The sequence below is a fragment of the Streptomyces sp. NPDC001668 genome (assembly GCF_042893155.1).
Lineage (GTDB): Bacteria > Actinomycetota > Actinomycetes > Streptomycetales > Streptomycetaceae > Streptomyces.
Window position 1 is genome coordinate 1 of record NZ_JBIAUQ010000006.1, and the last position, 55,698, is coordinate 55,698.

The window sequence follows — 55,698 nt, forward strand, 5'->3', positions numbered from 1 at the left end:
TTACCTCACCAACAAGCTGATAGGCCGCGGGCTCATCCTTCACCGCCGGAGCTTTCAACCCGCACAGATGCCCGTGCGAGTGGTATCCGGTATTAGACCCCGTTTCCAGGGCTTGTCCCAGAGTGAAGGGCAGATTGCCCACGTGTTACTCACCCGTTCGCCACTAATCCCCACCGAAGTGGTTCATCGTTCGACTTGCATGTGTTAAGCACGCCGCCAGCGTTCGTCCTGAGCCAGGATCAAACTCTCCGTGAATGTTTACCCGTAATCGGGTGCACACACACGAGAGCGGAACCATCACCGGAATAAGGCGACAGTTCTCAGCGTCCTCGCTGTGTTTTTCTTCAAAGGAACCTCGCCCCAGCCGTATGGCCGGAGACGGGGTATCAACATATCTGGCGTTGATTTTTGGCACGCTGTTGAGTTCTCAAGGAACGGACGCTTCCTTTGTACTCACCCTCTCGGGCTTTCCTCCGGGCTTTTCCCTTCGGTCTTGCGTTTCCGACTCTATCAGACCGTTTCCGGTTCCGATTTCCTCGGTGCTTTCCAGGTTCCCGCTTCCGCTTTTCCCTTTCCGGCGGTTCCGACTCTATCAGATCCTTTCGGGCCTGATTCCCAGTCAGAGGGGCTTGCCTTCCCGGCCCTTGGGCCGTTCCGACGAGTGAGACTTTAGCGGATTCCGAGCTCCCGAGCTAATCGGGGGCCGCCGTCCTTTCGAACGCGGATTCCTCATTTCGCGAATACACACGCCAATACAGCGACGGCAGACAGAACGACTGCCATCGTTTGTTGGCTGGTACCTGCGGAATGGCTGTCCGGGGACCGACCGGAGTCGGCGCTCACGTCGGACAACTCGGAGAACACTACGTACCGGGTTGGGGAGTGTCAACTCAGGTCCGGTCGGTGCCTTGGAGGCGTAGCCTGGCAGGCATGACAACGCGTACGTGCACCCAGCAGTGGTGGGCCGCCTGACGGCGGCCGTGAGCACGTATGCACTCAACGGCCGCCGCCTCGGCGGCCGTTCGCGTATCTCCCTCCAGGGCTCCTGAGGGTCGGCCGCCGGGACGGCGGTCTCGACCAGGAGGTGGAGAGATGACGCGGGTCTTCAGCGGGGTCAAGCCGACGGGGCATCTGACGCTGGGGAACTACCTGGGAGCCATGCGGCAGTGGGCCGAGGTCGACCAGCACCGGGCGGAGTCGCTGTTCTGCATCGTCGACCTGCACGCCCTGACCGTCGACCATGATCCGGCGCGGGTGCGTCGGCTGAGTCGCCAGGCGGCGACGCTGTTGCTCGCGTCCGGGCTGGATCCGGAGCTGTGCACCCTGTTCGTGCAGAGTCATGTGGACGAGCACGCGCGGCTGTCGTACGTGCTGGAGTGCGTGGCCACGGACGGCGAGATGCGGCGGATGATCCAGTACAAGGAGAAGGCCGCGCGGGAGCGGGCCCGGGGCGGGAGTGTGCGGCTGTCGCTGCTGACGTATCCCGTGCTGATGGCCGCGGACATCCTGGCCTACGGGGCCGACGAGGTGCCCGTGGGGGACGACCAGGCTCAGCACGTGGAGCTGACGCGGGATCTGGCGGTGCGGTTCAACCAGCGGTACGGCTACACGTTCGTGGTGCCCCGGGCCACCGTGCCGACGGTGGGCGCGCGGGTCATGAACCTCCAGGAGCCGACGTCGAAGATGGGGAAGTCCGACGACTCCGGGCCGGGGATCGTCTACCTGCTCGACGAGCCGGAGGTGGTGCGGAAGAAGATCATGCGGGCCGTGACCGACAGCGGGCGGGACGTCGTGTACGACAGGGAGGCCCGGCCAGGGCCGGCGAATCTGCTGGAGATCCTCGCGTCCTGCACGGGTGGGAACCCATCGGAGCTGAGCGGTGTATATGAGTCGTACGGCGCCTTGAAGAAGGACACCGCCGAGGCCGTGGTCGAGGTCTTGAGGCCCGTGCAGGAGAGGCACAAGGAGTTGTGCGCGGACCCTGGCCATGTGGAGAGGGTGTTGCGGGATGGCGCGGAGAGGGCTCGGGCGATGGCCCGGCCGACCGTGGATGCCGCGTATCGCGCGATCGGGCTGCTGCCGGCCGCTTCCGATACGGCGCCTGCAGCGCGTACCGGCGCCTTCGGCAGCGGTGTCGTGCTGAACGCCGCCCGGTAGGCGCGGGGGCTGTCTGCGTGGGGGCGGCTTCGCTCGTGCGGTGGCCGCCCCCGGATGGGGTCAGTCCTTCTTGCCGGAGGCCAGTGCGCGGCTGCGGTCGCGGGCGGCTTCGAGGGCGGCGATGAGGGCGGCTCGTACGCCGTGGTTCTCGAGTTCGCGGATGGCGCTGATGGTGGTGCCCGCGGGAGACGTGACGTTCTCGCGGAGCTTCACCGGGTGTTCGCCGCTGTCGCGGAGCATCGTGGCGGCGCCGATCGCGGACTGGACGATCAGGTCGTGGGCCTTGTCGCGGGGGAGGCCGAGCAGGATGCCCGCGTCCGTCATGGCTTCGACCAGGTAGAAGAAGTAGGCCGGTCCGGAGCCGGAGAGTGCGGTGCAGGCGTCCTGCTGGGACTCGGGGACGCGGAGCGTCTTGCCGACGGCGCCGAAGATCTCCTCGGTGTGGGTGAGGTGGTCGGCGGTGGCGTGGGTGCCCGCGGAGATGACGGACATGGCCTCGTCGACCAGGGCGGGCGTGTTGGTCATGACGCGGACGACCGGGGTGCCGGCGGCGAGGCGCTCCTCGAAGAAGGAGGTGGGGATACCGGCTGCGCCGCTGATGACGAGGCGGTCGGCCGGGACGTGCGGGGCGAGTTCATCGAGGAGGCTGCCCATGTCCTGCGGCTTGACCGTGAGGATCAGGGTGTCTGCGGTCTTGGCGGCTTCCGGGTTGGTGACCGGGGCGACTCCGTAGCGGGTGCGGAGTTCTTCGGCCCGCTCGGGGCGGCGGGCGGTGACCAGGAGGTCGGCCGGGGCCCAGCCGGCGCGGATCATTCCGCTGAGCAGGGCTTCGCCGATCTTGCCGGTGCCGAGGACTGCGACTTTCTGACTCATGCGGTTCAGTCTGGCACCGGGTCGGGGCGTGGAGAGTGGGTGTCCGGTGGGCGGGACATCGGGTCGGTGGCTGCTCGTGGGCGGTCCTATGCGGTCCTGCGCCTCAGGGTCGCCGCTCCCAGTCCCAGGACCAGCAGTGCGCAGCCCGCCACGATCAGGGCGTCGCGGACGAAGGTCGCTGTCATGTCCGTGTGCTTGAGGACCTCGTTCATGCCGTCGACGGCGTAGGACATGGGGAGGACGTCGGAGATGCCCTCCAGGGCGGGGTGCATGTTGTCGCGGGGGGTGAAGAGGCCGCAGAGGAGGAGTTGGGGGAAGATCACGGCCGGCATGAACTGGACGGCCTGGAATTCGGAGGCCGCGAAGGCCGAGACGAAGAGGCCGAGGGCGGTGCCGAGCAGTGCGTCGAGCAGGGCGACCAGGAGGAGGAGCCAGGGGCTGCCGATGACGTCCAGGCCGAGGAACCAGACGGCGAGGCCGGTGGCGAGGGCGGACTGGATGATCGCGAGGGTGCCGAAGGCGAGGGCGTAGCCGGCGATGAGGTCGCCTTTGCCGAGCGGCATGGCGAGGAGGCGTTCGAGGGTGCCGGAGGTGCGTTCGCGCAGGGTGGCGATGGAGGTGACCAGGAACATCGTGATCAGCGGGAAGATCCCGAGGAGGGAGGCGCCGATGCTGTCGAAGGTGCGCGGGCTGCCGTCGAAGACGTAGCGCAGCAGGAAGAGCATCACGCAGGGGATCAGGATCATCATCGCGATGGTGCGCGGGTCGTGGCGGAGCTGGCGCAGGACGCGGGCCGCGGTGGCGGTGGTGCGGGAGAGGCTGAGGGCGCTGGTGGGGGCGGGCGCGAGACCCGGGGTGGGGGTGGTGGTCGTGGTCATCGCGTGTGCTCCTTGGTGCGGCTTGCCTCGACGGCCTGGTCGACCAGGTGGAGGAAGGCGTCCTCGACGGTGTCGGAGTGGGTGCGGGTGCGCAGGGCCTCGGGGGTGTCGTCGGCGAGGATCTCGCCCTCGCGCATGAGGAGGAGGCGGTGGCAGCGCTCGGCCTCGTCCATGACGTGGGAGGAGATGAGGAGGGTGGTACCGCGGCGGGCGGCGATGTCGTGGAAGAGGTTCCAGAGGTCGCGGCGCAGGACGGGGTCGAGGCCGACGGTGGGTTCGTCGAGGACGAGGAGTTCGGGGGCGCCGAGGAGGGCGACGGCGAGGGAGACGCGGCTGCGCTGGCCGCCGGAGAGGTTGCCGGCGAGGGAGTCGGCGTGGGTGGTGAGGTCGACGTCGGTGATGGCCTGGGTGACGTCGGAGTGGCGGCGGTCGGCTGCGGCGCGCCCGGGGGCGAGGATCGCGGCGAAGTACTCGAGGTTCTGGCGGACGGTCAGGTCGTCGTAGACGGAGGGGGCCTGGGTGACGTAGCCGATGCGGGTGCGCAGGGTGGGGTGGCCCGCGGGGCGGCCGAGGACGTCGAGGGTGCCGGTGACCTTGGCCTGGGTGCCGACGATCGAGCGCATCAGGGTGGACTTGCCGCAGCCGGAGGGGCCGAGGAGACCGGTGATCTGGCCGCGGGGGACGTCGAAGGCGAGGCCGCGCAGGACGGTGCGGGGGCCTCGCACGACGGTGAGGCCGTCGGCGTGGACCGCGGGGGCGGTCGGCCCGGGGTCCGGACTGGCGTCGGGTGGCCGGGGCGCTTTATTCATCATGCGATGAATAATGCTCCCGGGGGTCAGGGCCGTCAAGCGGCTCGCGCGCCCACGCGATCGCCGGCCCGTCAGGGTGAGGCGTTGACGGCGACCAGCAGCTCGACGTCGTAGGTCTCCTCGACGGTGCCGTCCGGGAAGAGCTCCAGCAGGATCCGCCGCTCCTCGGTGAGGAAGGCGCCCGCGTGCTCCTCGCCCGCGACCAGGAAGAGGGAGTGGCTGCCGATGTTGGCGAGGTGGGTGTCGACGGGGACGTGACGGCTCCAGCGGATCACGCGGTGAGCGAAGTCCAGGCGGCCGCTGGGGTCGGCCAGGGCGGACCGGGCGCCGTTGCCGTTCGCCTCGACGGCCGGGTGGGCGCTGTCGACCTTGAAGTGCTCGGCGATCCGGTCGAGTTGGCCGGTGATCCAGGGGACGTCGAGGGCGTGGGTGTTCCACCACAGGGCGAGGGCGCCGCCCGGGCGCAGTACGCGGCAGGCTTCCGGGACCGCGCGGGCGGTGTCGGTCCAGTGCCAGGACTGGGCGTAGGTGAGGAGGTCGACGGAGTCCGTGAGGAGGGGGAGGTCGTTGCCGTCGCCCCGGACGATCGGGATGCCGGAGTGGGTGCGGCGGAACTGCTCGGCCATGCCGTTCCCGGGTTCGACCGCGACGACCTCGGCGCCCCGGGCGTGCAGGAGAGCGGTCGCTATCCCGGTACCGGCGCCTATGTCCGCGACGCGGGCGCTGGCGAGGGGGCGGCCGGCGAGTTCCTCGATCGCGTCGAGGAGGGCGGGCGGGTAGGAGGGGCGGTTGGCGGCGTACTGGGCTGCGGCGGTGTTGAAGGAGTGGGCTCGGCTGGTGTGAAAGGAGGCCGTCATAGGGACATCGTGACGGGGAGGGGCGGGGGGTGGCGGTGAGTTTTCGGTGAGAGGCGGCGGGGCTGGAGTGCCTGCGCGGTGCGTCTCGCCGGGAGATCCCGGCAGTCTCAGCGGCGGTGGTTCTTCTTGGCGGGGTTCCCGGTGCGGCGAGCGCCTCGCTTCTCGTGCTCGCGTCGAGCGGCCTCGTACTCCTTGCGACGCAGCCCCTCCCCCGGCGCCTCCACGAAGGTGCGGAAGAAATAGGCGAGCAGGGAGCCGACGAACCCGATGGCCAGCAGGCCGCGGAGGGAGGCCTGGCGGTCGGGGTCGGGGTGCTTGCCGAAGCCGTCCCAGGTGTTGCGGAACGCCAGCGCGCCGCAGATGGCGAACATCGCGATGACGAGGACCGAAACGAAACTGCCGGTGTCGGCGATCTGGAGGCCCTCGTAGGCGAAGCGCAGGATCAGGCAGGAGGCGACGGTGGCGGCGAGGGAGCCCGCGGCCGCGCCGACGCGGCGCAGGGCGTAGCCCTTGTCGTGGTTCACCCAGGCCGTGCCGAAGTAGCGGATGGGTTCGGGGCGGGGGCCGCCGCCCGCTGGGGAGCCCGCGGGGATGTCCTGGGTGCCGGGTTCGTCGCTCACGGGACGATTATGGCTCCGGGACGGGGACGGGCTCCCTTCGGGATCAGGAGCAGCGGTCGGCCACGTAGCCGTCGCTGCCGGTGTTCACGTACGCGTCGGAGACGTACTCGCCGTTGCTGATGTTGTCCCAGATGTTGCTGGTGCCGTAGGGGCCGGTCACCGAGGTGCCCGGCGTCTGGCAGTAGATCGGCACCTTGGCGCCCTCGGGCAGGACGCGGATGATGCCGTAGCTGGTGCCGGGGCCGCTGCGGACGTTGAGCCGGACGTCGGGAGCCACCGAGTAGTACCGCACTGTCGCGGCCTCGGCGGCAGCGGCGCCCACCATGAGAAGAGCGCCGGTGAGGCCCGCGAGCATGACGGATCTGCGTTTCAGTGAGGTCACCGATGGATCCCTTCGGAGTGTGTGAGCCGGTCAGCCGCAGCGTGAGGCGACGTAACCGTCGCTGCCGGTGAGTACGTAGGCGTCCGAGACGAACTCGCCGTTGGCGATGTTGTCCCAGATGTTCGAGGTGCCGTACGGGCCGACCACCGACGTCCCCGGTGTCTGGCAGAAGATCGCGACCTGCGCGCCCTCGGGCAGGACACGGACGATGCCGTACTGCGTGCCGGGGCCGCGGCGGACGTTGAGGCGGTAGCCCGGCGCGACCGAGTAGTAGTGCACGCCCGCGGTCGCGGCAGCTGCCGTCGTGACGGCCTTGCTCTCGCCGCTCTCGACTTCTTCGACGCGGTCAACAGACATGAAAATCCTCCCCCGTTGGTCCCCATGACTGCCATGGGGTCCCGTTCATTCCCCTGAATCACGCCATGAAACACATGTGCGTAACTCGCACGCGGACACTAGCAAGCCGCCTCTGTCCCGTACGAGTCATCGCATAGGCTCCGTGTGTCGCGCGCGCGGACGATCAGCACGGGGGTGGTTCCATGGCGCCACAGGGCAACACCGGAGCGGGCGCGGAAGCGGAACTTCCCGAGTACGCCGGGCACTACCGGCTGGAGTCATGTCTCGGGTCCGGTGGGATGGGCGTCGTGCACGTCGCGCGCAGCACCTCGGGGATGAAGCTCGCGGTGAAGGTCGTACACACCGAGTTCGCCAAGGACCCCGAGTTCAGGGGGCGTTTCCGGCAGGAGGTGGCGGCGGCGCGGAAGGTGAGCGGGGCGTTCACCGCGTCCGTCGTCGACGCCGACCCCGATGCCGAACGGCCCTGGATGGCCACGCTGTTCATTCCCGGCCCGACGCTCTCCGACGAGGTGAAGCGGAACGGGCCGTTGGCGCCTGCCGAGTTGCGTCGCCTGATGGCCGGGCTCGCCGAGGCGCTGCGCGACATCCACCGGGTCGGGGTGGTCCACCGGGACCTCAAGCCGAGCAATGTGCTGCTCGCCGAGGACGGACCGAAGGTCATCGACTTCGGCATTTCTCGGCCAAAGGACAGCGAACTTCGCACCGAGACCGGGAAGTTGATCGGGACACCGCCGTTCATGGCGCCGGAGCAGTTCCGGCGGCCGAGAGAGGTGGGGCCCGCGGCCGACATCTTCGCGCTCGGCTCGGTGATGGTGCACGCGGCCACCGGGCGCGGGCCGTTCGACTCCGACAGCCCCTATGTCGTGGCCTACCAGGTGGTGCACGACGAGCCGGATCTGACCGGCGTACCGGCGAATCTCGCGCCGCTGATCGTGCGGTGTCTGGCCAAGGAGCCCGAGGACCGGCCCACGCCGGACGAGTTGATGCGGGAGCTGCGGTCGGTCGCGGCCTCCTACGACACGCAGGCGTTCATACCGGCACAGCGCACGGGTGATGCGCTCGTGCCTGAGCAGGAGGCCGAGGAGCCGGCACGGCGGCCCGAGCGGCGCTTGCGCAGGAGGCTCATGCTCGCCGCCGGCGCGCTTGTCCTCGTCGCGGGCGGAGTGTTCGGCTCGGTGCGGCTGCTCGACGACGGTCGGCCCGCACCGGGGGACACCAGCACGCCTCGGGCGGGGGTGTCCACGTTCCGCCCGTGGGATGCGAAGCCTGTGGCCGGGGGTGAAGGGACGCCCCGATGCTCGTACGGCGCCGGCAAGCTCTACTGCGTCCGGGCGGGACTGGTCTACGGCCTCGATCCGACCGACGGCAGACTGCTGTGGAAACATTCGGCCGACACGAACCGTTGGAGCGTTCCACCCGCTCTGTCCGGTGGCCTCGTGCTGCCGTTGGCCGATTACGGCAATCGCCTGGAGGCGCTCGATCCCGCTACGGGCCGGACGCGTTGGCAGCGGAAGGTACCGACGTACAACGGTCTCTGGGCCGCCGGCGGCATGCTCCTGGTCACCGGCGTGGACGGGACAGTGACCGGCATGGACAGCACGTCCGGTGACACTGAGTGGAGCCGGAAGATACCCGGCCACGCCACGCCGTCGGTCTCCACGTTTCCCGGGGACCCGCTGCTCTACATGACGAGCGCGTCCGTCGACGGGTCGACCACCCGGGTCACCGCCGTGGACGCGGCCACCGGCGATGTGCGGTGGGACGAACACCTCGACAGCGCTCTGACGCCGATCGGCTCCGAGGACGGATCTGTCTTCTTCCTCGCCGTCGACCACGTATTCGACTACGCCACCGCTGTGGTCCGTTACACCCCGGCGTCCGGAACTACCCGGACGGTGAGGTTGAGCGTGCCTCGCCAGAATGCCCAGGCGACTGTGCAGGGCGGTGTCGTCTATGTGCTGGCCACCGTCGGGGCCATGGAGGCCATCGATGTCGACAGGGGTCGGCACCTGTGGCATTTGGAGACTTCCGTGAGCCGGGGGTCCGTCCCGGTGGCTGACGGCAGCCACGTCTTCCTCACCGCTTCCGACGGGCGGCTGCTCGCCGTGGACGCGCGCAAGGGAATACTCACCGGGCAGACAAGGGTGCGGCTCGGTGTCGACGCGAGCGATGTGATCGCCACGCTGCCCCGGCCCGTCCTAGCCGCCCACCACATCTACGCCACCGCCCCCGACGGCACCGTCTTCGCCCTGGACGCCCGTGAGCCCTCCGCCTGGTGATCCCGGGTGCGCGAAGGGCCGCCCCGGAAGAGGCGGCCCTCGGTGTCGGGTGGGTCAGCCCAGCTTGGAGACGTCCCGCACCGCGCCCTTGTCCGCGCTGGTGGCCATCGCCGCGTAGGCGCGCAGGGCCGCCGAGACCTTGCGCTCACGGTTCTTCGGGGCGTAGGCGCCGTCCAGGGCGGCCTCGCGACGGGCGAGCTCCGCGTCGTCGACCAGGAGCTCGATGGACCGGCCCGGGATGTCGATGCGGATGCGGTCGCCGTCCTCGACGAGGGCGATGGTGCCGCCGGCCGCCGCTTCCGGGGAGGCGTGGCCGATGGACAGGCCGGAGGTGCCGCCGGAGAAACGGCCGTCGGTGATCAGGGCGCAGGCCTTGCCGAGGCCGCGGCCCTTGAGGTACGAGGTCGGGTAGAGCATCTCCTGCATGCCGGGGCCGCCCTTGGGACCCTCGTAGCGGATGACGACGACGTCGCCCTCCTTGACCTGCTGGGTGAGGATCTTCTGGACGGCCTCCTCCTGCGACTCGCAGACGACCGCCGGGCCCTCGAACGTCCAGATCGACTCGTCGACGCCGGCCGTCTTCACGACACAGCCGTCGACCGCGAGGTTGCCCTTGAGGACGGCCAGGCCGCCGTCCTTCGAGTACGCGTGCTCGGCGCTGCGGATGCAGCCCTCGGCGGCGTCCTCGTCCAGGGAGTCCCAGCGCTCCGACTGGGAGAAGGCCTCGGCGGAGCGGACGCAGCCGGGGGCCGCGTGCCACAGTTCCACGGCCTTCTGGGACGGCGAGCCGCCGCGCACGTCCCAGGTCTTGAGCCAGTCCGCGAGGGAGGGGCTGTGGACCGAGTGCACGTCCTCGTTGAGCAGGCCCGCGCGGTGCAGTTCGCCGAGGAGGGCGGGGATGCCGCCCGCGCGGTGCACGTCCTCCATGTAGTACGTGCGGTTCTTCGCCACGTTCGGGGCGACCTTCGCGAGGCAGGGGACGCGGCGGGAGACCGCGTCGATCTCGGCCAGGCCGAAGGGGACCTCCGCCTCCTGGGCCGCGGCCAGCAGGTGCAGGATCGTGTTGGTCGAGCCGCCCATGGCGATGTCGAGGGCCATGGCGTTCTCGAAGGCCTCGAAGGAGGCGACGCTGCGCGGCAGGACCGTCTCGTCGTCCTGCTCGTAGTAGCGGCGGGTGATGTCCATCACCGTCTCGGCCGCGTCGACGTACAGCTGCTTGCGGGCCGTGTGCGTGGCCAGGACCGAGCCGTTGCCGGGGAGGGAGAGGCCGATGGCCTCGGTGAGGCAGTTCATCGAGTTGGCGGTGAACATGCCGGAACAGCTGCCGCAGGTCGGGCAGGCGTTCTCCTCGATACGGAGCATGTCCGCGTCCGAGATCTTCTCGTTCACGGCCTCGGACATCGCGTCGACCAGGTCGAGGGTGCGGACCGTGCCGTCCACGAGGGTCGCGCGGCCGGACTCCATCGGGCCGCCGGAGACGAAGACCGTGGGGATGTTGAGCCGCAGCGCGGCGTTCAGCATGCCCGGGGTGATCTTGTCGCAGTTGGAGATGCAGATCAGGGCGTCGGCGCAGTGGGCCTCGACCATGTACTCGACCGAGTCGGCGATCAGGTCGCGGGAGGGGAGGCTGTAGAGCATTCCTCCGTGGCCCATCGCGATGCCGTCGTCGACGGCGATGGTGTTGAACTCGCGCGGGATGCCTCCGGCGGCGGTGATGGCCTCGCTGACGATGCGGCCGACCGGCTGGAGGTGGGTGTGGCCGGGCACGAACTCCGTGAAGGAGTTGGCGACCGCGATGATCGGCTTGCGGCCGATGTCCGCACCGGGTACACCGGAGGCGCGCATAAGGGCGCGTGCGCCCGCCATGTTGCGGCCGTGGGTGACTGTGCGGGACCTCAGCTCGGGCATCGTCGCTCGCTCCTTCAGACAGTTCTGGCTGCTATCGAGCGTACGCCGGTCATCCAGGGACCGGGACAGGGTGTCCGGAATGCGGGACGCTCGTCTCGGAGTCAGGGCCCGGTCAGATGGTTCTGCACCACCGGGGCGACCCGCGCGATGATCTGCTCGACGTCCACCGACGCCAGTGGCTCCACCTTGATCACGTAGCGCAGCATGGCCGTGCCCACGAGCTGTGCTGCCGCGAGTTCGGCCCGCAGCTCGGCGTCCGGCAGGTCCAGCTGGTCGGCGATGCGGCGCAGGAGCTGGGAGGCGACGAGCCGGCGGAAGACGGTGGCGGCGGTCTCGTTGTTCACGGCGGAGCGGACGATCGCCAGGAGCGGCATGCGCGTGGCCGGGTTCTCCCAGACGCCGAAGATGAAGCGGGTGAGGCGCTCACCGACGTCCTCCACAGGACCCTCGGCGAGCGCGTCGGGCGCGCTCAGGGCGGGCGCGGCGGCGACCTCCACGGCCGCCTCGAAGACCTGTTCCTTGGTGCCGAAGTAGTGGTGGACCAGCGCCGAGTCGACCCCGGCGGCCTTGGCGATGCCGCGCACGGACGTCTTCTCGTAGCCCCGCTCGGAGAACTCCTCCCGGGCCGCGTCGAGGATCCGGTCACGGGTGCCGGCCACGTCCGACTCCGTACGGCGGGGCCGGCCCCGCCCGCGGGCGGTGACGTCACTCACGGCCGGGCCACCTTGGTGGCTGCGCCGTTCCTCGGCACCGGGAACGTGTGCGCGCCTGCCCTGTTCCCGGTGCCGACGACACCTGCGCGGCTGCTCGGTACCTCGGCACGGGAGACGCCTGGCCGCCCGCCGGGGTCCTCGGTGCGGGAGACGCCTGCCCGCCCGCCGGGGTCCTCGGTGCGCGAGACACCCGCACGCCCGCCGGAATCCTCGGTGCGCGAGACGCCTGCACGCTGGCTCCGTACCTCGGCACGGGAGACACCTGGCCGCCCGCCGGAATCCTCGGTGCGCGAGACGCCTGCCGGTCTGCCCGGCTCCTCCGCGCGGAGGACGCCCGCGCGCTGTCGGCCCCTCGGCGCGGGAGACACCCGTACGCCCGCCCGGCCCCCCGGCACGGGACACACCTGCCGGCCCGCCCGGCCCCTCACGACCGAAGCCACCCGCCACCCAACCGCCGGAGGCACCCGCCCGTTCATCGCCGCGGCACCTTCACCGGTGAGGCCAGGTGCAGGCGGGTGAAGGCCAGGGCCTCGGCGAGGTCGGCCTCGCGTTCGGCGCCGGACATCGCGCGGCGGGTGTTGACCTCGATGACGACATGGCCGTCGAAGCCGGTCAGCGCGAGGCGTTCCAGGAGCTCGGCGCAGGGCTGGCCGCCGCGGCCGGGCACGAGGTGCTCGTCCTTCGCGGAGCCCTTGCCGTCGGCGAGGTGGACGTGGCCGAGCCGGTCTCCCATCCGGTCGACCATCTGCATCGCGTCGGTCCGGGACGTCGCCGCGTGGCTGAGGTCGATCGTGAAGTGCCGGTAGTCGTCCTTGGTGACGTCCCAGTCGGGGGCGTAGGCGAGCATCTCGCGGTCGCGGTAGCGCCAGGGGTACATGTTCTCGACGGCGAACCGTACGTCCGTCTCGTTCGCCATGCGCCAGATCCCGCTGACGAAGTCGCGGGCGTACTGGCGCTGCCAGCGGAACGGCGGGTGCACGACGACCGTGCTCGCGCCCAGTTTCTCGGCGGCCGCCCGCGCGCGCTGGAGCTTGACCCAGGGGTCCGTCGACCACACGCGCTGCGTGATGAGCAGGCAGGGGGCGTGCACGGCGAGTATGGGGATGCCGTGGTAGTCGGAGAGGCGGCGCAGGGCCTCGATGTCTTGGCTGACCGGGTCGGTCCACACCATGACCTCGACGCCGTCGTACCCGAGGCGTGCGGCGATCTCGAAGGCCGTCGCCGTCGACTCCGGGTAGACGGAGGCCGTCGACAGGGCGACCTTCGCATCCGGGATCCGTACGACTGGCTCTGCCATGGGGGACAGATTACGGGTTGCCGTGGGTGGGATGCGGGGTGCCTCTTCGCCGTTGTGGTGATTGCCACTGGGCGGGTGCGGGTGCGCCGGGGTGCTCGCGCGGCTCTCCGCGCCCCTACATGCCCTGAGCGGATCCCATATGGTCAAGTCTGCGCAGAATGACGCCCTCCCTCAGCGCCCAGGGGCAGATGTCCACCGTTTCCACACCGAACAGGTCCATCGCGCCCTCGGCCACCAGGGCACCCGCCAGGAGCTGGTTCGCCCGGCCCTCCGAGACGCCGGGGAGCTCCGCCCGCTGGTCGGTCGTCATGCCGGCCAGCCTCGGGACCCAGGCCTCCAGGGACTCGCGCTTGAGCTCGCGCTGGACGTAGAGGCCCTCGGCGGAGCGGGCCGCGCCGGCCAGGCGGGCCAGCTGCTTGAAGGTCTTGGACGTGGCGACCACATGGTCGGGGGCGCCGAAGCGGGCGAACTCGCCGACCGTGCGGGCGATCTGGGCGCGCACGTGCCGTCGTAGGGCCCTGATGGCGTCCGGGTCCGGGGGGTCGCCGGGGAGCCAGCCGGCCGTGAGGCGGCCCGCGCCGAGCGGCAGGGAGACCGCCGCGTCCGGTTCCTCGTCGATGCCGTAGGCGATCTCGAGGGAGCCGCCGCCGATGTCGAGGACCAGGAGCTTGCCCGCGGACCAGCCGAACCAGCGGCGGGCGGCGAGGAAGGTGAGGCGGGCCTCCTCGGCGCCGCTGAGGACCTGGAGTTCGACTCCGGTGTCGGCCCGCACGCGCGCGAGGACGTCGTCGGCGTTGGTGGCCTCGCGGACGGCGGAGGTGGCGAACGGGAGCAGGTCCTCGACGCCCTTGTCCTCGGCGGCCTGGAGCGCGTCCTTGACGACCGAGACCAGCTTCTCGACGCCTTCGGGGCCGATCGCCCCGGCCTGGTCGAGGAGTTGGGCAAGGCGCAGTTCCGCCTTGTGCGAGTGCGCGGGCAGGGGGCGGGCGCCGGGGTGCGCGTCCACCACCAGCAGATGCACCGTGTTCGATCCCACGTCGAGGACACCGAGTCTCATGTAGGGAACGCTACTGCCAGCTGCGCGTTCGACTGTCTCCGGAGTGGCCTCGGGCGACTTACCCTGGACGCGTGCCAAAGACGAAAAAGGTGAAGGACGACAAAACGGCCGTAACTGCCGACGGTCCTTCGCGGGTGAAGCCACCGAAGCAGTCACCGAAGCAGTCACGGAAGGCCATGAAGGCTCTGAAGGCGGACGAGAAGGGGCTCGACTTCGCGCGCGCGTGGGTGGAGTTCCCGGATCCGGCGGACGACGAGCAGGTCTTCCGCTGCGATCTGACATGGCTGACCTCTCGCTGGAACTGCATCTTCGGCAGCGGCTGCCAGGGCATCCAGGCGGGCCGCGCGGACGACGGGTGCTGCACGCTGGGTGCCCACTTCTCCGACGAGGACGACGAGAAGCGGGTCGCCGAGCACGTGGCGCGGCTCACTCCGGACATCTGGCAGCACCACGACGAGGGCATGGCGGGCGGCTGGGTCTCGGAGGACGAGGACGGTGACCGGCAGACCCGGCCCTTCCAGGGCTCCTGCATCTTCCAGAACCGGCCCGGCTTCGCGGGCGGCCAGGGCTGCTCGCTGCACATCCTGGCGCTGCGGGAGGGCCGCGAGCCGCTGGAGACCAAGCCGGACGTCTGCTGGCAGCTGCCGGTGCGGCGGACGTACGACTGGATCGACCGGCCCGACGACACGCGCGTGCTCCAGGTGTCGATCGGCGAGTACGACCGGCGCGGCTGGGGTCCGGGCGGCCACGACCTGCACTGGTGGTGCACGTCGGCGACCTCGGCACACGGCGCCGGCGACCCGGTCTACGTCTCCTACCGCCCCGAACTGATCGAGCTGATGGGCAAGGAGGGCTACGACCGCCTGGTCGAGCTGTGCGAGCAGCGGCTGGCCTCCCAGCTGCCCCTGCTGGCACCGCATCCGGCGGATCCGGTGGACCCGGTGGACCCGGCGAATCCGGTCGGCTGAGCGGCCCGGGCGCCCACGACGCGCCCACCCCGGTACTCCGCGCCCTCTACGACGCGGACGGACTCGGTTCGCCGCTGTCCGACGGTGGTGGTGACGAGCTGGGCGGCTCGGACGGCGAGGGGTCCGTCGGGGTCGGGTCGGGGGCCGGGGGCGAGGACGGCGGGTCGCTCGGGGTGGGGTCCGCAGGGGGCGGGACCGTGGGGCTGGGCGGGGGTGCCGTGGGCTCGCCCGGCGGGGTGGGTGCGGGGGCCGTGCCGTAGCCCCGGATGGTGACGACCGCGCCGGCCGGTGAGATCGCCACGCGCGCGCTCCAGGGGCCGGACGGCTCGCGCAGGTGGTCGACGTACACCTTGATCGTCAACGTCTCGCCGGGTTTCAGGGTTCCCGAGGACTGGCTCAGGTAGAGCCAGCCGGCTCCCGTGGTGGCCGACCAGCGGACCGGGGCGTCGCCGGTCGCGGTGAGGGTGATCAGCGTGGTGTCGCCGTGGTTGCCGGCGCCGACCTCCAGGTGCCCGGCGCCCTTCTTGCCGGCGCCGGTGACGCTGACGACCTCCACGGAGACGTCGGGCCGGCCGTCCTTGGTGAAGCGCGGGCCGGGTCTGACGGACGCGTTGCCGGCGTTCTGGTAGCCGCCGCTCGCCCGCTCGCCGTCCAGGCTGTCGGGACCGTGCGCCTCGCTGGCGCTGGCGGAGTGCCCGTCGGCCTCCTCGCCCGGGCCGCCCCGGTAGGCGGCCCACAGGGCGAGCACGGGCGCGGCGACGACGGTGGCGACGACGGTCGTGGTGACGGCACGCGCGCGCAGGCGGTCGCGGCGGGCGGCCCGGTCCTTGGGGTCCATCGGGAAGCCGCGCCGGTCGAAGCGGGGCACGGCGGCGCCCCGCGCGCGCGGGGGGTGCGCCAGCGCCATGTGCAGGGCCGCGCGCGGCGCTTCGAGCACGGGCAGCTCGGCGGGCGTGATCATCGCGCCGGGCCAGCGGCCGGGGATCGCGCGCTCGGCGCTGCGGCGGCAGCGCGGGCAGTCGTCGACGTGGCGCACGAGTTCGCGGCGCAGCGCGGAGCTGAGCACGAACTGGTTGTCGCCGGTGAGCCGCGCCACACCCGGACAGTCCCCGGTCTCGACGACGGCGAGGGCCGCGCGGGTGCGCTCGACCTCGCAGGCGGCGGAGGCGAGCAGTTCCCGGGCGCCGGCGAGGTCCATGCCGAGGACGGCGGCGACCTCGTGGGCGGCGAGGTGGTGGCGTACGGCGAGTTCGAGCGCCTCGCGCTGCTCGGGGGTCGTGCCGGCCGCCTCCGGCCAGGCCAGCAGGGCGAGTTCGCGGCGCCGTGCTTCCAGGACGTCCTCGGCGACCGGGGGTTCGGCGGGCTTGCGGTCGGCTCCGTGGCGTCCCGCCGCGTGCGTGGACTGACGTTTCTGCTTGGCCTCGGCCAGCTTGCGCAGACAGGCCCAGCGGGCCAGCGCGTACAGCCAGGCCCTGCGGTCACCGGCCGCGTCCGGGCCACCGCGACGCTCGGCGAGCGCGAGGACGTCGCCGAGGGCGGCGGTCGCCGTGTCGTGGTCGCACAGCACGGACATGCAGTAGGTGAACAGACCGTCCAGGTACGGCTCGTAGCGAGCGGGCGGTCGCTGTGCCAGCGTGCGCGCCGCACCGCGGTCGCGCTCCTGCCGTTGCGCCCGGTGCGCGCCGGTGGTGCGGGTCGAGGTCTCCGGACTGCTGCTCATCATCCGTGGACCGTAGGGGGCGGAAGATGGCCTCTTCCTGCACCTTGAGCAGTTTTACTCCGTACGGGTGAAACGATCCCTCAATCGGGGACAGGAACCCGCGATTCCATGGCTCGTTCCCGTCGTGACGTGGCCGGTTCGCATGTCATGAGGGCGGGACGGACCGGCGGCCGGGGCACCTGCCGTCCAGCGGGCGGCGGCCGCGTTGTCAGTGGCGGCGGTTACGGTTCGTGCATGGCTGCCCGTACGAAGTCCGCCAAGGAGCGTCCGTCCTACCGCTGCACCGAGTGCGGCTGGCAGACGGCCAAGTGGCTCGGTCGCTGCCCCGAGTGCCAGGCCTGGGGGACGATCGAGGAGTACGGCGCGCCCGCGGTGCGTACGACGGCGCCCGGCCGCGTCACCACCTCCGCCGTGCCCATCGGCCAGGTCGACGGCCGTCAGGCCACCGCCCGTTCCACCGGCGTGCCCGAACTGGACCGGGTGCTCGGCGGCGGCCTCGTGCCCGGCGCGGTGGTGCTCCTCGCGGGCGAGCCCGGCGTCGGCAAGTCCACGCTGCTGCTGGACGTGGCGGCCAAGGCGGCGAGCGACGAGCACCGCACGCTCTATGTGACCGGCGAGGAGTCCGCGAGCCAGGTCCGGATGCGTGCCGACCGCATCGGCGCGATCGACGACGACCTGTATCTCGCCGCCGAGACCGACCTGTCCGCGGTCCTCGGGCACCTGGACGCGGTGAAGCCCTCCCTGCTGATCATGGACTCGGTGCAGACGGTGGCCTCCCCTGAGATCGACGGCGCCCCCGGCGGCATGGCCCAGGTGCGCGAGGTGGCCGGGGCGCTGATCCGGGCCTCCAAGGAGCGCGGGATGTCCACCCTGCTGGTGGGCCATGTCACCAAGGACGGCGCGATCGCCGGCCCCCGCCTCCTCGAACACCTGGTGGACGTGGTCCTGAGCTTCGAGGGCGACCGGCACGCGCGCCTCAGGCTCGTACGGGGCGTCAAGAACCGCTACGGCGCCACCGACGAGGTCGGCTGCTTCGAGCTGCACGACGAGGGCATCACGGGCCTCGCCGACCCGAGCGGACTTTTCCTGACACGTCGAGACGAACCGGTCCCCGGCACCTGTCTCACCGTCACCCTGGAGGGCCGCCGCCCCCTGGTGGCCGAGGTCCAGGCGCTCACCGTCGACTCGCAGATCCCCTCGCCCCGGCGCACCACCTCCGGTCTGGAGACCTCACGCGTCTCGATGATGCTCGCCGTCCTGGAGCAGCGCGGCCGGATCAGCGCGCTCGGCAAGCGGGACATCTACTCCGCGACGGTCGGCGGGGTAAAGCTTTCGGAACCTGCCGCGGACCTGGCCATCGCCCTCGCCCTGGCGTCGGCGGCCAGCGACACCCCGCTGCCCAAGAACCTGGTCGCGATCGGTGAAGTGGGCCTCGCGGGCGAGGTCAGACGGGTCACGGGCGTGCAGCGCAGGCTCTCCGAGGCACACCGTCTGGGCTTCACGCACGCGCTCGTTCCGGGCGATCCGGGCAGGATCCCGCCCGGCATGAAGGTCCTGGAAGTGGCGGACATAGGGGACGCCCTGAGGGTCCTTCCGCGCTCCCGTCGGCGAGAGGCCCCACGGGACGAGGAGGACCGCCGGTAGACTTTGCCCTGGTCTCGCCCGTCCGTACGAACCGAATGTGCGACACGGGAGCGCCCAAGACCCCGCGACCGGAGGAGAGCAGTGGCAGCCAACGACCGGGCAGCAGCTCCCGGAAAGTCCGGTGGGAGCGGCGGTTCCGATGGCCTGATGCGCGCCTCCCTGAGCGCCGTGGCCCCCGGCACCCCCCTGCGCGACGGCCTCGAGCGGGTGCTGCGCGGCAACACCGGCGGACTCATCGTGCTGGGCTTCGACAAGACGGTGGAGACGATGTGCACGGGCGGTTTCGTCCTGGACGTCGAGTTCGCGGCCACGCGTCTGCGTGAGCTGTGCAAGCTGGACGGCGGCATCGTGCTCTCGTCCGACCTGTCGAAGATCCTGCGGGCGGGTGTGCAGTTCGTGCCCGACGCGACGATCCCGACGGAGGAGACGGGCACCCGGCACCGCACCGCGGACCGGGTGAGCAAGCAGGTCGGCTTCCCGGTGGTCTCCGTCTCCCAGTCGATGCGCCTCATCGCCCTGTACGTCGACGGCCAGCGCCGCGTCCTGGAGGACTCGGCGGCGATCCTGTCGCGCGCCAACCAGGCCCTCGCGACCCTGGAGCGCTACAAGCTCCGCCTGGACGAGGTCGCCGGGACTCTCTCCGCGCTGGAGATCGAGGACCTGGTGACGGTCCGGGACGTCTCGGCCGTGGCCCAGCGTCTGGAGATGGTCCGCCGTATCGCCACCGAGATCGCCGAGTACGTGGTCGAACTCGGCACGGACGGACGCCTGCTCGCCCTCCAGCTGGACGAGTTGATCGCCGGCGTGGAGCCGGAGCGCGAGCTGGTGGTCCGGGACTACGTCCCCGAGCCGACCGCCAAGCGCTCCCGCACGGTCGAGGAGGCGCTGTACGAACTGGACGCCCTGACCCACGCCGAACTCCTCGAACTGCCCACGGTGGCCCGCGCCCTGGGCTACACCGGCTCCCCCGAGGCGATCGACTCGGGTGTCTCCCCCCGGGGCTTCCGCCTCCTGGCCAAGGTCCCCCGCCTGCCGGGCGCGATCATCGACCGCCTGGTGGAGCACTTCGGCGGCCTCCAGAAGCTGCTGGCGGCCAGCGTCGACGATCTGCAGACGGTCGACGGCGTGGGCGAGGCGAGGGCGAGGAGCGTCAGGGAGGGCCTGTCCAGGCTGGCGGAGAGCTCGATCCTGGAGCGGTACGTCTAGGCGTCCGCGTCAGGCTCCCAGCCGTTCTCCAGCACCCTCCCAGCCGTTCAACAGCACCCTCTCAGTCGTTCTCCAGCACGAACGAAGCCTGGACCGTGGCATACCCGGGCGCCTTCACCTCGACCAGGTACGTCCCCGCGCCTGCCGATCCGGCGGGCGGCGTCGCACAGTGCGGGGCGCTCGGCCTACGGTCCCACTTCACGGTGTACGTGATGCTGCTCCCGGCCGGAGCCCGGTAGACCAGGTTCCCGGCCGTCCTGGGGCAGTCCGCGGACGACCAGAACGTGTCGTCGGAGTCGGCCGGCGTGATCGTCAACACCGCGTTCTTCGGCCCGAGATCGACCTTGCAGTCGCTGCCGGAGGAGTTCGTCGCGGTCAGCAGCAAGGTGGGCGTCTGGCCCGGGTCGTAGGCGTTGCGCAGACTGCGCACGCTCAACTTCACCGCGCCCGCAGTGCAGTTGGGCAGTGCGGAACCAGCAGGAAGAGTGTCGCCCTGTCCGACCCCGGTGCCGCTACCGCCGCCCGCCGCGCTGCCGGATCCGCCCGCCCCGGCGGAGCCGCCGGTACCGGTCTCACCACCGGTCCCCGAGCCGTCTCCGGCGCCCGCACCGGACCCGGAGCCCGCTCCCGTTCCCGAGCCGCCACCGGTGTCCCCGCCGGTCGTCGACTCGTCGCGGCCGCCCGGGGCTTGGCTGATCGCCGGTCCGGAACCGGACGGTCCGGGAGTGATCGTCGAGGGGGAGGGATTCTTGCCGTTGGACCCGTCCGCGCCGTTCTTGCCGCCTCCGCCGCCGGAGCTGACGATCCATGCGATCAGCAGCGCCAGCACGGCGAGGACGGACAGCATGACGGCCCTCCGTCGCCAGTAGATGGAGGAGGGAAGCGGCCCGACCGGATTGCGCAGAGATCCCACGGCGCAAACTGTACGAGAGATCGGCGAGTTCGCCGCCCTCACCCGCCGCCCGGCGCCACAACTTTTCAGGATCATCATTCCGGAAACGGCGGACCCACCCCCGTCTTTCGCCAGGACTGCCACGTGATGATCGCGGGCGGTGACCGTATCGGTCCGCCGCCTACCGTCCGTGACCATGGAGTTCACGAACGCCCGGCTCCTCCACAGGGGTACAACACGGCGTCACGACATGGACGGGGGCCACCCCCGCTCCTCGCGGCACGCCCGCGGCCAGACCGCCCACGTGTTCGCGATCGCGTCCCTTGCAGCTGTGGCCATGGCTGCGGCGAGAGCCAACCATCCGCACTGGGAAGCCTGTTGGTGACAGTCAGGGTGACCGTCCTGGGCGACCTGGGCCGTTCGCGCGGCCGGTTCGTTCCTTCGGCGGGATGCCGGCCGGGCACCTGGTCACCGCTGCGGCCCAACCTCCGTAGGGCGGTCGGACCGAGAGCCGTCGACGACCGCCCGTCGGCCCTTGGCGATCGCCGCCGTCGCCACGCCGGGTCCGTTCTAGCCGCTGTCACAGGCGCTGTTGTGCGTCGAGCCCCACACGGCTCGCGCTGAGCGCGGGTGGCGCGAGGGCCGTCCGCAGGACGCGGGCACCTTCCCGGCCGCACCGCTGTCGCTCGTCCCGTCCGACGGCCCCGTCGGCGGCGATACGCCCGCACGGCCCCCCGCCATGGCAGGATCGGAAGGCCATGACTGCGCCCACGAAGCACCAGCCCCAGCCCCCGCACAGCAGCCCCGCCGACGGCAGCACCGACAGCAGCACCGACGGCATCACCGACCCTCCGCTCGGAGCGGGCCTGCACTCCCCCGTCATCGACTGGTTCGACGAGCACGCCCGGGATCTGCCGTGGCGGCGGCCCGAGGCCGGGCCGTGGGGGGTGATGGTCAGTGAGTTCATGCTCCAGCAGACGCCCGTGAGCCGGGTGCTGCCGGTGTACGAGCAGTGGCTCGCACGGTGGCCGCGGCCCGCCGATCTGGCCGCGGAGGCACCCGGCGAGGCCGTCCGCGCCTGGGGCCGGCTCGGCTATCCGCGCCGGGCGCTGCGGCTGCACGGCGCCGCCCTCGCCATAACGGAACGGCACGGCGGTGACGTACCGACGGACCACGCGCAGCTGCTCGCGCTGCCCGGGATCGGCGAGTACACGGCCGCCGCCGTCGCCTCCTTCGCGTACGGGCAGCGGCATGCGGTCCTTGACACCAATGTGCGGCGGGTGTTCGCGCGGGCGGTCACCGGGGTGCGGTACCCGCCGAACGCCACGACGGCCGCCGAGCGCAAGCTCGCCCGTGCGCTGCTGCCGGACGACGAGCGGACCGCCGCGCGCTGGGCCGCCGCCTCCATGGAGCTCGGCGCGCTCGTCTGCACGGCCAAGAACGAGACCTGTCAGCGCTGCCCGATCGCCGCCCAGTGCGCCTGGCGGCTCGCGGGCAAGCCCGAGCACGACGGGCCGCCGCGGCGCGGGCAGACGTACGCCGGGACCGACCGCCAGGTCCGCGGCCGACTGCTCGCCGTGCTGCGGGAGGCCCACCACCCCGTCCCGCAGGCGGTCCTCGACCGGGTGTGGCACGAGCCGGTGCAGCGGGCGCGGGCGCTGGACGGTCTGGTCGCGGACGGGCTCGTCGAGCCCCTGCCGGGTGGTTTGTATCGGCTGCCGTTGACATAGGTCCCGCTGCGGACAAGCGGCGAATCACCCTGAACCGGTGCGAACGGCCGCGCCGGTTTACCCCTTTTCGGCTTCCGTTACACAACCGACGGACAGCCGATTGCCAGCCGCGCGCTGCTCCGCACAGCCCCGTGACAACCGCTCCGTAGCTTCGTTGCCATGCCGCACGAAAGGCGGCGCACACGCGATGAGAACCGGCGGGGGACCGCCGGAACGGGGATCAGGAGGCGGTCTACATGGCGCAGGGCGAGGTGCTCGAGTTCGAGGAGTACGTCCGCACCCGGCAGGACGCGCTGCTGCGCAGCGCACGCCGTCTGGTCCCGGACCCGGTCGACGCGCAGGACCTCCTCCAGACGGCGCTCGTCCGGACGTACGGCCGCTGGGAGACCATCGAGGACAAGCGGCTGGCGGACGCCTACCTGCGCCGGGTGATGATCAACACCCGTACGGAGTGGTGGCGGGCGCGCAAGCTGGAGGAGGTGCCGACCGAGCAGCTCCCGGACGCCTCGGTCGACGACTCCACCGAGCAGCACGCGGACCGCGCCCTGCTGATGGACGTCATGAAGGTGCTCGCTCCCAAGCAGCGCAGTGTCGTGGTGCTGCGACACTGGGAACAGATGTCCACGGAGGAGACGGCCGCCGCCCTCGGCATGTCGGCCGGTACGGTCAAGAGCACGCTGCACCGGGCGCTCGCCCGGCTCCGCGAGGAGCTGGAGGCCCGCGACCTGGACGCACGCGCGCTGGAGCGTGAGGAGCGGGAGCGTTGCGCGGCGGCCTGACCGAACCCGGGCCCACCCGGCCGGACCTCGCTCCGGTCCGGGGGATCTTCCAGGCGGCGAGCACGGCGGTGGCCGTGCTGGCCGCCCTCGCCCTTTTTGTCTCCGCCTGCGCCACCGGCGGCACCGGCACCCGTGACGAGGGCCCGGCGCACGCGGTCGCGGGGGTCGACGCCTCACCCTCCGTCATGCCGTCCGCCCTGGCCTCCCCGCGCCTGGACCGCAAGGGCGCGGTCGCTCTCCTCAAGTCGGATCCCAAGGTCTCCGAGGCGGTCAAGCGCGATCTTGAGCCCTGTGTCGCCGACCAGTACCCGGTCGACCTGTTCTACGGCGACCTGACCGGCGGCTCGGCCGACGACGTCGTCGTCAACGTCGTGACCTGCGCCGATCTGGTGGGCGTCGGCTCGTACGTGTACCGCGAGGAAGGCGGTTCGTACCAGAATGTCTTCCAGACCGAGGAGCCTCCGGTCTACGCCGAGATCGACCGCGGCGATCTGGTGGTGACCAAGCAGGTGTACGAGAAGGGCGACGCGGTGTCGGAACCGTCCGGCGAGAACGTGACCACGTACCGCTGGGCCTCGGGGAGGTTCGCCGCGGTGTACCGGACGCACAGCGACTACAGCGACGTGATCGGCAAGGACCCGACGCCGGTGCCCGACAACTGACCTACGGCACGGTCCGCCGGCGTACGGCGTGAACCGGTCGGGCCGCCCGGAACGATCCCCCAGTGACCGCAACGACCCCGAAGAGTGAGAGCACCCGGATGGCAGACCAGACCCATGTGCTGTTCGTCGAGGACGACGACGTCATCCGCGAGGCCACCCAGCTCGCCCTGGAGCGGGACGGCTTCGCGGTCACCGCCATGCCCGACGGACTGTCGGGCCTTGAGGCGTTCCGGGCGGACCGTCCCGACATCGCGCTGCTGGACGTCATGGTCCCGGGCCTGGACGGGGTCAGCCTGTGCCGCCGTATCCGCGACGAGTCCACCGTGCCGGTGATCATGCTGTCGGCGCGCGCCGACTCGATCGACGTGGTGCTCGGTCTGGAGGCCGGTGCCGACGACTACGTGACCAAGCCCTTCGACGGGGCCGTTCTGGTCGCCCGGATCCGTGCGGTGCTGCGCCGCTTCGGGCACGCGGGCGGCGCCGACCGGGGCGAGGCGGGCACGGACCCGGCCGCCGGGGGTGTGCTGACCTTCGGCGAGCTGGAGGTCGACACCGAGGGCATGGAGGTGCGCAAGGGCGGGCAGCCGGTGGCGCTCACCCCGACCGAGATGCGGCTGCTCCTGGAGTTCTCGTCCGCGCCGGGCACGGTCCTGTCCCGCGACAAGCTCCTGGAGCGGGTGTGGGACTACGGCTGGGGCGGAGACACCCGGGTCGTCGACGTCCATGTGCAGCGGCTGCGGACGAAGATCGGCCAGGACCGGATCGAGACGGTCCGCGGCTTCGGTTACAAGTTGAAGGCCTGAGCAGGGGGACCTGGAGCATGCGGGGGATCCTTCGGGGCCCGGTGACGGAGCGCGTGGTGGTGCGGACAGGGCTGAGATGGAAGCTCAGCGCGGCCATCGCGCTGGTCGGCGCGCTCGTGGCGGTCGCGCTCAGCCTGGTGGTGCACAACGCGGCGCGCGTCTCGATGCTGGACAACGCGCGCGACCTCGCGGACGAGCGGATCCGGATCGCCCAGCGCAATTACGAGCTGACGGGCAAGCCGAACTTCCCCAGCATCGCGGTCGACGACCCTCATCTGCCGCCCCCGCTGCGCGAGAAGGTCGAGGAGGGCCGCCGGGCCACGTACGTCTCCGACCGGCCCGACCGGGGCCCGGACATCTGGGCCGCGGTCCCGGTCAAGGGCGGGCATGTGCTGTCCCTGCACACCGGGTTCACCGACCGCAGCACCGACATCCTCAAGGACCTCGACCAGGCCCTGGTGATCGGCTCCATCGCGGTGGTCCTCGGCGGCAGCGCGCTCGGCGTGCTCATCGGCGGGCAGTTGTCACGCCGGCTGCGGAAGGCGGCCACCGCGGCGAACCAGATGGCCAAGGGCGAGACCAACGTCCGGGTGCGGGACGCGATCGGCGGGGTCGTACAGGACGAGACCGACGACCTCGCCTCCGCCGTGGACGCCATGGCGGACGCGCTCCAGCAGCGGCTGGAGGCCGAGCGGCGGGTCACCGCGGACATCGCGCACGAGCTGCGGACCCCGGTGACGGGCCTGCTGACGGCCGCGGAACTGCTGCCCCCCGGCCGGCCCACCGAACTGGTCCTGGACCGCGCGAAAGCCATGCGCACCCTCGTCGAGGACGTCCTGGAGGTGGCCCGGCTCGACGGCGCCTCCGAGCGGGCGGAGCTCCAGGACATCCTGCTCGGCGAGTTCGTCGCCCGGCGGGTGGCGGCGAAGGACCCGGAGATCGAGGTCCGCGTGGTGCACGAGTCGGAGGTCACGACCGATCCGCGCCGCCTGGAACGCGTGCTGTTCAACCTCCTCGCCAACGCCGCCCGGCACGGCAAGCCGCCCATCCAGGTCACCGTCGAGGGCCGGGTCATCCGGGTCCGCGACCACGGCCCCGGCTTCCCGGAGGACCTCCTGGCGGACGGCCCGAGCCGGTTCCGCACGGGCAGCGCGGACCGGGCGGGACACGGGCACGGGCTGGGCCTGACGATCGCGGCCGGACAGGCCAGGGTGCTGGGGGCCCGGCTGACCTTCCGGAACGTACGGCCCGCCGGGGCTCCGGAGGGGGTGCCCGCGGAGGGGGCGGTGGCGGTGCTGTGGCTGCCGGAGCACGCGCCCACGGCTACGGGGAGCTATCCGCTGCTGCCGTGATCTCAGGTGGCCGCCACCAGCAGCTCCTCGCCCCTGGACGGTCGTACGCCGTCCGTCCTGCCCTCGAAGTAGCTGCGGTCCAGTTCCTCCACCGCCACGTGCCGGGCCTCGCGGAAGCCGGACTCGCGGGCCAGGGTCAGGATCTCGGCGGGCCGGAAGAAGCTCACGAACGGTGTGCCCGCCGCCCGCGCTCCCGCCACGGCCACCTCCAGCTGCGGGCGCTGTTCCGGCTCCACGTCCTCCAGCGGCCGTATGAACGTCGTCACGAACGTGGATCCCGCGGCGAGCGCGCGACCAGGCGGAACGTGGCTGCGTTCGCCTCCCGGGTGAGGTACATCGTGACGCCCGTCGAGGCCACGACGGCGGGGCGCCCGGTATCGAACCCCGCCTCGGCCGGCGGGCCGGCTCGACGCCCTCCTGCTCCTTGGCGCCGACGGGCGGTGGTGATGCCCAGGCCCTGGATCATGGCTCGGCTCTCCTGTCGTCCGGGGGTTCCTGTCCGTCACGGTAGGCAGGGGCGGGGGTGGGGCGCTTCTTCGAAGTGCGGTCTTCCTGGTGTTCGAAGCCGCGGTCTTCACGGGGCCTCTGGCAGTGGCTCTCGCGGTGGGGAAGCCGCCGGCCCAGAGCATGGCGTAGCAGCCGGGATCAGGGCGGCGCTCCGCAGCATCTCCTCGGCCCGCTCGATCCGCCGGTGGGTGAGGTACTGGCCGGGTGTCTCGCCGTACGTCTCCTTGAAGGCCCGCAGGAAGTGGCACCGCGAGTACCCGGCGTGCGCGGCCACGGCGACCAGGTCGAGCCCGGGATCGGCCCAGTCCCGGTCCATGGCGTCCTTGGCGAGCCGGATCTGCCGCACTTTGTCCATGCAGCCGATGGTGGCACGCGGCACTGACATCGACCCCTGGCGACGACTCCGCCGACGGGCATGGGGAAGGCCCCCGGGGCGGACACCATCCGGGGGCCTTCGGTTCTTCCGGTTCTCTCGGTCCCGCAGGAGCCGGTTCGGCTCAGACCTCGACCAGCGGAGCCGGCGCCGCGTCGTCCGCCGCCTTCTGCGGTCCCGCCCCCTTCAGCGGCACCTCCTTGACGAACACCGCCGCCACCAGCGCGATCACGGCGACGATCGAGCCGAGGAGGAACGCCGAGTGCGTACCGGCGGAGACCGCGTACTGGTACGCCTCGCGCACCGCGGCCGGCAGCTTCTCCAGGCCCTTCGCGTTCAGCGTCGCGGACTGCTCGGTCACCTTGGCCGCCGCAGCACCGCCCCGCTCGGCCATGACGTCCTGGACCCGGTGGTTGAACAGCGCGCCCATGATGGCCACGCCGAAGGAGGAGCCGAGGGTACGGAACAGGGTGGTGGACGAGGACGCGACGCCCATGTCCTTCATCTCGACGCTGTTCTGCGCGACCAGCATGGTGATCTGCATCAGGCAGCCCATGCCGAACCCGACGACGGCCATGAAGACACCGGAGGTGAACCGGGAGGTTCCCGTGTCCATCGTCGACAGCAGGTACAGCCCGATCACCATCAGGACGCTGCCGAGCACCGGGAAGACGTAGTAGCGCCCGCTGTTGGTGGTGATCCGGCCCGCGACCATCGAGGTCACCAGCATCGCGCCGAGCATCGGCAGGAGCAGCAGCCCGGAGTTGGTCGCGGAGGCGCCCTGCACGGACTGCTGGTACAGCGGCAGGAAGAGGGTGGCACCGAACATCACGAAGCCGGTGATGAAGCCGATGATCGACATCAGCGTGAAGTTGCGGCTGCGGAAGATGTGCAGCGGTACGACCGGCTCGGCCGCCTTGGTCTGCCAGAACACGAACCCGACCAGCGCGGCGACACCGATGCCGATCAGCTCCATGATCCGCGCGGAGGTCCAGGCGTACTCCGTGCCGCCCCAGGTGGTCACCAGCACGATGGAGGTGATGCCGACGGTCAGCAGGGCGGCGCCCAGGTAGTCGATACGGGCCTGTGCGCGCTTCTTCGGCAGGTGCAGCACCACGCTGATGAGGGCGAGCGAGACGACACCGAGCGGCAGGTTGATGTAGAAGGACCAGCGCCAGCCCCAGTTGTCGGTGATGGTGCCGCCGACCAGCGGTCCGCCGATCATCGCGAGCGCCATGACGCCGGCCATCATGCCCTGGTACTTGCCGCGCTCCCGGGGCGGGATCAGGTCACCGATGATCGCCATGACGCCGACCATCAGACCGCCGGCGCCGAGGCCCTGCACGGCCCGGAAGCCGATGAGCTGCCCCATGTCCTGGGCCATGCCACTGAGCGCGGAGCCGATCAGGAAGAGCACGATCGAGCTCATGAAGACGCCCTTGCGGCCGTACATGTCGCCGAGCTTGCCCCAGAGCGGGGTGGCGGCCGCGGTGGCCAGTGTGTAGGCCGTCACGACCCACGACAGGTGCTCGAGTCCGCCGAGCTCGCCGACGATCGTCGGCATCGCGGTGCCCACGATCATGTTGTCGAGCATCGCGAGCATCATGGTGATCATCAGCGCGAGCAGAACGACCCGTACGCTGCGCTGTTTCTTTTCCGGTTCGGTCTCGACCGTCTGTGTGTCCGCCATCGTTCCCACTCCCCTGAGGTCCTGCGGTACTGCCCTACTGCCCCGGCCGGGGTACTTACTTGCCGCCCGGCTAGTTGTCTACACTGGGGAAGGTAGAGGCCTAACTAGCCGGGCGTCAAGTAAGTTTTATGGAAAGCCGAGGAGCACGAGGATGGGCGGCACCATGGACGTCACGAAGCAGCAGCGCCGCGGCAACACGCGCCAGCGCATCCAGGACGTGGCCCTCGAACTCTTCGCGGAGCAGGGGTACGAGAAGACGTCCCTGCGGGAGATCGCCGAGCACCTGGATGTCACCAAGGCCGCGCTGTACTACCACTTCAAGACCAAGGAAGAGATCCTCGTCAGCATCTTCGACGACCTGACGCAGCCGATCCTCGACCTGATCGAGTGGGGCCGGAAGCAGCCGCACACGCTGGAGACGAAGCAGGAGATCGTACGGCGCTACAGCGAGACGCTGGCCGGTGCGACGCCGTTGTTCCGCTTCATGCAGGAGAACCAGGCGGCGGTCCGCGAACTGCGCGTCGGCGAGACCTTCAAGGAGCGGATGCAGGGGCTGCGCGAGATCATCGTCGACCCCGAGGCGGACCTGACCGACCAGGTCCGCTGCGTCAGCGCGATCTTCACCCTGCACGCCGGGATGTTCTTCCTCCAGGACATCACCGCCGACCCGGAGGCCAAGCGCAAGGCGGTCCTGGAGGTGGCGACGGACCTGGTCACGCAGGCCCACCGGGGCGGCGGGGAGGGGTAGGGGCGGTGCCCGGCGCCCGGGTGCAGCGGGTGCAGGGGGTGCAGCGAAGGGGCGGTGCCGGCGGACCGGCCCTGGGGCGCGGGCGGCCGGCGCCTGCGGGTCCGCTGGAGGAGGCGGCTGAGCGGTTGGCCCCTGCGGGCCGCCCGGAGGCAGCCTCAGCGGCTGACGCCACGGGTCGGGAGTGGAGCCGACACCGGCGGTTCGGCAGAGAGGCGGCGCGAAGGGCCGGCGTCCGGCCGCCGGCTCACGCACCCACCCGAGGGGTGACGTGAACGGCTGCGACCTCTCACTGCGACCCGGCGGCACTCTCCGCCCTCACCGGACCGCGACCCCGTACACCCCCGCGCAAAGCCGCCCGACCGCCCCAGCCCCCCTCACCCGGAACCTGACGCTCAGACCTTGACGCCCTTGGCCCGCAGGAACGCCACGGGGTCGATCGCCGAGCCGTAGTTCGCGGTGGTGCGGATCTCGAAGTGCAGGTGCGGGCCGCTGGAGTTGCCGGTGTTGCCGGACAGCGCGATGCGCTGACCGGTCTTGACGACCTGGCCGACCTTGACCTTGATCCGGGAGAGGTGGGCGTACTGCGAGTACCTCCCGTGGCCGTGCTTGATCACGATGGCGTTGCCGTAGGCGGACCCGTCACCGGCACCGCCCGGACCCGCCTTGACGACGGTCCCGCCGTGCGCGGCGACGACGGTCGTACCGCTCGGCACCGCGAAGTCCTGCCCGCTGTGGGTGGACTGCCACATGCCCCCGGCCTGCGCGTAGCTGGCACTGAGCGTGTACTTCTTCACCGGGTCGACCCACGCCGCCGAGGGCGACGCGGCCGAGGCGACTCCGGCCCCCAGCACGGCCGACGCACCGACGGACGCGGCCACGACGGCCACCCGGGTGCGGGTTATGGACGTACGGGAAGAGCGGGGGGAGACGCGCTGGAACATTCGGAACCTCGTGGAGCCGGGGACAGGGGAACCACCCGGTGCACGACGGCGGCCGGATGGCGCATCCCTTGGTAACCCCGAAGGCCAAAAACCCCAAAACCGCCCATCTACGACGGATGGTAGTAATAGCCCGCAGCGCACACATGAGAAGTCCGCCTATTTACCCGAATTGCCTGCCCCCAACTCAACACTATTCCGCCTAGTAACGGGCAAATCGCCTGTGCGGCAAGTCACCGGCGGCCCCCCGGTAAAACTCACGCCATGTGGCGCACGCCTCTAGCCTCCTACCAACCAGTAACCCTACGGTTCCCCTCGCGCCACCCTCGTCCCCGAACATGCACCAGACAACGGCATACGGACGTGAGAGGACCCCCACGAATATGAGAACCCGACGCCCCTGGGCGCGCCGCATCGCCGTAAGCACCGTCTCCGCAGCCGCACTCGTCGCCCTGGCCGTACCGGCCGAGGCCGCGACCACCAGCACGAGCGCTTCCACGACCGCCACGGCCGCCGCAGCGGACGTCGACTACGCGACCTGGCAGACCGACTGCCAGGCCGTGATGGACCAGGCTCTCCCCTACCTGAAGACGCGTATCGCCGCCCCCAAGCCCGGCGAGAAGCAGGCGATCGTCTTCGACGTCGACAACACCACCCTGGAGACGGACTTCGGCTTCAGCTACCCCTCGCCGGCCAACAAGCCCGTCCTGAACGTCGCGAAGTACGCCCAGGAACACGGCGTGACCCTGTTCTTCGTGACCGCCCGCCCCGGCATCATCGCCTCGGCGACCGACTACAACCTCAAGTACGTCGGCTACCAGGTGGGTGGCCTCTACGTCCGCGGCTTCATCGACCTGTTCAAGGACGTCGCCGCCTACAAGACCGCCCAGCGCGTCGACATCGAGAACAAGGGCTACACGATCATCGCCAACATCGGGAACAGCGCCACCGACCTGTCGGGCGGCCACGCCGAGAAGACCTTCAAACTCCCGGACTACGACGGCCAGTTGTCCTGACCCGCTCCCATGGCAGAACGCGAGAGGGGCCGGTGCTGGAAAGCACCGGCCCCTCTCGTCGGCCTCGCGGCCGTGAGGCTTACGCCTCCTTGCTCAGGTTCGGACCGGCACCGCCGGCCGCCTGCTCGATCGGCGGGACGTCGGGCAGTGCCGACTTCTCCTCGCCGCGGAAGGTGAAGGTCTGGGTCTCGCCCTCGCCCTCGGTGTCGACGACCACGATGTGACCGGGACGCAGCTCGCCGAAGAGGATCTTCTCCGAGAGCGTGTCCTCGATCTCGCGCTGGATCGTGCGACGCAGCGGCCGCGCGCCCAGCACCTGGTCGTAACCCTTCGTGGACAGCAGCTCCTTGGCGGACTGGGAGAGCTCGATGCCCATGTCCCGGTCCTTGAGGCGCTCGTCCACCTTGCCGATCATCAGGTCGACGATCTGGAGGATGTCGTCCTGGGTCAGCTGCGGGAAGACGACCACGTCGTCGACGCGGTTGAGGAACTCGGGCCGGAAGTGCTGCTTGAGCTCGTCCGAGACCTTGTTCTTCATGCGCTCGTAGTTGGTCTTCTTGTCACCCGAGGCCGCGAAGCCCAGGTTGAAGCCCTTGGAGATGTCCCGGGTGCCGAGGTTGGTCGTCATGATGATGACCGTGTTCTTGAAGTCCACGACCCGGCCCTGGGAGTCGGTCAGGCGACCGTCCTCCAGGATCTGCAGCAGCGAGTTGAAGATATCCGGGTGGGCCTTCTCGACCTCGTCGAACAGGACGACGGAGAACGGCTTGCGGCGGACCTTCTCGGTCAGCTGGCCGCCCTCTTCGTAGCCCACGTAGCCGGGGGGCGAACCGAAGAGCCGCGAGACGGTGTGCTTCTCGCTGAACTCCGACATGTCGAGGGAGATCAGCGCGTCCTCGTCACCGAAGAGGAACTCGGCGAGCGCCTTGGACAGCTCGGTCTTACCGACACCGGACGGGCCGGCGAAGATGAACGAACCACCGGGACGCTTCGGGTCCTTGAGGCCCGCACGCGTACGACGGATCGCCTTCGACAGCGCCTTGACGGCGTCGACCTGGCCAATGACCCGCTTGTGGAGCTCGTCCTCCATGCGCAGCAGACGCGAGGACTCCTCCTCGGTCAGCTTGAAGACCGGGATGCCGGTGGCGGTCGCGAGGACCTCGGCGATCAGCTCGCCGTCGACCTCCGCGACGACGTCCATGTCGCCGGCCTTCCACTCCTTCTCGCGCTTGGCCTTGGCGGCCAGGAGCTGCTTCTCCTTGTCGCGCAGGGAGGCGGCCTTCTCGAAGTCCTGCGAGTCGATCGCGGACTCCTTGTCCCGGCGGACACCGGCGATCTTCTCGTCGAACTCGCGCAGGTCCGGCGGCGCCGTCATACGACGGATGCGCATCCGGGAGCCCGCCTCGTCGATCAGGTCGATCGCCTTGTCGGGGAGGAACCGGTCCGAGATGTACCGGTCGGCCAGGGTGGCGGCCTGGACCAGCGCCTCGTCCGTGATGGAGACGCGGTGGTGGGCCTCGTACCGGTCGCGCAGACCCTTGAGGATCTCGATCGTGTGCGGCAGGGACGGCTCCGCGACCTGGATGGGCTGGAAGCGGCGCTCGAGGGCCGCGTCCTTCTCCAGGTGCTTGCGGTACTCGTCCAGCGTGGTCGCACCGATGGTCTGCAGCTCACCGCGGGCCAGCATCGGCTTCAGGATCGAAGCGGCGTCGATGGCGCCCTCGGCGGCACCCGCACCGACCAGCGTGTGCAGCTCGTCGATGAACAGGATGATGTCGCCGCGGGTGCGGATCTCCTTGAGGACCTTCTTCAGGCGCTCCTCGAAGTCACCGCGGTAGCGGGAGCCGGCGACCAGCGCGCCGAGGTCCAGGGTGTAGAGGTGCTTGTCCTTGAGGGTCTCGGGCACCTCGCCCTTGACGATGGCCTGGGCGAGGCCCTCGACGACGGCGGTCTTGCCGACGCCGGGCTCACCGATCAGCACCGGGTTGTTCTTGGTACGGCGGGACAGCACCTGCATGACCCGCTCGATCTCCTTCTCGCGCCCGATGACCGGGTCGAGCTTGGACTCACGAGCGGCCTGGGTGAGGTTCCGGCCGAACTGGTCGAGGACCAGGGACGTCGAGGGGGTGCCCTCGGCAGGCCCGCCGGCGGTGGCGGTCTCCTTGCCCTGGTAACCGGAGAGCAGCTGGATGACCTGCTGCCGCACCCGGTTGAGATCTGCGCCCAGCTTGACCAGGACCTGGGCGGCGACGCCCTCGCCCTCACGGATCAGGCCGAGCAGGATGTGCTCCGTGCCGATGTAGTTGTGGCCCAGCTGAAGGGCCTCGCGGAGCGACAGCTCCAGGACCTTCTTGGCACGGGGGGTGAAGGGGATGTGCCCGGACGGGGCCTGCTGGCCCTGGCCGATGATCTCCTCCACCTGCTGGCGGACCGCCTCGAGCGAAATCCCGAGGCTCTCAAGGGCCTTGGCGGCGACACCCTCACCCTCGTGGATCAGGCCCAGGAGGATGTGCTCGGTGCCGATGTAGTTGTGGTTGAGCATCCGGGCTTCTTCCTGAGCCAGGACGACAACCCGCCGCGCGCGGTCGGTGAACCTCTCGAACATCGTTAATCGCTCCTCAGAGCGGTCAGGCAGTGGGGGGAACTTCCCCTCCCTGTCCTTCCGCAGCTTAGTCCCGCAAGCGGGGACCGCTCATTCCAACTGCCGACACCGTCGATGGCCTCCTGACCCCGAACGCCGACATCTGCTCCAACCCGATGGTGCGAGACGATGTTCCCGCAGGCCAGGCAGTTACCCCAGTCGCCAGTACGCCGATGGCGAACGTGAGACGGCCTTTCCTGCGTGTCGCCCCCTCCCACTAGGGATGTCTTACCCGCGCGAACCGACACTCCATGCCGCACGCCCCCCGTCCCTCCGCTATGGGCGAACAACCTTGCGCTACCCCGCACCCCCGCGCGCCCCCATTTCGGCCACTCTTCGCACATACCCTTACACCCAGCGTAACTCTCGTGTCTTTTCGGCGGTTGCACTTTGCATGGTCGGCAGCCACCCCCCTCTCGCCTCGGATCTCACCGCGGTCCCGCTTCCCCGTCGGCCGCTCGACGCGGCCGCCGGTGGCGACGATCCGGTCCGCCGCTGGTACGAGAACGAACTGGGCTGGCCCACGGTGCCCGGATCCACCCCTGAATCTCCCGTACGCCTGCGCCTGGGCCTGCGCTTCGACGTCCTGGACGTCCCGGCCGAGGCGGGCCGGGCGGCCCTGCGCCACCTCGACGGGGCCTCTCCGGTGGCGCTGCGGGGCGACCGTATGCGGCTCCTGGTGGCCGCGGGCAGCGCGGAGGAGCTTCCGGGCCTGCTGGACTGGCTGGAGTGGGGATCGCTGGGGCTCGACCTATGGGCGGTCGGCACGGGCGGCGTGATGCGGGCACCGCGTCCGCCGGAGGCCGGGGCGGGCGGGTACGGGGAGGTGCCGTCGGGGCGGCCTGCGGGTCCGGGGTCCGGGTCCGACTACGGGTGGGGGTCCGGGTCCGACTACGGGTGGGGGTCCGGGTCCGGCGGGGGTGAACGCCTCGTCCCGCCATCGTCCCCGGAACCGGGCGGGCTCACGCCGCGGCCCTCGCCCGCGGAGGGAACCCGGGCGGCCGGGAGCCGGCGGCCTGTCGTCCTGGGCCGCCCGGGCACCCTGCAGGGGGCCGCCGTATGGCTGCGGCCCCCCGAGCCTGGGTGCGAGGTCGAGGCCTCGCTGCCGGCGATGTCGGCGCTGGGGGGCGGTGGGGCCCCCGATCTCGTACGCGTCGTGAACACGGTGGCGACGCAATGCCACCGGCTGCGGCTGCGGCGCGCTCGGCCATAAGCCTTCGCGGGCCCCGGCCTTCGTCAGCCCGCCGATCAGGCGTTGGCCTTCTCGTAAGCCTCGCGAATGCTCGCCGGAACACGGCCGCGGTCATTGACCTCGTAACCGTTCTCCTTGGCCCAGGCACGGATCTGAGCGGTGTCCTGGCTGCCACCGGAAGCGGCCCGCGCCTTTCCACGCCCACCCGAAGCACGGCCTCCGGTACGGCGACCGCCCTTCACGTAGGGCTCGAGAAGTCCACGGAGCTTGTCCGCATTGGCGGTCGTGAGATCGATCTCGTACGTCTTGCCGTCCAACGCGAACGTGACAGTCTCGTCCGCCTCGCCGCCGTCGATGTCGTCGACAAGAAGGACCTGAACCTTCTGTGCCACCGGATTTCCTTTCATCCAATACTTGAGGGCCGGGGGTCTGCGGCGTCCGCCGTTTCGCCGTCCCCTGATATATGCAGTACTGCAGTACGTCGGAAAGCAAACCGCTTTTGCTGGGAAAACACAAACCCCCGGGAGAGACCGACAGGGGCCTCCCCGTCCAGAAACATGCGCGTTTCGGACATAGGGAACCTGGGCAGGGCCGAGGGCCGGAATCCCTTGACGATCACAGATGCAGAAGCATCCGGCTGTTGCCCAAGGTGTTCGGTTTCACTCGTTCGAGACCGAGGAACTCCGCCACGCCTTCGTCATAGGAACGCAGTAGCTCCGCGTAGACATCGGTGTCAACGGGTGTCTCACCGATCTCGACGAAGCCGTGCTTGCCGAAGAAGTCCACTTCGAAGGTGAGACAGAAAACGCGACGAACGCCGAGCCAGCGGGCCGTCTGCAACAACTTCTCCAGCAACTGATGCCCGACACCGGCACCCCTCAGTCCGGGCTTCACCGCGAGAGTGCGCACTTCCGCGAGGTCTTCCCACATGACGTGCAGGGCGCCGAAGCCGACCAGCTCGGCGTTGTCGTCCCGCTCGGCGACCCAGAACTCCTGGATGTCCTCGTAAAGCGTCACGGTCGCTTTGTCGAGGAGGATGCGCTCGTGGACGTAGGAGTCAAGGAGCCGACGGATGCCGGCGACATCGCTGGTACGGGCCCGCCGGACGGTGATGGCTTTTGCGGTGACTTCGGGGTTCTCGGCGGAGGGGCTCTTCGCGGACATGAGCGGACGCTATCGCTCGCCGCCCCGCGATGCCGAGTCGGGGTTCTCCACGGTCGGTCCACCGACGATCCGTACGGCGTCCTGGAGGGCCTGTCGCTGTTCCTCGCTCATCATGCCGAAGAAGGCGACGAGAGCGGCGGCGGGGTTGTCACTCTGCGACCAGGCGTCGTTCATCAGTGCGGCGGCGTAGGCGGCCCGTGTGGAGACCGCCTCATATCGATAGGCCCGGCCTTCCGCCTCACGGCGCACCCAGCCCTTCTGATGGAGATTGTCCAAAACGGTCATCACCGTGGTGTAGGCGATGGACCGTTCCTGCCGGAGGTCTTCCAGGACTTCTCGAACGGTGACCGGGCGGTTCCACTTCCACACCCGCGTCATGACCGCGTCTTCGAGTTCTCCCAATGGGCGAGGCACACCTCAGCACAATAGTGGGAGATCCGGCTATCGGCGTGACGGACGGGCCTTTCAACGCCAAACAGCAACAAAAAGGGCGTACGGCTCCGAAAACACGGCGGCTCGGGAGTCGTACGCCGACGAGGGCGCGGCCGGTCAGTCGGCCTGCTTGGTCGCTTCCGCGCGCGCGAGCGCGGCGTCGACGGCCGCGTCCTCCTTGGCCTTGTTCGCCCCGCCCTGGGTCTTCACGATCACCCGGATCACACCGATGAAGAACACGGCCATGACGACCGGGGGCACGAGCGCGGAGACATAGTCCATGCGTCCAGAGTAGCCACGCGCGACCGGACAACCCGGGCGGGGTCCACCGGAAGCCCGCGGGGGCGACCGGGGCCGGTCACGCGGTCGACTGCCTCGCGGTAGCGCGGGATGGCTGCGGGGACTGACTACCCGGCCGCTCGATCCCGCGGTGATGCGGAGGGGCTACGCGGCCCGCAGCTCTGCGGTGACGGTGCCCGGCGCTCAACCTGCGGCCAGCTGGTGGGGCGGGGTGCCCGGTCACGTGGTCGACTGCCCCGCGGTGGCGACGGCGACTGCCGGCCGACGACGCGGCCGGCTGTCCCGCACGGCGGCGCAGGACGGCTGCGGGGACAGGCCGTCCGGCCGACTCCGCCCCCGCGGTGGCGCTGGATGACCGCAGAGGCCGACCGCGCCCGGCCAACACCTCTCCACTGGTGCAGGGTGCCGGCAGAGACTGACCACCCGCCCCGCCGCCCCGCAGGGCCGCGAAGACCGACGACCCGGCCGCCCCGCGGTGGCGCGGAGTGGACGCAAGGGCTGGGCACCCACCCGGCCGCCCCGCGGTGGCACGCTCGGCGGCCCGGACCGCGCAGCCGCCCGCAGCCCCGCGGTGGCGGTGTCCCGTGCTCGGCTCGTGGCAGGCTGCTGCGGCGCTCAGCCCGCGGCCAGCTGCTGCTGCGGGTTCGTCGGTGGCTCGGCCGGCTTGCGGCGGGGGAATACCTCGCCGGGCGTGGGAATCGGCCGGGAGGGCTTCGGGGCGGCGGGGGCGGGCTTCTCGGCCGGTTTCACCGGAGGCTTGGCCGGCTCCTTGCGCGGTTCGCGCTGCGGCTCCTTGGCGTCCAGCTCCGCCGGACCGCCCCGGGCGTCGCCGGAAAGGCCCCCGGAGAGGCCGCCGGGCAGCGCCAGGAGGCGCGTACGGGAGGCCGGGACCACCGGGGCCGCCGCGGTGCGCCTCGCGCCCGTGGTGCCCGCGAGGCGGGCCCGCACGTCCCGTTCGGCCAGCACCTGGCAGCGGCTCAGCAGCGCCGCCGCGACGGGGTTGCCGCGCAGCGCCCGCAGCGCGGCGAGGTCGTCGGGCTCGGGCCGGTACCCGGCACCCAGCGCCTCCTCCAGCAGCGTGAGGTAGCCGGCGGCGGTGCCGGGCAGCGCGGCGCGGTACCGGGCGAGGTCGGCCACCAGGAAGGCGCGCAGGCGGGCACCCTCACGCACTGCCTCGTCGAGGGACTCGGCGAGACGGTGGCAGTCCTTGATGTCCTCGGCCGAGGCGGGGGCGGGGTGCAGGGCGAGGGCGAGAGCGCGGCGGAGCACACGCAGCTCCTCCGCGCCGAACGCCATGCCGCCGCGGGATCCGTATGGCGTGGGCATGCGGCGACAGTACGCGCTAATCAGACAAACTCGTCATAACGGACGGGTGTGGCGCGACAGGGCCACACCAATGCCGGTCCACGCCCCCGACGGCCCCCACAGCCCGGCGGGTCACATCCGCGACACGTTCCGCTCGTACACCAGCCGCAGCCCCACCAGCGTCAGCCAGGGCTCGTGCTCGTCGATCACCGACGACTCCCCCAGCACCATCGGCGCGAGACCGCCCGTGGCGATCACGGTGACGTCGTCCGGGTCGTCCGCGAGTTCGCGGGCCATCCGGCCCACGACCCCGTCGACCTGCCCGGCGAAGCCGTACACGATGCCGGACTGCATCGCCTCGACCGTGTTCTTCCCGATCACGCTCCGCGGCCGGGCCACCTCGATCTTCCGCAGCTGCGCCCCCTTCACCCCGAGCGCCTCCACGGAGATCTCGATACCGGGCGCGATGACCCCGCCGACGTACTCCCCGCGCGCGGACACCGCGTCAAACGTCGTCGCCGTACCGAAGTCCACGACGATCGCGGGGCCGCCGAACAGCTCGACGGCCGCCACCGCGTTGATGATCCGGTCCGCGCCGACCTCCTTGGGGTTGTCGGTGAGGATCGGCACCCCCGTCTTCACGCCGGGCTCGACCAGCACGGCCGGTACGTCGCCGTAGTAGCGCCGCGTCACCTCGCGCAGCTCGTGCAGCACGGACGGCACGGTCGCGCAGATCGCGATCCCGTCGATGCCGTCGCCCAGTTCGTCCCCGAGGAGCGGGTGCATGCCCATCAGGCCCTGGAGCAGCACCGCCAGCTCGTCCGCCGTGCGGCGGGCGTCCGTGGAGATCCGCCAGTGCTCGACGATGTCCTCGCCGTCGAACAGCCCGAGGACGGTGTGCGTGTTGCCTACGTCGATCGTGAGGAGCATCGCGACTACTCCGCCTCGCGCAGGTCGAGCCCGATGTCCAGGATCGGCGAGGAGTGGGTGAGCGCGCCGACGGCGAGGTAGTCGACCCCGGTGTCGGCGTACGCGCGCGCGTTGTCCAGCGTCAGCCTCCCGGAGGCCTCCAGCGCGGCCCGCCCGTGCACGAGCGCGACGGCCTCCTCGCACTCGCCGGGCGTGAAGTTGTCCAGCAGGATCAGGTCGGCGCCCGCGTCCACGACCTCCCGCAGCTGGTGCAGGGTGTCGACCTCGACCTCGATCGGCACGTCCGGGAAGGCCTCCCGTACGGCCTTGAAGGCCTGCGCGACGCCACCGGCGGCGACCACGTGGTTGTCCTTGACCAGCGCCGCGTCGGACAGCGACATCCGGTGGTTGACCCCGCCGCCGCAGCGCACCGCGAACTTCTCCAGCGACCTGAGCCCGGGGGTCGTCTTCCGGGTGTCCCGCACGCGTGCCTTGGTGCCCTCCAGCGCGTCCGCCCACGCGCGCGTGGCGGTCGCGATGCCGGAGAGCCTGCACAGCAGGTTGAGCGCGCTGCGCTCGGCGGTCAGGAGGTCACGCGTGCGCGTGGTGACCGACAGGAGCTTCTGTCCTGCCTCCACCCGGTCGCCGTCCTCGACGTGCCGCTCCACCTCGAACTCGTCCTCGCAGACCACCGAGACGACCGCCTCGGCGACCCTGAGGCCGGCCACGACGCCCGCCTCGCGCGCGACGAAGTCGGCGGTGGCTACGGCGTCCTCGGGGATGGTCGCGACGGTCGTCACGTCCACGCCGTGGTCGAGGTCCTCCTGGATCGCGACGTTGGCGATGTCCTCGACCTCCACGGGGTCGAGCCCGGCGTCGGCCAGGAGCTGCGCGAGCGCGGGGTCGAGCCCGCACTCCAGGTATTCCTCGTCGAGGCCGTCGGCGGCGGCGCCACAGGCGCAGCCGTCGCCGCAGCCGCCGGACGAGGCGAGGGGAAGATCGTCGGTGCTCACTGCTGTCACTGCTCCTGAAGGGGCTGCCGGGTCGGGGGGAAGTCTGCGGTATCGGTGGTGTGTACGGCGAGGGTCCGGTCGGGATTCAGCCGTACGACGATGTGGCGGCGCCATGCCGTGTCGTCGCGGTCGGGCTCGTCCTCGCGCCAGTGGCAGCCGCGCGTCTCCTCGCGCCGCAGGGCCGCGGCGACCAGGACACGGGCCACGCACAGGAGGTTGGTGGCCTCCCAGGTGTCGACGCCGGGCTCGGCCGTCTTGCCGTTCTCGGCGAGGGCGTCGCGGGCGTCGGCGTGCAGCTGGTGCAGGGCGTCCGCCGCGCCGGTCAGGGACGCGGCCGAGCGCAGCACACCCGCGCCGCGCGTCATGGTGCGCTGGATCGCGAAGCGGGCCTCGGGGGCGAGCAGCGGGTGGGCGGGCGTCTCGGGGCGCTCGACGGGTACCGGCACGCGCGCGTGGAGGCCGTTCGCCTTCTGGACCGCCGCGATGTCGGCCACGATGCGCTCGGCGTAGACCAGGCCCTCGAGGAGCGAGTTGGAGGCGAGCCGGTTCGCGCCGTGCACACCGGTGCAGGCGACCTCGCCGCACGCGTACAGACCCGGGACGGTGGTACGGCCCCGGGAGTCGGTGCGTACACCGCCGGAGGCGTAGTGGGCGGCCGGTGCGATCGGGATGGGCTCGGTGACCGGGTCGATGCCGTGGGCGCGGCAGGCGGCGAGGATCGTCGGGAAGCGGTGCTCCCACATCTCGGCGCCGAAGTGCCGGGCGTCGAGGAACATGTGCTCGGCGTCCCGCTCCTGCATGCGGCGCGTGATGCCCTTGGCGACGATGTCCCGGGGCGCCAGCTCGGCCAGTTCGTGCTGGCCGACCATGAAGCGCACGCCGTCGGCGTCGACCAGGTGGGCGCCCTCGCCGCGCACGGCCTCGGAGACCAGCGGCTGCTGTCCCTCCGCGTCCGGGCCGAGGAACAGCACGGTGGGGTGGAACTGCACGAACTCCAGGTCGCTGACCTCGGCGCCCGCGCGCAGGGCGAGCGCCACGCCGTCACCGGTGGACACGGACGGGTTGGTGGTCGCGGAGAACACCTGGCCCATGCCGCCGGTCGCGAGGACGACCGCGGGGGCGTGCACGGCGCCCACTCCGTCGTGCTGGCCCTCTCCCATGACGTGCAGGGTGACGCCCGCGGTACGGCCGTCGGCGTCGGTCAGCAGGTCGAGCACGAGTGCGTTCTCGATCGTGCGCAGGCCCCGCGCGCGTACGGCCTCGACGAGCGCCCGGGAGATCTCCGCGCCGGTGGCGTCGCCGCCCGCGTGCGCGATCCGGCGACGGTGGTGTCCGCCCTCGCGGGTGAGCTCCAGGTCGCCCGCCTCGGACTCGTCGAAGTGCGCGCCGGTCGCGATCAGCCGGCGTACGGCGTCGGGTCCCTCGGTGACAAGGATCCGCACGGCCTCCTCGTCGCACAGGCCCACGCCCGCGACCAGCGTGTCGTCCAGGTGCTGTTCGGGGGTGTCGCCCTCGCCGAGGGCCGCGGCGATGCCGCCCTGCGCCCAGCGGGTGGAGCCGTCGTCGAGGCGGGCCTTGGTGACGACGACGGTCCTGAGCCCCTCGGCCTCGCAGCGCAGGGCAGCGGTGAGGCCGGCGACGCCGGAGCCGACCACCACGACGTCCGCGTCGATGGACCAACCGGGCGCGGGCGCGTGCAGTCGTATGCCGGTGGTGGTCACGAGGCGGCTCCGAAGGTCAGGGGGATGTTGTCGATCAGCCGGGTCGTCCCCACCCGGGCGGCGACGGCTAGGACGGCCTCGCCGGTGAAGTCGTCGTCGATCTCGCTGAAGTCGGCCGGGTCGACGAGCGCGAGGTAGTCCAGGGTGAGCGGCGGGTCCTGGCGGGCGGCGTCGTCCAGGATCAGGCGGGCCGCCGCGCGGACGGCCGAGGGGGCACCCGGCAGGGCTTTGGCGACGGCGTGCGCGTCGGCGGCCGCGCGGGACTCGCCGAGGGCGCTCAGGGCCTCGGCACGCGCGTGTGTGGCGGGCACTTCGCGGGCCCGGGCCCGCAGCGCCTCCTGTGCCGCGTGCCGGTCGCGGCCCGCGAACAGGGCCCGGGACAGGGCGAGCGCCGTGTGTCGTTCCCGGGGCTTGAGGTAGCGGTTGCGGCTGGACAGCGCCAGGCCGTCGTCCTCGCGCACGGTGGGCACACCGACGATCTCGACGCCGAAGTTCAGGTCGCGCACCATCCGGCGGATCAGGGCGAGCTGCTGGGCGTCCTTCTGGCCGTAGAGGGCGATGTCGGGGCGGGTGAGGTGGAGCAGCTTGGCGACGACGGTGAGCATGCCGTCGAAGTGGCCGGGGCGCGAGGCGCCCTCCAGGAGCTCTCCCATCGGGCCCGCGCTGATGCGCACCTGGGGCTCGCCGCCGGGGTAGACCTCGTCGACGGAGGGCGCGAAGACGGCGTCGGCGCCGGAGTCCTCGGCGATCTTGAGGTCGGCGTCCAGGGTGCGCGGGTAGCGGTCGAGGTCCTCGCCCGCGCCGAACTGGAGGGGGTTCACGAAGACGGTGACGACGACCTCGCCGTCCGGCCCCGCGATCTCGCGCGCGGTGCGGATCAGGGTGGCGTGGCCCTCGTGCAGGGCGCCCATGGTCATCACGACGGCCCGGCGGCCCACGCGCGTGCGTGCGTGCAGTTCGCCGGCGGTGCGCAGCAGGGTCGTGGTCATCGGGCGTCTCCCTCGGCGCCGTCGGTCCCGGTGGCGAGTACCCCGAGGAGGTCCTCGGCGAGCTCCGGCTTCAGCAGTCCGTGGGCGAGCGCCCGGTCGGCGGTGGCGCGGGCCATCGCCAGATAGCCGGAGACGGTCTGCGGGGCGTGCTTGCGCAGCTCCGTGACGTGCGCGGCGACGGTCCCGGCGTCCCCGCGCGCGACGGGGCCGGTGAGGGCCGCGTCGCCGGAGCGCAGGGCGTTGTCGAGGGCGGCGCCGAGCAGCGGGCCGAGCATCCGGTCGGGCGCCTCGACGCCGGCCGAGCGCAGCAGCTCCATGGCCTGGGCGACCAGCGTGACCAGGTGGTTGGCGCCGAGGGCGAGGGCCGCGTGGTAGAGCGGTCGCATCTCCTCGTCGATCCACTCGGGCTCGCCGCCCATCTCGATGACGAGGGCCTCGGCGGCCAGCCGCAGCTCCTCGGGCGCGGTGACGCCGAAGGAGCAGCCGGCGAGGCGCTGGACGTCCACGGGGGTGCCGGTGAAGGTCATCGCCGGGTGCAGGGCCAGCGGCAGCGCGCCCGCGCGCAGGGCGGGGTCCAGGACCTTCGCGCCGTACCGTCCGGAGGTGTGCACGAGCAGCTGCCCCGGCCGCACCGCCCCGGTCTCGGCGAGCCCCTCGACGAGTCCGGGCAGGGTGTCGTCGGGGACGGTCAGCAGCACCAGGTCGGCACGCTGCAGGACGTCCGCGGGGGCGACCAGCGGGACGTCCGGGAGCATCAGGGCGGCCCGTCGCCGGGAGGCGTCGGAGACTCCGGAGACGGCCACCGGGCGGTGCCCGGCGAGCTGGAGGGACGCGGCGAGCGCCGGGCCCACCCGGCCGGCGCCTACGACGCCGACGGTGAGCCGCGCGGGGCGGTCCTTGCTGTCTGGCTGTGGGGCTGTACTCACGCGACGGTGGCCTTCCCGTTCCAGTCCGCATCTGGGTACCGGACGATTTCTCGTCATGTTAACGCGATCGGTCGGAGGGGCGTCCGGTTGTCCACAGGCTGTGGGTGAGGTCGGCAGCCGGGGCGGGCCTGCCGGTGCACATGCCGCCCCCCGTCCCAAGGCGCGGCGCCCCACCAGGACCGCCCGGAACCGCCGGTACTCGCGCAGATCGCGCATTACCCGCACGTCGTGGGTGCCGGGCGCGGGCGGACGGGGGTGCCGAGGCCCCGGCACGGCAGGTGCCGAGGAGGTGCTGGTGATGCCCATCCCCCGGACTGCGGCGCCAGGGCTGCCGCGTCGCGTCGCGTCGATTGACGGCCCCTGTCAATCGACGACGGCGCTGTCAGTGGCCGGGTGCACCATGTGGGCATGAGCGTGCGCATCGACATCGCGGGGCTGCGGCCGGAGAGGGTCGCCGTCGTGCCGTCCCCCCTGGCCGGGCTCTGCATGGCGCTGCACGCGCTGGCCGAGCCGGGGCACCATCCGGGACTCCAGGCCTGGGTGACGGGTGTGACGGCCCGGCTCGACCCGCATCTGGCCGACCGGATGTGCGAGGCGGACTTCCTGTGGCGGACGACGTTCTCGGACCTGTTCATGCCGTTCGCCGGCGTCGCGGGCAGGTCCACGCTCCCCGGGGCCACCATCGGCGAGGACCTGGACCTGCTCGACAAACTGACGGACGAGCAGTTCGTGGACGCGGCACTGGAGTTCACCTGCGCGCTGCCGTACTCCTCGCAGAGCCCGAGTGTGCTCTCCGACCGCGCGCTGCGCCGGCGTGCGCTGGAGCTGGCGGCGTCGCGCGGGCCGCAACAGGTGCGGTTCGCCGAGCGGTTGCTGGCCGACCCGCCGCGGATCCGGGCCTGGTTCCGGCAGTTCGCGCAGGACTGCGACGAGGCGTTCTTCGCGGACACCTGGTCCCGGCTGCGCCACCAGCTCGCGGCGGACGCCCGCCACAAGATCGACCTGCTGCGCCGCAAGGGCCTCGCGGAGGCGCTGACCGCGGTGTCCCCCGCGGTGACGCTCGACGAGGCGGCGGGCCGGATCACGGTCGACAAGCTGGGCATCGGACACAGCGCCACCGCGGAGGGCGGTCTGCTGCTGATCCCGACAAGCCTGGGCTGGCCGCATCTGAGCGTCCTGCACCGGTACGGCTGGCAGCCCGCCCTGCACTACCCGGTCGGCTCCCCCGAGCTCGCCTCCCCGCCCTCGGTCGAGCAGCTGGCCCTGCGGCTGACCGCGCTCTCCCACCCCGTCCGGATGCGCCTGTGCCGCCATCTGGCCCGCAGCGCCTGCACGACCAGCGAGCTCGCCCAGGTGCACGGCATGACCGCCCCGGAGATATCCCGGCACCTGAGCGTCCTGAAGAAGGCGGGCCTGATCACCACCCGGCGCCGCGGCCGGTACGTCCTGCACCAGCTGGACGTCACCGTGGTGGCGCGGCTGGGCAGCGACTTCCTGGAAGGGATATTGAGGTAGCCGCTCCGAGGAGCCCGCCCGGTGTCTCAGCCCCGCCGGGTGTCTCAGCCCCGCCCGGTGTCTCAGCCCCACCGGGTGTCTCAGCCCCGCCCGGTGTCTCAAGCCCCGCCCGTCGTCTCAGCCCTGCCCGCCCGCGCGCACCAGCCCCGTCTCGTAGGCGAGGACCACCACCTGCACCCGGTCCCTGAGTCCCAGCTTGGTCAGGATGCGGCCCACATGGGTCTTCACCGTCGCCTCGGACAGCACCAGCCGGGCCGCGATCTCCCCGTTGGAGAGCCCCTGCGCGACCAGCATCATGACCTCGCGCTCACGCTCGGTGAGCCGCTCCAGCTCCTGGTGCCGGGGTTCCTTGGCGGTGGTGGGCAGCATGGGCGCGAACCGGTCGAGCAGCCGCCGGGTCGTCGAGGGGGCGACCACGGCGTCACCGCTGTGCACGGCACGGATCGCGGTGAGCAGCTCGCCGGGCGGCACGTCCTTGAGCATGAAGCCGGAGGCACCCGCCTTCAGCCCGGAGAAGGCGTACTCGTCGAGGTCGAAGGTGGTCAGGATCAGCACCTTCGGCGGGTCGGGCTCCGAGCAGACGCGGCGGGTGGTCTCCACGCCGTCGAGTTTCGGCATGCGGACGTCCATCAGGACGACGTCGACGGCGGTCGAGCGCAGCACCTGAAGGGCCTCCACACCGTCCCCCGCCTCCGCGACGACCTCCATGTCCGGCTGGGCTGCGAGCACCATCCGGAACCCGGTGCGCAGCAGCACCTGGTCGTCGACGAGCATCACGCGGATCGTCATCGGTCCTCTTCCGTTTTCTCGGGGTCGTACAGCGGGTGGCCGGGCTCGTACGGCGGGTGGCCGGGGTTCGTGCGGCCGGTGGGCGGCGGTGTGGCGGCGTCGGGTGGTCAGGGGGCGTGACAGGTGTCAACAGGGGGCGTGCGGCGGCGTCAATGCGCTGGTTTGAGCGGCAGCAGCGCACTGATGCGGAATCCTCCGCCGGGGCGGGGGCCCGCGTCCAGGGTGCCGCCGACCATGCCGACGCGCTCGCGCATGCCGATCAGGCCGTGACCCGCGCCGTCGGCGCCGCCCTCCTCGTACAGCTCGTGCGGGGCGCCCTTGCCGTCGTCCTCGACGAGCAGGCCGAGGCCGTCGTCGAAGTAGACCAGGCGCACGCTCGCGCCCGCGTTCGGGCCGCCGTGCTTGCGGGTGTTGGTGAGCGCCTCCTGCACGATGCGGTACGCGGTGAGCTCGACGCCGCTGGGCAGCGGGCGCGGGGTGCCCTCGATCTTGAAGTCGACGGGGAGCCCGGAGCCGCGGCACTGCTCTACGAGGTCCTCGATCTGCTCGACGTCGGGCTGCGGGACGTACTCGCCGCCCTCCTGGTGCTCGCCGGTGCGCAGCACGCCCAGCAGGCGGCGCATCTCGGCGAGGGCCTGGCGGCCGGTGGAGGAGATCGTCTCCAGCGCCTTCTTCGCCTGGTCGGGCGCGGCGTCGAGGACGTAGGCGGCGCCGTCGGCCTGGACGACCATCACGGACACGTTGTGCGCGACGACGTCGTGCAGTTCGCGGGCGATGCGGGCGCGCTCGGCGGCGACGGCGACCTTGGCCTGCGCCTCGCGCTCCTTCTCCAGGCGGGCGTTGCGCTCCTCCAGCTGCGCGAAGTAGGCGCGGCGGGTGCGGATCGAGTCGCCGAGCACCCAGGCCAGGGCGAACGGCACGGCCTGGAAGATCATGAGCGCGACATTGCCGAGCGCACCGGTGTTCTCGTTCGGCCAGCGCAGCTGCGCGACGGGGGCCGCGCACAGCCCGATCGTCAGCGCCAGCCGGGACGCCCAGCGGGTGCCCGTGGCGGCCACGGTGTAGACGATCACCAGGAAGGCGAAGTCGGCGGACGTGGTCTCCACGTCCAGTACCACCTGCGCCGCACCGAGCCCGATGGCGAGCAGCAGCATCCGCTCCGGCATGAGTCTGCGCAGCGCGATGACCAGGCACAGCAGCAGGACGATCGGGACGATCGCCATCGGGGACCGGGTCCCCTGGTACTCCCCACGGGCGGTTTCGCTCGCGAGCGAGATCCCGAGCAGGATGACGGCCCAGAAGACGTCGACCCCTGTCGGGTGCCTGCGGAGGAAGTCATAGAGGCGCTGCACGTAACCCAGCGTAGGGAAGCGTGATGCGTGCAGGGGTCAACCGGAGGACCGATCCCTGCCGACCGCGCGTACTCCCCAAGGTGGAGGGCCTGTTCCCCGGTGCGCCTAGCCTGACGGCGTGACCGATCACACTACGACCGGGGCGGCGGCGGGCTGGACCGGCTGGCGGGCCGCCGCCGAGGCCGCCCTGTACGGCCCGGACGGCTTCTACCGCAGGCCGGAGGGGCCCGCCGGACACTTCCGTACGTCCGTGCACGCCTCTCCGCTGTTCGCCGAGGCGGTGGCCCGGCTGCTGTGCCGCCTCGACGAGACGCTCGGCCGGCCGGCCCGGCTCGACTTCGTCGACATGGCGGCGGGGCGGGGCGAGTTGGCCGCGGGCGTCCTCGCCGCGCTGCCCGCCGAGGTGAACGCACGCACACGCGTGTACGCCGTCGACGTCGCCGACCGCCCCGCCGACCTCGATCACCGGATCGAGTGGCGGTCCGAGCCCCCGGAGAACATCACCGGGCTGCTGTTCGCCAACGAATGGCTGGACAACGTACCCGTGGAGATCGCCGAGACGGACTCCGCGGGCCAGCCGCGACGGGTTCTCGTACGGCGCGACGGCCGCGAGCGTCTCGGGGAACCGGTCCTGGGCGCGGAGGCCGAGTGGCTGGACCGGTGGTGGCCGCTGCCGGCCGAGGAGGGGCTGCGGGCCGAGATCGGCCTGCCCCGGGACGAGGCGTGGGCTTCGGCGGTCGCGACGGTCGGGCGGGGGCTCGCGGTCGCCGTCGACTACGCGCACACGGCGTCCTCGCGCCCCCTGTTCGGGACGCTCACCGGCTTCCGTGAGGGGCGCGAGTGCGCACCCGTGCCGGACGGTTCCTGCGACCTCACGGCCCATGTGGCGCTGGACGCGTGCGCGCTTCCCGGAGGGCGCGTGCTGACCCAGCGCGATGCCCTGCGCGCCCTGGGCATCGCAGGCGCACGCCCCCCGCTCACGCTGGCGTCCACGCACCCAGCGGAGTACGTACGCGCCCTCGCGCGCGCCGGAGAGGCCGCCGAACTCACCGCGCCGGGCGGGCTCGGCGACTTCGGCTGGCTGCTCCAGCCGGTCGGCGTGGACGGACTACTTGTCGATGTCCCCGACCACGAAGAACAGTGACCCCAGGATCGCCACCATGTCCGCGACCAGCGTGCCCGGGAGCAGCTCGACCAGGGCCTGGATGTTGTTGTAGGACGCGGAGCGCAGCTTCAGCCGGTACGGGGTCTTCTCGCCCTTGCTGACGAGGTAGTAGCCGTTGATGCCGAGCGGGTTCTCGGTCCACGCGTACGTGTGCCCCTCGGGCGCCTTGAGGACCTTCGGGAGCCGCTGGTTGATCGGCCCGGGTTCGAGTTCCGCGAGCCGGTCCAGGCAGGCGTCGGCCAGGTCCAGGGCGTTGTGGGTCTGCTCCAGGAGGACCTCGAAGCGGGCGAGGCAGTCGCCCTCCTGGCGGGTCACCACCTTCAGGGTGTCCTGGAGCTCCCCGTAGGCGAGGTAGGGCTCGTCGCGGCGCAGGTCGAAGTCGACGCCCGAGGCACGCGCGACGGGCCCGCTGACGCCGTACGCGTGCACGGTCTCCGGGGCGAGGACGCCCACGTCCCTGGTGCGCCCCCGGAAGATCTCGTTGCCGAGCACCAGGTCGTCGAAGCGGTCCATGCGCGAGCGCACGGCGGAGACGGCCGCACGCGCGCGTGTGCTCCAGCCGGCCGGCAGGTCCTCCTTGAGGCCGCCGACGCGGTTGAACATGTAGTGCATCCGGCCGCCGGAGACCTCCTCCATGACGTTCTGGAGGACCTCCCGCTCCCGGAACGCGTAGAAGACCGGCGTGATGCCGCCGAGCTCCAGCGGATACGAGCCCAGGAACATCAGGTGGTTCAGCACCCTGTTGAGCTCGGCGAGCAGCGTGCGCGTCCACACGGCCCGCTGCGGGACCTCCATGCCGAGCATCCGCTCCACGGCGAGGACCACGCCCAGCTCGTTCGAGAAGGCCGACAGCCAGTCGTGGCGGTTGGCGAGCATGATGATCTGGCGGTAGTCGCGCGCCTCGAAGAGCTTCTCCGCGCCGCGGTGCATGTAGCCGATCACCGGCTCCGCGCTCATGATGCGCTCGCCGTCCAGGACCAGCCTCAGGCGCAGCACGCCGTGCGTGGACGGGTGCTGCGGTCCGATGTTGAGCACCATGTCGGTGCTCTCCGCGGCGCCGCCGATGCCGACCGTGGTCTCCGTCGTAGGAGTCATGGACACAGTCTCTCCTACGTACGCTGGCCTCATGGAGACGGGGAGCGGGCAGGGCACAGAGGTCGCGGGCGACGAACCGGTGTGGACCGGGCTGCCGCGGGGGCTGCTGCGGATGCGCCGGTTGCTGCTGGTGGTGTGGCTGGGACTGCTCGCGGTGGGCCTGGGCGTGCTGCTCGGGCTGCTGTGCGGGCCCGTCTGGGCGGCCTTCGCGTTGGTGCCGCTCGCCCTCATGGGCTGGGGCTGGGTGGTACTCGGCCGCAACTGGCGCTCCTGGCGCTACGCCGAGCGCGCGGACGACCTGCTGATCAGCCGGGGTGTGCTGTGGCGCGAGGAGACCGTCGTGCCGTACGGCCGCATGCAACTGGTGGAGGTCACCTCCGGGCCCGTGGAGCGGCACTTCGGGCTGGCCAGCGTCCAGCTGCACACCGCCGCCGCGGCGACCGACGCGACCATCCCCGGCCTCGACCCGGCCGAGGCGGAGCGGCTGCGGGACCGGCTCACCGAACTCGGCGAGGCCCGATCGGCGGGCCTGTGACCACGCCGGGCGTCGACGACGCCGTACAGGAGAAGCCGGACAGGGAGTCCGTCACCGAGCGGCGGCTGCATCCCATAACGCCGCTCAGGCGGGCGTGGGCGCCGGTCGCCGTCGTCATCGGGTGGGCCCTGCACGACCCCGACCAGGCGCAGCGCCAGCTGACCCGGCTGACGACCACCGCCCTGCTGATCGCCCTTGCCGTCGTCATCCCGGCCGCGGCCCTGTACGGCTTTCTCACCTGGTGGTTCACCCACTTCGCGGTGACCGACACCGAACTGCGCATCCGGACCGGGCTGGTGTTCCGGCGCACCGCGCACATCCGCCTGGAGCGGATCCAGGCGATCGACGTCACCCAGCCGCTCCTCGCGCGCGTGGCGGGTGTCGCGAAGCTCCGGCTGGACGTCGTCGGCACCGACAAGAAGGACGAGCTGGCCTTCCTCGGGGAGCGCGAGGCGCGGGCGCTGCGCGCGGAACTCCTCGCGCGCGCCGCCGGTTTCGCCCCCGAGACCGCGCACGAGGTCGGCGAGGCCCCGGCGCGCGAGCTGATGCGCACGCCCCCGCGCGATCTCGCGCTCTCCCTCGTGCTGACGGGCGCCACCTGGGGCGCGCTGGTCGCCGCCCTCGTCGTACCGCCGCTGCTGTGGTGGGCCACCCACAGCCTGTGGACGGTCCTGGCGACCGCCGTGCCGCTGCTCGGCGCGGCGGGGGCGAGCAGCGTGGGGCGGTTCGTCTCCGAGTACGACTGGACGGTGGGCGAGTCCCCGGACGGGCTGCGCATCGACCACGGCCTCCTGGACCGCACCCACGAGACGGTGCCGCCGGGGCGGGTGCAGACCGTACGGATCGTGGAGCCGCTGCTGTGGCGGCGGCGCGGCTGGGTGCGGGTCGAGCTGGACGTGGCCGGGTCCTCCAACTCCGTGCTGGTGCCGGTCGCTCCGCGCGAGCTCGCCGAGGCGGTCGTCGCGCGCGTGCTGCCCGGAGTGACCGTGCCGCCGCTGTCGGAGCTGTCACGGCCCCCTCGGCGGGCCGGCCGGTGCGTGCCCGTGTGGTGGCGCGGTCACGGACTCGCCGTCACCGACGCGGTGTTCGCCTCCCGCCAGGGGCTGCTGCGCCGGAGCCTGGCGCTCGTCCCGCACGCGAAGGTCCAGAGCGTACGGCTCACCCAGGGGCCCTGGGAGCGGCTGTGGCGGGTCGCCGACGTGCATGTGGACACGGGCGCGAACAAGACCGTCACGGCCCGCCTGAGGGACGCGCAGGAGGCCGCGGAGCTGCTCGGGGCACAGGCGGAGAGGTCGCGGACGGGACGGAAAGGGGCACGGCCCGACCGGTGGATGGTCTGACCGTGCCCCTCACGAGCGGCCGTACGTCCGTCAGGAGACCGCGCTGCGCAGTCCCTGCAGGTTGATCTGTTCCGTCTCGTCGTGGGCCGTCAGGTCGATGACCTGGCCGACGCCCCGCGACTCCTCGTCGGCCGGCTTGAACTCCGCCTCCGACTCCGCCTTGTGCAGGGCGAGGGCCTCCTGGCCGACCACGTCGGCGAGGTCCTCGTTCTGCACGGCCTCCAGGGCGTCGCGCGAGGCACCCGACTTCGTGCCGAAGAAGTCGAAGCCGCCCTCGACCCGGGGACGCCGCTCGGGAGCCGTGGGCACGACCGCCACCGCGGTCGGCGCGATGAAGTGCCCGGCGGGCTGCTGCTGGGCCTGGGCGGCTCTGCCCGTGGTCGTGGCGGCCGCGCGCTCATGCCCGTCGGCCGCCTCGGGCTTCCCCCGCGCCTCGTCCTCCTGCGCGGCCTCCGCCTCGGTGCCGACGGCGTCCGCCGGGGCGGAACCGGCGTTCACCGGCTGGGCCTCGTGGTCGGCCGGCGTGTCCTTGTGCGTGGCCGGCGAACCCTGGCGGCCGGCCTTGGGCTCGCCCTTCGCGGGCTCCGCCGCGGTCTCCGCGTCGGCCTCGGGGCGCGCCTCCGCGACGGCCTCGGTCCTCGTGGCCCCGTCGCCGCCCTCGTCGAGCCGCTTCAGCGCCGCGTTCGCCCGCAGGAACAACCGGGAACCCTCCGGGGAGAAGATCGCGGGCCGCTTCGGCGCCTCCTCGGCGGTCTCCGCGGTCTCGGCGCCCTCCGCGACATCCTCGGCCTTGGCCTCGGCGGGCTCCGAAGCCTCCGCCCCGGTCTCGTCCCGCGCCCCGGCAGCCACCGCCAGGGGCTCCGCCCCGCCCCGCGCCGCCGGCGGCAGCGCACGGTCCGGGGCGGCCTCTATCTCCAGCAGCCGGCGGCCCTCCAGCGCGCTCGCGCGCTCGGTCTCCGCGGTGGCGTACCGCCGCAGCAGCGCCGCGTGTTCGTTGCGCAGCCCCGCCAGCTCCGCGCGCTTGGCCCGCAGCCGCTGCTCCAGCTTGACGCGCAGCTCCCGCGACTCCTCGAGGTCGGTCTCCAGTTCGGCGACCCGCTCCTCGTGCCGCCACTCGTCGCTCGCACGCGCGCGCGTGAGGTCGGCGACCTGTTTGCCCGCCTGCGCGTCCCAGCGGCGCATGACGGCAGCCCCGACGACCGCGACCGCCGCGGCGAAGGCGGCTATCACGCGCAGCACGGCCTGCTGCGAGAACACCCAGGGGCCGAAGGCGCAGACGAGGGAGACGCCTGCGATCGCCGACGGAGGCAGCAGCCTGTGCAAGGGCGGGGAATGGCGGTGACGTCCACGTGGCATGGCCAGAAACTTACCGCGAGTAGGCGAACCATGGTGCCCCGCCCCGTAAAAACACAGCCACCCCGTGGCCTTCACACGACATCAGGAATCGGAACGGCCACCGAATTCGGCTCATCGATCACCGAGACGCCCGCTGATCCACTGCAAGGTCGCCGGGATCTCCCGCCGCCAGGTGTTGAAGTTGTGCCCGCCGCTTTCCAGGATGATCGACGAGATCCGTGTCGTTTCCGTCGCCTTCACCCGCTCTATGAACTTCAACGTGTCCTTGTAGTTCGTCTCGCCCACCTTGCTGCTGCTGACGAGCAGTGAGGTGTCGGGCCCGGGCAGGTGCTTGAGGCACCACCACAGGTTCGCGCGGTCGCGCAGCGCCTTGTCGCCGTGGAAGAGATCGCCCGTGGTGGGGTCGACGGGGGCGTTGTAGTACGGCGAGAGACCCGCCCCCGCCGCGTACACCTTGGGGTGGTGCATGGCGAGCTTCAGCGCGCAGTAGCCGCCCGTGGAGTCCCCGATGATCCCCCAGCTCCCCGGTTCCCTGCCCACCCTGTAGTGCTCGGTCACCGCTTCCGGGAGGTCCTTCGCGAAGAACGACTCGGTCTGCGGACCGTCCGGAACGTCCGCGCACTCGGTGTCGCGCGGCGGCGCCACCGTCGGCCGCAGCATCACCAGGATCATCGGCTGCATACGGCCGTCCTTGGTGAGTTCCAGGGCCGTGCGCGGATAGTGGAGTTTGTCCACCAGCGCTCTCGCGGTACCCGGATAACCGGTCAGCACGACGGCCGCGGGGAAGGTGCGGGTCCGATAGCGGGCCTGGAAATACTCCGGCGGCAGATAGACGTACGCGGGACTGGCGATGTGCGAGGTGGGGCCGACGATGTCGACCTTCTGGACCTGCCCCACCGACGACGGCCGAAAACCGGCCCTGCCGGGCACGTCCCCGACCTCGGTCACCCTCAGCGGCCCGCTCGCACGGTCGCCCGGAGTGTGGTCGACCACCACCCCCTGGTCGGTCTCCCGGCCGAACAGGTCCGCCCAGGAGGCGTAGAAGCCGTAGGCCTGGTTGGCGAGGAGCCCCACCGACACGAAGAGCGCGAGCTGCGTCGCGAGCAGCAGCCCGACCCGGCCGCTGACGGACCGCCAGCTCCGGCGCGCCAGCCGTGGCCAGAGCCACACCGTGCCGGCGAACAGCGCCAGGGCGGCCAGAACCGCCAGCACCAGCGTGTTGTTGCTCGTGAGACTCATTGCTTGCTTTCGCTTTCCTCGGCCTTTGAAACGGCTTTGAAGAGATGAGTGAACCTCTCCTCACGAGACACCGTCCTAGAGGGCGCAATGTCGCCGGATGCCCGAATCGGGGCTCCGGATCCAAAGTTCACTCGCAGAACCACGGGATGCGATGTCTGTCAGGACAGATGAGGAAATGTCGGGCGGGGTTCCGATCCGATCAACACGGCTGCGGCGTGCCCTGCACGGCCCGCGCCCCGAGGCCGTCCCCGTCCTCGTCGCCAGAGCCTGCGCTCTCGTAGGCCTTCTGGACATCGCCGCCGGCGTCTTCCCACGCTTCCGGCACAGCCGTATGCACACCCTGGCCGAGGTGCTGCCCGGCGCGCTCGGCCCGTTCGCGGCCGCGCTCTCGCTCAGCACCGGCGTGCTGCTGCTGTTGCTCGCCCACGGCCTCAGGCGCCACAAGCGCCGGGCCTGGCGGGCAGCCGTGGCACTGCTGCCGGCGGGCGCGCTGGCGCAGTTCACGTACCGCCACTCGCTGGTCGGCGCGGCCATCTCGCTCGCCCTGCTCGCGCCGCTGCTGCGCCACCGCGACCAGTTCAGGGCGCTGCCCGACCCGCGCAGCCGCTGGCGCGCGCTCGCCAACTTCGTCCTGATGGGCGCCGGTTCCCTCGTGCTCGGGCTGATCATCGTCAGCGTCCACCCGAACCGCATGGTCGGCGACCCCAGCCTGGCCGATCGCCTCACGCACGTCCTGTACGGCCTCTTCGGCTTCGAAGGCCCCGTCGACTACCAGGGGGACACCTCGTGGACCGTCGGCGCCTCCCTGGGCGCCCTCGGCCTGCTCACCGCGATCACGACGATCTACCTCGCCTTCCGCCCCGAACACCCGGCCGCCCACCTCACGGAGGAGGACGAGAGCCGGCTGCGGGCCCTGCTGGCCAAGCACGGCGGCCGCGACTCCCTCGGCCACTTCGCGCTGCGCCGCGACAAGGCCGTCGTCTTCTCCCCCAGCGGCAAGGCCGCGGTGACCTACCGCGTCGTCTCCGGTGTGATGCTCGCCAGCGGCGACCCCATCGGCGACGTGGAGGCCTGGCCGGGCGCCATCGAGCGCTTCATGGACGAGGCCAAGGCACACTCCTGGACGCCCGCCGTCATGGGCTGTTCGGAGACCGGCGGCGAGGTGTGGACCCGCGAGACCGGCCTGGACGCCCTCGAACTGGGCGACGAGGCGGTGGTGGACGTAGCGGATTTCTCGCTCGCCGGCCGCGCGATGCGCAACGTCCGCCAGATGGTCAAGCGCATCGAGCGGGCCGGTTACGAGACCCGGGTACGGCGCGTCCGTGACCTCGGGGAGACCGAGCTGCAGCGCATCCGCCAGGCCGCCGACGACTGGCGCGGCACCGACACCGAGCGCGGCTTCTCGATGGCGCTGGGCCGCATCGGCGACCTCGCCGACGGCGACTGTCTCATCGCCACCGCCCACAAGGCGGACGACCAGCCCGGCCCGTACGGCGACCTCAAGG

The 55,698-nt window shown here is 71.4% G+C and carries 52 protein-coding genes and 1 rRNA gene (1 of these 53 only partly in view); 18 read left to right on the forward strand and 35 right to left on the reverse strand.

Annotation, left to right across the window (positions count from 1 at the left end; translation table 11 throughout):
* A 16S ribosomal RNA gene (locus ACFYZ8_RS19630) occupies nt 1-255 on the reverse strand; the annotation flags it as partial.
* An 837-nt stretch (nt 256-1,092) separates the two neighbouring features.
* On the opposite strand from ACFYZ8_RS19630, the gene trpS reads away from it, so the two are divergent.
* Nucleotides 1,093-2,157 carry a tryptophan--tRNA ligase gene (gene trpS, locus ACFYZ8_RS19635; protein WP_388537381.1) on the forward strand — a complete coding sequence of 355 codons (1,065 nt, stop codon included), beginning with the start codon at nt 1,093-1,095 and terminating at the stop codon, nt 2,155-2,157.
* A 60-nt stretch (nt 2,158-2,217) separates the two neighbouring features.
* Here trpS and proC read toward each other — a convergent pair whose 3' ends face one another.
* The 7 genes from proC to ACFYZ8_RS19670 all read right to left on the reverse strand — a co-directional run bounded on the left by proC (nt 2,218) and on the right by ACFYZ8_RS19670 (nt 6,933).
* Nucleotides 2,218-3,030 carry a pyrroline-5-carboxylate reductase gene (gene proC, locus ACFYZ8_RS19640; RefSeq protein WP_359030846.1) on the reverse strand — a complete coding sequence of 271 codons (813 nt, stop codon included), beginning with the start codon at nt 3,028-3,030 and terminating at the stop codon, nt 2,218-2,220.
* Between the two features lie 86 nt (nt 3,031-3,116).
* The gene (locus tag ACFYZ8_RS19645; protein WP_388537383.1) at nt 3,117-3,908 is read right to left on the reverse strand and encodes an ABC transporter permease; all 792 of its coding nucleotides are present in this window, start codon (nt 3,906-3,908) and stop codon (nt 3,117-3,119) included.
* On the reverse strand, nt 3,905-4,720 hold the full coding sequence (locus ACFYZ8_RS19650; RefSeq protein WP_388537385.1) for an ABC transporter ATP-binding protein: 816 nt from the start codon (nt 4,718-4,720) through the stop codon (nt 3,905-3,907). The genes ACFYZ8_RS19645 and ACFYZ8_RS19650 overlap by 4 nt, the downstream gene beginning before the upstream one ends.
* Before the next feature lie 68 nt (nt 4,721-4,788).
* Nucleotides 4,789-5,574, reverse strand: coding sequence for a class I SAM-dependent methyltransferase (locus ACFYZ8_RS19655; protein ID WP_388537386.1), 786 nt, complete (start codon nt 5,572-5,574; stop codon nt 4,789-4,791).
* A gap of 107 nt (nt 5,575-5,681) precedes the next feature.
* Entirely contained in the window at nt 5,682-6,194 is a 513-nt protein-coding gene (locus tag ACFYZ8_RS19660) for an EamA/RhaT family transporter (RefSeq protein ID WP_388537388.1), read from the reverse strand.
* Between the two features lie 43 nt (nt 6,195-6,237).
* Nucleotides 6,238-6,549, reverse strand: coding sequence for an SH3 domain-containing protein (locus tag ACFYZ8_RS19665; protein ID WP_388537751.1), 312 nt, complete (start codon nt 6,547-6,549; stop codon nt 6,238-6,240).
* A 57-nt stretch (nt 6,550-6,606) separates the two neighbouring features.
* Nucleotides 6,607-6,933 (reverse strand): SH3 domain-containing protein, encoded by a 327-nt coding sequence (locus tag ACFYZ8_RS19670; protein ID WP_388537390.1) that lies wholly within the window; start codon nt 6,931-6,933, stop codon nt 6,607-6,609.
* A 182-nt stretch (nt 6,934-7,115) separates the two neighbouring features.
* On the opposite strand from ACFYZ8_RS19670, the gene ACFYZ8_RS19675 reads away from it, so the two are divergent.
* Entirely contained in the window at nt 7,116-9,212 is a 2,097-nt protein-coding gene (locus tag ACFYZ8_RS19675) for a serine/threonine-protein kinase (RefSeq protein ID WP_388537391.1), read from the forward strand.
* A 54-nt stretch (nt 9,213-9,266) separates the two neighbouring features.
* On the opposite strand, the gene ilvD is transcribed toward ACFYZ8_RS19675, so the two are convergent.
* The 4 genes from ilvD to ACFYZ8_RS19695 form a co-directional block, all read right to left on the reverse strand.
* A complete protein-coding gene (gene ilvD / locus ACFYZ8_RS19680) occupies nt 9,267-11,120 on the reverse strand; it encodes a dihydroxy-acid dehydratase (protein ID WP_388537392.1) in 1,854 nt (617 codons plus the stop codon).
* Nucleotides 11,121-11,221: 101 nt separating this feature from the next.
* On the reverse strand, nt 11,222-11,833 hold the full coding sequence (locus ACFYZ8_RS19685; RefSeq protein ID WP_359030838.1) for a TetR family transcriptional regulator: 612 nt from the start codon (nt 11,831-11,833) through the stop codon (nt 11,222-11,224).
* A gap of 472 nt (nt 11,834-12,305) precedes the next feature.
* Complete coding sequence (locus tag ACFYZ8_RS19690) at nt 12,306-13,130, reverse strand: sugar phosphate isomerase/epimerase (RefSeq protein ID WP_359030837.1); 825 nt, start codon at nt 13,128-13,130, stop codon at nt 12,306-12,308.
* A gap of 115 nt (nt 13,131-13,245) precedes the next feature.
* Nucleotides 13,246-14,187, reverse strand: coding sequence for a Ppx/GppA phosphatase family protein (locus tag ACFYZ8_RS19695; protein ID WP_359030836.1), 942 nt, complete (start codon nt 14,185-14,187; stop codon nt 13,246-13,248).
* 71 nt (nt 14,188-14,258) lie between these two features.
* On the opposite strand from ACFYZ8_RS19695, the gene ACFYZ8_RS19700 reads away from it, so the two are divergent.
* Nucleotides 14,259-15,155: a hypothetical protein gene (locus ACFYZ8_RS19700; RefSeq protein ID WP_388537394.1), complete on the forward strand. Its 897-nt coding sequence runs from the start codon at nt 14,259-14,261 to the stop codon at nt 15,153-15,155.
* Nucleotides 15,156-15,201: 46 nt separating this feature from the next.
* Here the strand turns inward: ACFYZ8_RS19700 and ACFYZ8_RS19705 are convergent, their stop codons facing one another.
* Complete coding sequence (locus ACFYZ8_RS19705; RefSeq protein ID WP_388537395.1) at nt 15,202-16,878, reverse strand: hypothetical protein; 1,677 nt, start codon at nt 16,876-16,878, stop codon at nt 15,202-15,204.
* 231 nt (nt 16,879-17,109) lie between these two features.
* On the opposite strand from ACFYZ8_RS19705, the gene radA reads away from it, so the two are divergent.
* The gene (gene radA / locus ACFYZ8_RS19710) at nt 17,110-18,519 is read left to right on the forward strand and encodes a DNA repair protein RadA (protein ID WP_359030833.1); all 1,410 of its coding nucleotides are present in this window, start codon (nt 17,110-17,112) and stop codon (nt 18,517-18,519) included.
* 81 nt (nt 18,520-18,600) lie between these two features.
* Entirely contained in the window at nt 18,601-19,725 is a 1,125-nt protein-coding gene (disA, locus tag ACFYZ8_RS19715) for a DNA integrity scanning diadenylate cyclase DisA (protein WP_359030832.1), read from the forward strand.
* 61 nt (nt 19,726-19,786) lie between these two features.
* Here the strand turns inward: disA and ACFYZ8_RS19720 are convergent, their stop codons facing one another.
* A complete protein-coding gene (locus tag ACFYZ8_RS19720; protein ID WP_388537397.1) occupies nt 19,787-20,638 on the reverse strand; it encodes a hypothetical protein in 852 nt (283 codons plus the stop codon).
* 737 nt (nt 20,639-21,375) lie between these two features.
* Here ACFYZ8_RS19720 and ACFYZ8_RS19725 point away from each other — a divergent pair.
* From ACFYZ8_RS19725 to cseC, 5 genes are all read left to right on the forward strand, one after another.
* Nucleotides 21,376-22,347: an A/G-specific adenine glycosylase gene (locus ACFYZ8_RS19725; RefSeq protein ID WP_359030830.1), complete on the forward strand. Its 972-nt coding sequence runs from the start codon at nt 21,376-21,378 to the stop codon at nt 22,345-22,347.
* Between the two features lie 236 nt (nt 22,348-22,583).
* Nucleotides 22,584-23,126, forward strand: coding sequence for a SigE family RNA polymerase sigma factor (locus ACFYZ8_RS19730; protein WP_020122536.1), 543 nt, complete (start codon nt 22,584-22,586; stop codon nt 23,124-23,126).
* A complete protein-coding gene (locus tag ACFYZ8_RS19735) occupies nt 23,111-23,788 on the forward strand; it encodes a hypothetical protein (RefSeq protein WP_388537399.1) in 678 nt (225 codons plus the stop codon). Before ACFYZ8_RS19730 ends, ACFYZ8_RS19735 begins: the two co-directional genes overlap by 16 nt.
* A 98-nt stretch (nt 23,789-23,886) precedes the next feature.
* A complete protein-coding gene (gene cseB, locus ACFYZ8_RS19740) occupies nt 23,887-24,591 on the forward strand; it encodes a two-component system response regulator CseB (protein WP_359030828.1) in 705 nt (234 codons plus the stop codon).
* Nucleotides 24,480-25,943: a two-component system sensor histidine kinase CseC gene (gene cseC / locus ACFYZ8_RS19745; protein WP_388537752.1), complete on the forward strand. Its 1,464-nt coding sequence runs from the start codon at nt 24,480-24,482 to the stop codon at nt 25,941-25,943. The genes cseB and cseC overlap by 112 nt, the downstream gene beginning before the upstream one ends.
* Before the next feature lie 2 nt (nt 25,944-25,945).
* On the opposite strand, the gene ACFYZ8_RS19750 is transcribed toward cseC, so the two are convergent.
* The 4 genes from ACFYZ8_RS19750 to ACFYZ8_RS19765 form a co-directional block, all read right to left on the reverse strand.
* Nucleotides 25,946-26,209: a hypothetical protein gene (locus ACFYZ8_RS19750; RefSeq protein WP_388537400.1), complete on the reverse strand. Its 264-nt coding sequence runs from the start codon at nt 26,207-26,209 to the stop codon at nt 25,946-25,948.
* Nucleotides 26,206-26,409: a class I SAM-dependent methyltransferase gene (locus ACFYZ8_RS19755; RefSeq protein WP_388537402.1), complete on the reverse strand. Its 204-nt coding sequence runs from the start codon at nt 26,407-26,409 to the stop codon at nt 26,206-26,208. Before ACFYZ8_RS19755 ends, ACFYZ8_RS19750 begins: the two co-directional genes overlap by 4 nt.
* Before the next feature lie 108 nt (nt 26,410-26,517).
* Nucleotides 26,518-26,805: a helix-turn-helix domain-containing protein gene (locus ACFYZ8_RS19760; RefSeq protein ID WP_388537403.1), complete on the reverse strand. Its 288-nt coding sequence runs from the start codon at nt 26,803-26,805 to the stop codon at nt 26,518-26,520.
* Between the two features lie 142 nt (nt 26,806-26,947).
* A complete protein-coding gene (locus ACFYZ8_RS19765; protein ID WP_359030824.1) occupies nt 26,948-28,513 on the reverse strand; it encodes an MDR family MFS transporter in 1,566 nt (521 codons plus the stop codon).
* A 151-nt stretch (nt 28,514-28,664) separates the two neighbouring features.
* Between ACFYZ8_RS19765 and ACFYZ8_RS19770 the strand changes: the two genes are divergently transcribed.
* On the forward strand, nt 28,665-29,261 hold the full coding sequence (locus ACFYZ8_RS19770; RefSeq protein WP_359030823.1) for a TetR/AcrR family transcriptional regulator: 597 nt from the start codon (nt 28,665-28,667) through the stop codon (nt 29,259-29,261).
* 392 nt (nt 29,262-29,653) lie between these two features.
* Here ACFYZ8_RS19770 and ACFYZ8_RS19775 read toward each other — a convergent pair whose 3' ends face one another.
* Nucleotides 29,654-30,202, reverse strand: a complete 549-nt coding sequence (locus ACFYZ8_RS19775) for a M23 family metallopeptidase (protein WP_359030822.1) — start codon at nt 30,200-30,202, stop codon at nt 29,654-29,656.
* A gap of 380 nt (nt 30,203-30,582) precedes the next feature.
* On the opposite strand from ACFYZ8_RS19775, the gene ACFYZ8_RS19780 reads away from it, so the two are divergent.
* A complete protein-coding gene (locus ACFYZ8_RS19780) occupies nt 30,583-31,215 on the forward strand; it encodes an HAD family acid phosphatase (protein WP_388537405.1) in 633 nt (210 codons plus the stop codon).
* A gap of 79 nt (nt 31,216-31,294) precedes the next feature.
* On the opposite strand, the gene ACFYZ8_RS19785 is transcribed toward ACFYZ8_RS19780, so the two are convergent.
* On the reverse strand, nt 31,295-33,820 hold the full coding sequence (locus tag ACFYZ8_RS19785) for an ATP-dependent Clp protease ATP-binding subunit (RefSeq protein WP_359030820.1): 2,526 nt from the start codon (nt 33,818-33,820) through the stop codon (nt 31,295-31,297).
* 430 nt (nt 33,821-34,250) lie between these two features.
* Here ACFYZ8_RS19785 and ACFYZ8_RS19790 point away from each other — a divergent pair, with 430 nt between their 5' ends.
* Complete coding sequence (locus ACFYZ8_RS19790; RefSeq protein WP_388537407.1) at nt 34,251-35,069, forward strand: SCO3374 family protein; 819 nt, start codon at nt 34,251-34,253, stop codon at nt 35,067-35,069.
* 35 nt (nt 35,070-35,104) lie between these two features.
* Here the strand turns inward: ACFYZ8_RS19790 and ACFYZ8_RS19795 are convergent, their stop codons facing one another.
* From ACFYZ8_RS19795 to ACFYZ8_RS19840, 10 genes are all read right to left on the reverse strand, one after another.
* Nucleotides 35,105-35,440 carry an Lsr2 family protein gene (locus tag ACFYZ8_RS19795; protein WP_030942666.1) on the reverse strand — a complete coding sequence of 112 codons (336 nt, stop codon included), beginning with the start codon at nt 35,438-35,440 and terminating at the stop codon, nt 35,105-35,107.
* A gap of 223 nt (nt 35,441-35,663) precedes the next feature.
* Nucleotides 35,664-36,212, reverse strand: a complete 549-nt coding sequence (locus tag ACFYZ8_RS19800) for an amino-acid N-acetyltransferase (RefSeq protein ID WP_359030818.1) — start codon at nt 36,210-36,212, stop codon at nt 35,664-35,666.
* A 9-nt stretch (nt 36,213-36,221) separates the two neighbouring features.
* A complete protein-coding gene (locus ACFYZ8_RS19805) occupies nt 36,222-36,614 on the reverse strand; it encodes a BlaI/MecI/CopY family transcriptional regulator (RefSeq protein WP_359030817.1) in 393 nt (130 codons plus the stop codon).
* A 147-nt stretch (nt 36,615-36,761) separates the two neighbouring features.
* Nucleotides 36,762-36,926 carry a hypothetical protein gene (locus ACFYZ8_RS19810; RefSeq protein WP_037717523.1) on the reverse strand — a complete coding sequence of 55 codons (165 nt, stop codon included), beginning with the start codon at nt 36,924-36,926 and terminating at the stop codon, nt 36,762-36,764.
* Between the two features lie 633 nt (nt 36,927-37,559).
* Nucleotides 37,560-38,240: a hypothetical protein gene (locus ACFYZ8_RS19815; protein ID WP_359030854.1), complete on the reverse strand. Its 681-nt coding sequence runs from the start codon at nt 38,238-38,240 to the stop codon at nt 37,560-37,562.
* 141 nt (nt 38,241-38,381) lie between these two features.
* Nucleotides 38,382-39,179 (reverse strand): type III pantothenate kinase, encoded by a 798-nt coding sequence (locus tag ACFYZ8_RS19820; protein WP_359030816.1) that lies wholly within the window; start codon nt 39,177-39,179, stop codon nt 38,382-38,384.
* 5 nt (nt 39,180-39,184) lie between these two features.
* Nucleotides 39,185-40,171, reverse strand: a complete 987-nt coding sequence (gene nadC, locus ACFYZ8_RS19825; RefSeq protein WP_388537410.1) for a carboxylating nicotinate-nucleotide diphosphorylase — start codon at nt 40,169-40,171, stop codon at nt 39,185-39,187.
* A gap of 5 nt (nt 40,172-40,176) precedes the next feature.
* The gene (locus ACFYZ8_RS19830) at nt 40,177-41,892 is read right to left on the reverse strand and encodes an L-aspartate oxidase (protein ID WP_388537411.1); all 1,716 of its coding nucleotides are present in this window, start codon (nt 41,890-41,892) and stop codon (nt 40,177-40,179) included.
* Nucleotides 41,889-42,881, reverse strand: a complete 993-nt coding sequence (gene panC, locus ACFYZ8_RS19835; protein ID WP_359030813.1) for a pantoate--beta-alanine ligase — start codon at nt 42,879-42,881, stop codon at nt 41,889-41,891. Before panC ends, ACFYZ8_RS19830 begins: the two co-directional genes overlap by 4 nt.
* On the reverse strand, nt 42,878-43,807 hold the full coding sequence (locus ACFYZ8_RS19840; protein ID WP_359030812.1) for a DUF2520 domain-containing protein: 930 nt from the start codon (nt 43,805-43,807) through the stop codon (nt 42,878-42,880). The genes panC and ACFYZ8_RS19840 overlap by 4 nt, the downstream gene beginning before the upstream one ends.
* 408 nt (nt 43,808-44,215) lie before the next feature.
* Here ACFYZ8_RS19840 and ACFYZ8_RS19845 point away from each other — a divergent pair, with 408 nt between their 5' ends.
* Nucleotides 44,216-45,322 carry a DUF5937 family protein gene (locus ACFYZ8_RS19845; protein WP_388537413.1) on the forward strand — a complete coding sequence of 369 codons (1,107 nt, stop codon included), beginning with the start codon at nt 44,216-44,218 and terminating at the stop codon, nt 45,320-45,322.
* Nucleotides 45,323-45,439: 117 nt separating this feature from the next.
* On the opposite strand, the gene ACFYZ8_RS19850 is transcribed toward ACFYZ8_RS19845, so the two are convergent.
* Both ACFYZ8_RS19850 and ACFYZ8_RS19855 read right to left on the reverse strand, forming a co-directional pair.
* Nucleotides 45,440-46,111, reverse strand: a complete 672-nt coding sequence (locus tag ACFYZ8_RS19850) for a response regulator transcription factor (RefSeq protein WP_359030810.1) — start codon at nt 46,109-46,111, stop codon at nt 45,440-45,442.
* A 149-nt stretch (nt 46,112-46,260) separates the two neighbouring features.
* On the reverse strand, nt 46,261-47,463 hold the full coding sequence (locus ACFYZ8_RS19855; RefSeq protein WP_359030809.1) for a sensor histidine kinase: 1,203 nt from the start codon (nt 47,461-47,463) through the stop codon (nt 46,261-46,263).
* Nucleotides 47,464-47,581: 118 nt separating this feature from the next.
* Between ACFYZ8_RS19855 and ACFYZ8_RS19860 the strand changes: the two genes are divergently transcribed.
* Nucleotides 47,582-48,607 (forward strand): SAM-dependent methyltransferase, encoded by a 1,026-nt coding sequence (locus tag ACFYZ8_RS19860; protein ID WP_388537415.1) that lies wholly within the window; start codon nt 47,582-47,584, stop codon nt 48,605-48,607.
* On the opposite strand, the gene ACFYZ8_RS19865 is transcribed toward ACFYZ8_RS19860, so the two are convergent.
* Nucleotides 48,572-49,723, reverse strand: coding sequence for an NADH-quinone oxidoreductase subunit D (locus ACFYZ8_RS19865; protein ID WP_359030807.1), 1,152 nt, complete (start codon nt 49,721-49,723; stop codon nt 48,572-48,574). The two genes, ACFYZ8_RS19860 and ACFYZ8_RS19865, sit on opposite strands and share 36 nt — an antisense overlap.
* 31 nt (nt 49,724-49,754) lie before the next feature.
* Between ACFYZ8_RS19865 and ACFYZ8_RS19870 the strand changes: the two genes are divergently transcribed.
* Nucleotides 49,755-50,258 (forward strand): PH domain-containing protein, encoded by a 504-nt coding sequence (locus ACFYZ8_RS19870; RefSeq protein ID WP_359030806.1) that lies wholly within the window; start codon nt 49,755-49,757, stop codon nt 50,256-50,258.
* Nucleotides 50,255-51,598 carry a PH domain-containing protein gene (locus ACFYZ8_RS19875; RefSeq protein ID WP_359030805.1) on the forward strand — a complete coding sequence of 448 codons (1,344 nt, stop codon included), beginning with the start codon at nt 50,255-50,257 and terminating at the stop codon, nt 51,596-51,598. The genes ACFYZ8_RS19870 and ACFYZ8_RS19875 overlap by 4 nt, the downstream gene beginning before the upstream one ends.
* A gap of 30 nt (nt 51,599-51,628) precedes the next feature.
* Here ACFYZ8_RS19875 and ACFYZ8_RS19880 read toward each other — a convergent pair whose 3' ends face one another.
* Together ACFYZ8_RS19880 and ACFYZ8_RS19885 are read right to left on the reverse strand one after the other, a co-directional pair.
* Complete coding sequence (locus tag ACFYZ8_RS19880) at nt 51,629-52,954, reverse strand: hypothetical protein (protein WP_388537417.1); 1,326 nt, start codon at nt 52,952-52,954, stop codon at nt 51,629-51,631.
* A 111-nt stretch (nt 52,955-53,065) separates the two neighbouring features.
* Nucleotides 53,066-54,193, reverse strand: coding sequence for an alpha/beta hydrolase-fold protein (locus ACFYZ8_RS19885; RefSeq protein ID WP_359030803.1), 1,128 nt, complete (start codon nt 54,191-54,193; stop codon nt 53,066-53,068).
* Between the two features lie 175 nt (nt 54,194-54,368).
* On the opposite strand from ACFYZ8_RS19885, the gene ACFYZ8_RS19890 reads away from it, so the two are divergent.
* On the forward strand, nt 54,369-55,698 hold the 5' portion of the coding sequence (locus tag ACFYZ8_RS19890; protein WP_388537419.1) for a phosphatidylglycerol lysyltransferase domain-containing protein. The gene runs 482 nt beyond the window's last position; 1,330 of the gene's 1,812 nt are visible here — the first part of the coding sequence; it begins with the start codon at nt 54,369-54,371; its stop codon lies off the right edge, out of view.

Excerpts from the sequence above, each read along its gene's own strand:
- ACFYZ8_RS19705 (WP_388537395.1), bottom strand. The coding sequence starts at position 16,878 with ATGATGAGCAGCAGTCCGGAGACCTCGACCCGCACCACCGGCGCGCAC.
- ACFYZ8_RS19760 (WP_388537403.1), bottom strand. The coding sequence starts at position 26,805 with ATGGACAAAGTGCGGCAGATCCGGCTCGCCAAGGACGCCATGGACCGG.
- ACFYZ8_RS19790 (WP_388537407.1), top strand. The coding sequence starts at position 34,251 with ATGGTCGGCAGCCACCCCCCTCTCGCCTCGGATCTCACCGCGGTCCCG.
- ACFYZ8_RS19865 (WP_359030807.1), bottom strand. The coding sequence starts at position 49,723 with ATGACTCCTACGACGGAGACCACGGTCGGCATCGGCGGCGCCGCGGAG.
- ACFYZ8_RS19675 (WP_388537391.1), top strand. The coding sequence starts at position 7,116 with ATGGCGCCACAGGGCAACACCGGAGCGGGCGCGGAAGCGGAACTTCCC.
- ACFYZ8_RS19670 (WP_388537390.1), bottom strand. The coding sequence starts at position 6,933 with ATGTCTGTTGACCGCGTCGAAGAAGTCGAGAGCGGCGAGAGCAAGGCC.
- ACFYZ8_RS19725 (WP_359030830.1), top strand. The coding sequence starts at position 21,376 with ATGACTGCGCCCACGAAGCACCAGCCCCAGCCCCCGCACAGCAGCCCC.
- ACFYZ8_RS19785 (WP_359030820.1), bottom strand. The coding sequence starts at position 33,820 with ATGTTCGAGAGGTTCACCGACCGCGCGCGGCGGGTTGTCGTCCTGGCT.
- ACFYZ8_RS19695 (WP_359030836.1), bottom strand. The coding sequence starts at position 14,187 with ATGAGACTCGGTGTCCTCGACGTGGGATCGAACACGGTGCATCTGCTG.
- cseB (WP_359030828.1), top strand. The coding sequence starts at position 23,887 with ATGGCAGACCAGACCCATGTGCTGTTCGTCGAGGACGACGACGTCATC.
- ACFYZ8_RS19770 (WP_359030823.1), top strand. The coding sequence starts at position 28,665 with ATGGGCGGCACCATGGACGTCACGAAGCAGCAGCGCCGCGGCAACACG.
- ACFYZ8_RS19655 (WP_388537386.1), bottom strand. The coding sequence starts at position 5,574 with ATGACGGCCTCCTTTCACACCAGCCGAGCCCACTCCTTCAACACCGCC.
- ACFYZ8_RS19650 (WP_388537385.1), bottom strand. The coding sequence starts at position 4,720 with ATGATGAATAAAGCGCCCCGGCCACCCGACGCCAGTCCGGACCCCGGG.
- ACFYZ8_RS19755 (WP_388537402.1), bottom strand. The coding sequence starts at position 26,409 with ATGATCCAGGGCCTGGGCATCACCACCGCCCGTCGGCGCCAAGGAGCA.
- ACFYZ8_RS19845 (WP_388537413.1), top strand. The coding sequence starts at position 44,216 with ATGAGCGTGCGCATCGACATCGCGGGGCTGCGGCCGGAGAGGGTCGCC.
- ACFYZ8_RS19885 (WP_359030803.1), bottom strand. The coding sequence starts at position 54,193 with ATGAGTCTCACGAGCAACAACACGCTGGTGCTGGCGGTTCTGGCCGCC.
- ACFYZ8_RS19810 (WP_037717523.1), bottom strand. The coding sequence starts at position 36,926 with ATGGACTATGTCTCCGCGCTCGTGCCCCCGGTCGTCATGGCCGTGTTC.
- ACFYZ8_RS19765 (WP_359030824.1), bottom strand. The coding sequence starts at position 28,513 with ATGGCGGACACACAGACGGTCGAGACCGAACCGGAAAAGAAACAGCGC.
- ilvD (WP_388537392.1), bottom strand. The coding sequence starts at position 11,120 with ATGCCCGAGCTGAGGTCCCGCACAGTCACCCACGGCCGCAACATGGCG.
- ACFYZ8_RS19880 (WP_388537417.1), bottom strand. The coding sequence starts at position 52,954 with ATGCCACGTGGACGTCACCGCCATTCCCCGCCCTTGCACAGGCTGCTG.
- ACFYZ8_RS19645 (WP_388537383.1), bottom strand. The coding sequence starts at position 3,908 with ATGACCACGACCACCACCCCCACCCCGGGTCTCGCGCCCGCCCCCACC.
- ACFYZ8_RS19815 (WP_359030854.1), bottom strand. The coding sequence starts at position 38,240 with ATGGCGTTCGGCGCGGAGGAGCTGCGTGTGCTCCGCCGCGCTCTCGCC.
- ACFYZ8_RS19665 (WP_388537751.1), bottom strand. The coding sequence starts at position 6,549 with ATGCTCGCGGGCCTCACCGGCGCTCTTCTCATGGTGGGCGCCGCTGCC.
- ACFYZ8_RS19850 (WP_359030810.1), bottom strand. The coding sequence starts at position 46,111 with ATGACGATCCGCGTGATGCTCGTCGACGACCAGGTGCTGCTGCGCACC.
- ACFYZ8_RS19775 (WP_359030822.1), bottom strand. The coding sequence starts at position 30,202 with ATGTTCCAGCGCGTCTCCCCCCGCTCTTCCCGTACGTCCATAACCCGC.
- ACFYZ8_RS19690 (WP_359030837.1), bottom strand. The coding sequence starts at position 13,130 with ATGGCAGAGCCAGTCGTACGGATCCCGGATGCGAAGGTCGCCCTGTCG.
- panC (WP_359030813.1), bottom strand. The coding sequence starts at position 42,881 with ATGACCACGACCCTGCTGCGCACCGCCGGCGAACTGCACGCACGCACG.
- trpS (WP_388537381.1), top strand. The coding sequence starts at position 1,093 with ATGACGCGGGTCTTCAGCGGGGTCAAGCCGACGGGGCATCTGACGCTG.
- ACFYZ8_RS19800 (WP_359030818.1), bottom strand. The coding sequence starts at position 36,212 with ATGTCCGCGAAGAGCCCCTCCGCCGAGAACCCCGAAGTCACCGCAAAA.
- ACFYZ8_RS19780 (WP_388537405.1), top strand. The coding sequence starts at position 30,583 with ATGAGAACCCGACGCCCCTGGGCGCGCCGCATCGCCGTAAGCACCGTC.
- ACFYZ8_RS19730 (WP_020122536.1), top strand. The coding sequence starts at position 22,584 with ATGGCGCAGGGCGAGGTGCTCGAGTTCGAGGAGTACGTCCGCACCCGG.
- ACFYZ8_RS19820 (WP_359030816.1), bottom strand. The coding sequence starts at position 39,179 with ATGCTCCTCACGATCGACGTAGGCAACACGCACACCGTCCTCGGGCTG.
- radA (WP_359030833.1), top strand. The coding sequence starts at position 17,110 with ATGGCTGCCCGTACGAAGTCCGCCAAGGAGCGTCCGTCCTACCGCTGC.
- proC (WP_359030846.1), bottom strand. The coding sequence starts at position 3,030 with ATGAGTCAGAAAGTCGCAGTCCTCGGCACCGGCAAGATCGGCGAAGCC.
- ACFYZ8_RS19870 (WP_359030806.1), top strand. The coding sequence starts at position 49,755 with ATGGAGACGGGGAGCGGGCAGGGCACAGAGGTCGCGGGCGACGAACCG.